We start from the raw sequence: 57,671 nt of genomic DNA on the forward strand, positions 1-57,671 counted from the left end.
CTCCTCCCACTTCAGCGGTCGGTTGTCCATCGCCGAGGGCAGCCGGAACCCGTGCTCGACCAGCGTGCGCTTGCGCGAGGCGTCGCCCTCGTACATCGCGCCGATCTGCGGGACCGTCACGTGCGACTCGTCGATGACCAGCAGGAAGTCCTCGGGGAAGTAGTCGAGCAGGGTGTTCGGCGGCGAGCCGGGCTCGCGGCCGTCGAAGTGCATCGAGTAGTTCTCCACGCCCGAGCAGGTGCCGATCTGGCGGAGCATCTCGATGTCGTAGGTGGTGCGCATCCGCAGCCGCTGGGCCTCCAGCAGCTTGCCCTGCTTCTCCAGCCGGGCGAGGGTCTGCTCCAGCTCCCGCTCGATGTCGTTGACCGCCCGCTCCATCCGCTCCGGGCCGGCCACGTAGTGCGAGGCGGGGAAGACGTACACCGAGTCGTCCTCGCTGATCACCTCGCCGGTCAGCGGGTGCAGCGTGTACAGCGCCTCGATCTCGTCGCCGAACATCTCGATCCGAACGGCGAGTTCCTCGTACACCGGGAAGATCTCGATGGTGTCGCCGCGCACCCGGAAGGTGCCGCGGCTGAACGCCAGGTCGTTGCGGGTGTACTGGATGTCCACGAAGCGGCGCAGCAGTGCGTCCCGGTCGACCTCCTCGCCGACCTTCAGCTGCACCATCCGGTCCACGTACTCCTGCGGCGTGCCGAGGCCGTAGATGCACGACACCGACGCCACCACCACGACGTCCCGCCGGGTGAGCAGGCTGTTGGTCGCGGAATGCCGCAGCCGCTCGACCTCCTCGTTGATCGAGGAGTCCTTCTCGATGTAGGTGTCCGTCTGCGGGACGTACGCCTCGGGCTGGTAGTAGTCGTAGTACGAGACGAAGTACTCGACCGCGTTGTTCGGCAGCAGCTCGCGGAACTCGTTCGCCAGCTGCGCGGCCAGCGTCTTGTTCGGCGCCATCACCAGGGTGGGACGCTGCAGCTTCTCGATCATCCACGCGGTGGTGGCGGACTTGCCGGTACCGGTCGCGCCGAGCAGGACGACGTCCTTCTCCCCCGCGCGGATCCGGCGCTCCAGCTCGGCGATGGCCGCCGGCTGGTCACCATTGGGCTGGAAGGGGCTGACGACCTCGAAGGGCGCCACGGACCGCTCAATACTCGTGATGGGACGCACGACTCCACCGTACGACCGGCCACCGACAGTCCGAGTTACTTGGCGGAATCCCGGGCCAGCGCGACCAGGCGGGAGACGGCCCGCAGGTACTTCTTGCGGTAGCCGCCGTGCAGCATCTCCTCGGTGAACACCTGGTCGAACGGCACGCCGGACGCGGTGATCGGCAGCTCCCGGTCGTACATCCGGTCCGCCAGCACCACCAGGCGCAGCGCGGTGGACTGGTCGTCGACCTGGCGCACGCCACGCAGGAAGACCGCGCCAATGTCGTCCAGCAGCGCGCCGTAACGGCTGGGGTGCACCTCCTTCAGGTGCTCCAGCAGCGTGTCGAAATCGTCCAGCGAGGCGTTCGGGGCGGTGGCCGCGCGGGCCGTCACCTCGGCGTCGGTGTACGGCGGCGGCGCGGCCGGGAGGCCGCGGTGGCGGTAGTCCTGGCCGTCGATCCGCACCGGGCGGAAGTGCGAGGACAGGCCCTGGATCTCCCGCATGAAGTCCGCGGCCGCGAACCGGCCCTCACCGAGCTTCTCCGGCAGCGTGTTCGACGTCGCGCAGAGCTTGACGCCGTTCTCCACCAGCCGGCTCAGCAGCGTCGACACCAGCACGGTGTCGCCCGGGTCGTCCAGCTCGAACTCGTCGATGCACAGCAGCCGGTGCGAGCTCAGCGTCCTCACCGCGCCCTGGAAGGTCAACGCGCCGACCAGGTTGGTCAGTTCGACGAAGGTGCCGAACGCCTTCGGCCCCGGCACCGCATGCCACAGTGACGCCAGCAGATGCGTTTTTCCTACGCCGTACCCGCCGTCCAGGTAGATCCCCGCCGGCCCGCTCGGCGCCGGCGCGGACCGCCGGAACCACCCACGCTTGACCGGCTCCGCACCGCCGTTCAGGCTCGCCGCGAAACCCTCCAGGATCTGCACGGCCTCGTACTGGCTCGGCTGCGACGAATCCGGCAGGTAACTGCCGAAACTCACGCCGGAAAAACGCGGCGGCGGCACCATCTCGGCCACCAGCCGCTCGGCCGGGACCACCGGCCGCCGGGAGGCGAGGGCTGTCGCGGTACGGATTTCGGACTCCGAGGCAGGTGCAGACACGAGAAACCAGCGTACGGGGGCGGGCAGACGGGTGCGAAACCGGGGGCGCTGGGGGTACCCCCAGGCGAAGCCGAGGGGGCGGAACTGCGCGAAGCGGAAGGCGCCGAACCGCAAGATCGCGACGCAGGACGGTGACTTGCACGTGGACGCGACCTGACCGTGGGAGCGGCGCTTGTCGCGCAGTTCTCCCCCAGCCCTAGCGGGCCGGGAGGTACCCCCACGCGCCCCTGGTTTCGCGCCCGCCTGCGTTCGCCTCGCTGCGAGACTTGAGCCATGGAACAACTGATCGGCAACACCCCCGGCACCCCCGGCACCCTGGAGTGGCTGGCCCAGGCGTACGCGTACCCGTCCGAAGGCCCGTGGCTGCGGGCGAACATGGTCGCGTCGTTGGACGGTGCGGCCCGGCTGGACGGCCTCTCGGACGGGCTGTCGAGCGCAGCGGACAAGCGGATCTTCGGGGTGCTGCGCGCGCTGTGCGACGTGGTGCTGGTGGGTGCGGAGACGGTGCGGGCGGAGGGTTACCGGCCGGGGCGGGCCCGTAAGGAGTTCGCGGAGCAGCGGGCCGCCGCGGGTCAGTTGCCGGCGCCGGTGATCGCGGTGGTGACGCGGAGCCTGGACCTCGATCTCTCGGCGCCGCTGTTCACCGAGCCGCTGGTCCCGACGGTGGTGATCACCACTTCCGACGCGCCGGCCGACCGACTCGCCCGGACCGCCGAGGTCGCCGAAGTGATCACCGCGGGAACGGGCTCGGTCGACCTCCCCCGCGCGGTCGGGGCGCTCACGGAGCGTGGTTGGCGCCGCCAGCTCTCGGAGGGTGGCCCCCGCCTGCTGGGGCGGCTCGCGGCGGACGGTCTGCTGGACGAGCTGTGCCTCTCGGTGGCCCCTCTGGTGACGGGCGGTGACTCGCCGCGGATCGTCAACGGGCCGCAGGTTGCGGATGTCCGGCGGATGCGGTTGGCGTCCCTGATCGAGGAGGAAGGTTTCCTCTTCACCCGCTATCTGCGGCCGACCGATCCGGACCGGTCCCCGAGCGACCCCGCGCTCACCTGAGCCACTTCCTGACCGATGTGGACCACGTGTTCCATGTGGCGCGTGTGCAGCGTGAGGAATCCTTCCTCCGGGCACTATGAAGGAGGGGATGGAAGCCGGACCCGGGGGCCCGTACCAGCGAAGGGACTCACGTGTTCAAGACCGTACTGATGATCGAAAAGGCACTCTCCGACGCCGACGTGGAGCTGGTCACCACCCTCCACGGCGACGAACAGGTGTCCTTCGTCGTCCTGATGCAGCCGCGCGGTCGGCAGGACGAACTGCTGCGCGCCCTGGACGATGTGGCCCTCGGCCATCTTGACCAGGCGGTGCACGAGCACGACGAGCGCGACGGCGACGGGCCGACGCTGGCCGGCGAGTCCCTGGAGCACAGCCTGCGACACCTGCGGCGGGCCGGCGCGGAGGCGGTCGGCGAGGTGGTCGAGCAGCAGCCGCTGGTGCGCCTGCGCGAGGTGGTGGAGGAGAACCGGGCCGACGAGGTACTGGTCCTGACCTCGCCGCACTTCGTCGAGGAGTTCTTCCACCGCGACTGGGCGTCCCGCGCCCGGCACGAGGTCGGCGTCCCCGTACTCAAGCTGTTCGCCAGCGACTCCTGACCGCCCTCCCGATTAGGGCAGAATCGTCCCGTGACTTGTGCCATGCGGCACAACTCGCGGGACGACCCTTTCCGCCCTCTTGCCAGTACGGAGCCAGCCTTGAACGACGCCGCGCACGACCTGCACGCCCCGCACTTCATCGGCATCGGCGGCGCCGGAATGTCCGGTCTGGCGAAGATCCTCGCGGTGCGCGGCGCCACCGTCTCGGGCAGTGACGCCAAGGAGTCGGAGACCGTGCGGGCGCTGCGCGAGCTGGGCGCGACGGTGTTCGTCGGCCACGCGGCCGAGCACCTGCCGGCCGGGACCAGCAGCGTGGTGGTCTCCAGCGCGATCCGCGCCGACAACCCGGAGCTGGTGGCGGCGCAGCAGCGCGGCGTCCCGGTGGTGCACCGTTCGGACGCGCTGGCGGCGCTGATGGGCGGCCGTCGGGCGCTCGCGGTGGCGGGCACCCACGGCAAGACCACCACCACCTCGATGCTGGCGGTCAGCCTGGGCGAGCTGGGCCTGGAGCCGTCGTACGCGATCGGCGGCGACCTGGACCTGCCGGGGTCGAACGCGCACCACGGCGCGGGCGAGATCTTCGTCGCGGAGGCGGACGAGAGCGACCGCAGCTTCCACAAGTACGCGCCCGAGGTGGCGATCGTGCTGAACGTGGAGCTGGACCACCACGCCAACTACGCGTCGATGGAGGAGATCTACGAGTCCTTCGAGACCTTCGTCGGCCGCATCGTCCCCGGCGGCACCCTGGTGGTGTCGTCCGACCACGAGGGTGCCCGTGAGCTGACCCGCCGGGTCGCCGGGCGCGAGGGCCTGAACGTGGTGACGGTCGGCGCGGCCGAGGACGCGGACGTGCGGGTGCTGTCGGTGGTGGCGCGCGGCATGACCAGCGAGGTGACGGTCGAACTGGGCGGCGAGCAGCTGACGTTCACCGTCTCGGTGCCCGGCCGGCACTACGCGCACAACGCGGTGGCGGCGCTGGCCGCGGGCGTCGCGCTGGGCGTTCCGGCGGACGGGCTGGCGAAGGCGCTGGGCGCGTACACCGGGGTGCGGCGGCGGCTGCAGCTGAAGGGCGAGGCCCGCGGCGTGCAGGTGATCGACTCGTACGCGCACCACCCGACCGAGATGGCCGCCGACCTGGAGGCGATCCGCGAGGCGGCGGGCGACGGCCGGGTGCTGGTGGTGTTCCAGCCGCACCTGTTCTCCCGCACCCAGCAGCTGGCCGAGGAGATGGGCCAGGCGCTGGCGCTGGCCGACGGCTCGGTGGTGCTGGACATCTACCCGGCCCGCGAGGACCCGATCCCGGGCGTCACCGCCGAGCTGATCATCGACTCGGCCCGCCGGGCCGGTGCGGACGTCCGCGCCGAGCACGAGTTCGCCGCCGCACCCGCCGTGCTGGCCGCGCTGGCCCGCCCCGGCGACCTGGTGCTGACCATGGGCGCGGGCGACGTCACCAACCTGGGCCCGGAAATTCTGGCCGCCCTGGCGGACGTTGCACCTGCTGTCTGATCCGACGGCCGAGCCCTGGAGAGTGCGCCGTGAGCTACGAGGTCCAGAAGTCCGACGCCGAGTGGCGGTCCGAGCTGACGCCCGAGGAGTACCACGTGCTCCGCGAGGCCGGCACCGAGCGGCCGTTCGTCGGCGAGTACACGGACACCAAGACGGTCGGCGTGTACAGCTGTCGGGCGTGCGGCGCGGAGCTGTTCAGCAGCGAGACGAAGTTCGATTCGCACTGCGGCTGGCCGTCGTACTACGCCCCGCTGGCCGGGGACTCGGTCGAGTACCTGGAGGACAGCACCCTCGGGATGCGCCGGGTCGAGGTGCGCTGCAAGAAGTGCGGCAGCCACCTCGGGCACGTTTTCGAGGGTGAGGGCTACGGGACGCCGACCGACCAGCGGTACTGCATCAACTCGATCTCGCTGAAGCTGAAGCCGGTCGAGTAGGAGGCGCGGGCGCCCGCCCCCGTGGAAGACTGATCGCTCTTGGTCGGTCTGGATGTGGGTGGGGCGGGCGTGGCGCGGCGGCGGTCTTCCGGGGTGTGGTCGGTACTGGCGGAGGCGCAGCGCGCGCAGCACCAGCGCGCGGAGGCGCAGCGGAAGGCGGCGGCCGCGCAGCAGCGGGACAACGAGCGGGCGCAGCGCGAGGCGCAGCGAGCAGCCGCGCGGGGTGAGCGCGAGGCGCTGAAGGCGTACCAGCAGCAGCGGGATGCGGACGCGGCCCGGCGGACGGCCGAACTGGACGACCGGGTCGCCGAGTTGCGCGGGGTGCTGGCGGCGGGGCTGGCCGGTCCGGGGTTCTCGCTTGCGGAGCAGAGCCGGGGCGGGCAGGGCGCGGTCCCGCCGTTCGACCCGGGTCCGCTGGGTAATCCGGTGCCGATGCCCGATCAGAACTGGTACCTGGTCCCGCCGTTGACGGGCGCCCAGGCGTACAACCCGGCCGCCCGCCGCCAGTGGGAGGAGCAGGCCGCGCACGCCCGGGCCAGGTTCGAGTACGACTGGCATGCGGCAGGGGCGGCCGAGCAGCAGCGGCAGCGTCAACTCGCGGACTACCGCGCCCAGTACGACGCGTGGGCGGCCGAGCGGCACCGGCTGCTGGCCGGGCAGAGCACCCAGGCCGGGCAGCTCGCCTCGCGGCTGCGGGCGGGCGACGCGGCAGCCGTGGCCGAGTACTTCGAGGCGGTCGTCGACTGGCGGGAGGACTGGCCGGACGGCTTCCCCACCGACGGCGAGGCCTCCTGGGACGCGGACACCCGCCGGCTGGTGGTGCGCTGGGAGCTGCCGGCGTTCGACGTGGTGCCGACGGTCGGCCGGTACCGCTACGTCCGGTCCGACGACCGCGAGGACGAGGTGGCCCGGCCCGCCACCCAGCGCAAGGAGATCTACCGCGAGGTGCTGGCGCAGTGCGCGCTGCGCGTGCTGGCCGAGGTGTTCCGGGCCGACACCGACCATCTGATCGCCTCGGTCGGCCTGAACGGCGTCGTGGTGGCCCCGGACCCGGCGACCGGCCAGGAGGGCGACCGCTGCCTGCTCGCGGTGGAGGTCGACCGGGAGACCTTTGCCGGGCTCGCCCTGGACCGGGTCGCCCCGCTGGACTGCCTGCTCGACGGGCTCGCCGGACGGCTGTCCAACCGGCCGGAGAAGGCCGACACGGTCGCCCCGGTCCCGGCCGCCGCGACCTCCGCCGGGGACGGCGAGGAGCCCGACCTGTTCGCGATGGACCCGATCGAGTTCGAGAAGCTGATCGCCGAACTGTTCCGCCGCCGCGGCTTCCGCACCAGCACCACGGCCCGCAGCGGCGACGAGGGCGTGGACGTGCTCGCCGAGGACCCGGACCCGATCACCGGCGGAAAGATCGTCATCCAGGCCAAGCGCTACCGGCACACCGTCTCCCCCAGCGCCGTCCGCGACCTCGAATCCACCATGCGCCGGCAGGGCGCCAACCGCGGCATCCTGGTCACCACTTCGGGCTTCGGCCCCGGCTCGCGCAAGCACGCCGAGGGCCAGCCGCTCACCCTGGTGGACGGCCCGATGCTGCTCACCCTGCTCCGCGAACACGGCCTCCCCGGCCGCCTCGGGCCCGCCCCCGTCCCCGCCCAACGGGCCGACGAGACACCGGCGGTGGAACTGACGCCCGGCCAGAACACCGCCCTCCCGGACGGCGAGGTACGGGTCCGCTTCCGGGCCGGCGGCGCGGAAGCCGATCTGACGCTGCTGCTCCTCGGCCCCGACGGCAAGGTGCGCGCCGACGAGGACTTCGTCTTCTACCACCAGCCGACCGCGGCCGACGGCGCCGTCATCCTGGAACCCGGCGACGGCAGCGCGATCGTCCGCACCGGCCAACTGCCGGACGCCATCCGCCGCGTCGTGATGTCGGTCAACCTCGACACGGACGGCGACGCCACCTGCGCCGACCTGATCGACCCCGCCGTCGAACTCGCCTCCGGCGCCGGCCGCTGGGTCTTCCACCCGCCGACCGACCCCGCCATCTCCGCCATGCTGGTCGCCGAGCTCTACCGCCACCCGTCCGACGGCTGGAAACTCCGCGCCATCGGCCAAGGCTGGGCGGACGGCCTGGCCGGCCTGGCCCGCGACCACGGCGTGGACGTCGAGTAGCGGGCGCGAAACCAGGGGCGCGGGGAACTGCGCGAAGGGGAACGCACCGACCGCAAGATCGCGACGCAGGACAATGACTTGCACTTGATCGCGACCTTGCGGACGTGCTTTGCGCTTGTCGCGCAGTTCCCCGCGCCCCTGATTTTGCGCCCAACCGCTCGCGCAGCTAGAGCGTCCGGCTGTGCTTCCACTCCTCCGCGCAAACCCCGTACCCGAACCAGTCGTTGATGGCGAGCATCGGCGCGTTCTCCCCATCGTTGTGCGTGTACGCAGCAGCCAACCCCCGGTCCTGCGCGCGCCGAAGCGCATGCGCCTTGGCGAGCTTGGCGAGGCCGCGGCCGCGGTGGGTGGAGCGGGTGGCGGTGAACGCCGACCAGTAGTGGCGGCCGTCGGTCTGGGCGGCGGAGAAGGCGACGGCCTCGCCGTGGTCGAGGGCGACGGCGGTGAGGGTGTGGTCCTGGTCGGGGCGCTGCCAGATCTCGGCGAGCCAGCTCTCGTACGACTGGTCGTCGAGGACGAGGTCGCCGGGTTCGGAGCGGGTGGCGTCGATGTCGACCAGGTAGATCGGGTGCGGGTCGTCCAGGAAGTCGGCGGCGGTGCGCAGTTCGATGCCGGGCGGGGTGGGCGGCAGTGGCGGCAGCGGGACGGTGAGGTCGAGGCCGGCGTACTGGGCGCGGCGGCCGCGCCGGTAGCCGCGGGCGGCGGCGAAGCCGAGTGCTTCGGGTGTGCCGTCGGCCCAGCCGTGGGCGTCGCGGACGCCGAGCGCGGCGAGTTCGCGTTCGGCGGCGGTGAGCAGCGCGGTGCCGATGCCGGCGCCGCGGTGTTCGGGCATCACGCTGACGTTCAGGAAGCCCTGGTCGGGGGTGGTGCTCTCGGCGACCGGGCCGAACCTCGCGGAGCCGACGACCTGTCCGCCGCGTTCGGCGACCAGCAGGTTGAAGTGCGGCAGTCCGACGAGCCAGTTGGTCACCTCGGGTGTGACGACCAGGTGCGGCCGGCCCGCCCGGTAGGCCTCGGTGGCCCCGGAGGCGTCTTCGGGTGCGAACGGGCGGATGTGGTACGGCATAGAAGTCATAGGCATGTCACGTTAGTCAATCGTTCGCCTGCGCGCTGCTGAATTTCCCCCACCTGCGGGCCGGTCGGTTCAGTGAGTGGGAAACCTCAAGTTCAGCTCTGAGTTTCCGGTGTCCTGCTTGGCACCGGCTCCGTCCGGATACACCCTCGGCATGGGGGAGGCGGGGCCGTCGAAAGGCCCGGCGGGAAGGGGTGTTTTGTGTCCTCGCACGGAATTCCGCAGCTGGGTACGGGGCTCGGCTGGCGCCCCGAGATCGACACCGCCGTGGAGCGGCTGCCCGGTCTGGACTGGGTGGAGGTGGTCGCCGAGAACGTCTGCGCCGACCATCTGCCGCCTTCGTTGACCGCGCTGCGCGAACGGGGCGTCACCGTCGTTCCGCACGGCGTCTCGTTGGGGCTCGGTGACGCCACCGAACCCGACCCGGCGCGGCTGGCCCGGCTGGCCTCGGTCGCCGAGGCGCTCGGTGCGCCGATGGTCAGCGAGCACTTGGCGTTCGTCCGGGCGGGCGGCCTGGAGGCGGGGCACCTGCTGCCGGTGCCGCGCACCCGGGAGGCGCTGCGGGTGGTGGCCGCCAATGTGCGGATCGCCCAGCGCGAACTGCCGGTGCCGCTGGCGCTGGAGAACATCGCCGCCCATCTGGCCTGGCCGGGCGACGAGTTGACGGAGGCCCAGTTCCTCGCCGAACTCGTCGAACGCACCGGCGTGCACCTGCTGGTGGACGTCGCCAACCTGCACACCAACCGGGTCAATCTGGGCATCGACCCGGCCGCCGAACTCGACCGGCTGCCGCTGGACGCGCTCGCCTACGTACACGTCGCCGGCGGGGTGGAACGCGACGGCGTCTGGCACGACACCCACACCCACCCCGTCACCGCCCCCGTGCTGGACGTGCTCGCCGCGCTGTGCGAACGCACCGACCCGCCCGGGGTACTGCTGGAACGCGACGGCGCCTACCCGCCGCCCGCCGAACTGTCCGCCGAACTCGACGCCATCCGCCGGGTCCACCGCACGGCCCGCGACCACCGGGAGGAGCCCGACCGTGTCCGAACTGGACGAATATCTGATCCGTGACCGCGCCGACGCCGAACTCGCCCTGGCCCGAAACCAATTGGCCGCCCGCCAGGAACAGTTGCTGGCCGCCCTGGTGGCCGGCGGACCGGCCCCGGCCGGATTCGACCCCGCGCAACTGCGCACCCAGGCAGAGGGCCTGATCGCCAAGCGCCAGGAGACCGTCGGCCACCTGATGCCCGAACTTCCCGAACTGCTCGGCGCGGACTTCGCGCCGCTGTTCCGCCGCTACGCCGCCGACCACCCGCTCACCGGCGGCTACCGGGCAGACGCCCGCACCTTCGCCGGCTGGGCCCTGGACGCCGCACCCACCGCACCCTGGCACCCGGCGCTGCACCACCTGCTCCACCCGGCCACCCGCCGCTGGGCCCGCCTGCTGCCGCGCCGCGCCGTGAAAGCGCACCGGTAACCACCGCAGCACCACGCTGCCGCCGCACCGATCCATCGCACGAAAGGACACACGGGGGAATGTGGAACAGCCTGTTCTTCGTGGCCCTGGCCCTGGTCGCCGTGACCATGGTCGCCGCCACTGTCTTCAACCACCGCTGCCGCCGGGTCACCGAACCGCAGGGCCTGCCCGGACGCGGCATGCCGCTGCTGGACGCCGCCTTCCTGGCCGGCGGCCCGGCCCGGGCGGTGGACACCGCGCTGGTCCGGATGGAACGTGAGGGCCGCGCGGTGATCTCCCGCGCCCACCGGGTGACGGTCACCGACGTCGCGCCGCGCGACGCCGTCGAGCAGGTGCTGATCACCGCCGTCGGCGGCCGCACCGGACGGGACCTGTCGGTGCTGCGCGCGTCCGTGCTGGGCAGCCCGGACGTGCAGCGGATCGGCGACGCGCTGGCCGCCCGCGGCCTGATGCGCCACCCGGCCAAGCTCAAGGCGGCCTGGCGCGCCCGCAGGATGGAGGTGTTCGCGCTGTGGACGGCCCTGGGGCTCGGGATGATCTCCACCTTCCACTGGCTGCACGCGCCGGAGCGGGACACCAGCACTCCCCCGTTCTTCGCGTTCGGGGCACTGGTCCTGGTCGCCGCCGTGCGCCTGATGGTCGGACGGCCGCCGAAGGCGCGGATCACGCCCGCCGGGGAGCGCCAGCTGGAGCTGGTGCGGGGCAGCAGCCCGTGGCAGCCGCGCGAGGTCGACCGGCAGTACGCGGCCGTGGTCGGCGCGTTCGCGCTGGACGGGTCCGCCGCACTGACCGACCCCGCCGACCAGCCGCTGCGCGAGGCGCTCGACGGCACCACGGCCGGACCGGTCCGGCCGGTCCGGATGGTGAAGTCGAAGCGTTCGACGCACGCGTTCAGCACCTCGGACACCACGGCGGCGGCCACCACCGGGGCGTGGTGCGGGAGCACCGCCGTCTCCTGCGGGTCGTCCGGCTCCTCGGGGCACTCCGGGCACTCCGGGCACTCGGGCGGGCACTCCGGCGGGTCGTCGCACTCCGGCGGGTCCTCGCACTCCTGCGGGTCGTCCAGTTCGTGCGGTTCGTCCAGCTCCTGCGGGTCGTCCAGTTCGTGCGGCTCGAGCTGAGGCCGTGTCACAGTTCGGTATCGCGGCAGGTGGATCCATTCCACTTGCCGCGTACGCAGGACTAGAACAAACATCATGTGGGTGTTGCTGCTGATCCCGACCTGTGCCGCCGCGGTGCTGTCCTGTCTGCACCTGGTCCGGGTCGCCGCGATCGCCGACGCCCTCGCCGAGCATCTGCCGGCCGCCGACCGGGCCGCCGGGATCGGCCTGTACGAGACCGCTTACCTGGCGGGCGGACCGGGCCGGGTGGTGGAGCTGGCGCTGGTCCGGATGGCCGGGCTGGGCCGGCTGCACCTCGCGCACACGGGGTGGACGACGGTGGTCGATCCGCAGGGCCGGGGCCGGCTGGAGCGGGCGCTGATCAGCGCGATCGGGCCCGAAGGCCAGTGCCGCACCGCCCAGTTGAAGGCGGCGCTGGCCGCCCACCCCACCGTCCGGGACATCGGCGACCGGCTGGCGCTGGCCGGGCTGGCGACACCGGCGGTGATCCGGGACCGGGCCCGGCGGGCGGTCCGGCAGGTGCGCTGGGCGCTGCTCGCGGCGGTCGCGATGCTGCTGCTCACGATCGTCCTGACCGCCGACGGCCAGGCGGCCCGGACGGCCCTCGCCTGGTACGCCCTGCCCCTGGTCCTGACGGGCGGCACCCTGCTGATGGCCCGCGTCGACGTCCACGCCTACACCGCCTGGGCGGCCCCCGCCGGCCAGCGCCTGCTCCGCACCCTCCGCTGGCCCCACATCTGCCGCACCGGCACCACCGACGACCTGCTCACCGCCGTCGCCATCCGCGGCCCCGAAGCCGTCCAGGACCCGCGCCTGCGGGCGGCGTTGGGCCACCGCTAGCAAAAAACGCCGCCACCGCGCAGGAGCACGGCGGCGGCGTTCGGTCTGCGGGTCAGAACAGTCCGGCGACCAGGTCGCCGACCGACTTGCGGCGGCCGGTGAAGAACGGCACCTCCTCGCGCACGTGCAGGCGCGCGCGGGACGGGCGCAGGTCGCGCATCAGGTCGACGATGCGGTGCAGTTCGTCGGCCTCGAAGGCCAGCAGCCACTCGTAGTCGCCGAGCGCGAACGAGGCGACGGTGTTGGCGCGCACGTCCGGGTAGCCGCGGGCCATCTGGCCGTGCTCGGACAGCATCGCCCGGCGCTCCTCGTCGGGGAGCAGGTACCACTCGTAGGAGCGGACGAACGGGTAGACGCACACGTACTCGCGGGGGCGCTCGTCGGCGAGGAACGCGGGGATGTGCGACTTGTTGAACTCGGCGGGGCGGTGCAACGCCATGTTCGACCAGACCGGCTCCAGGTGGCGGCCCAGCTCGGTGCGGCGGAAGCGGTTGTACGCCTCCTGCAGGTCGTCCGAGTTCTCGGCGTGCCACCAGATCATCAGGTCGGCGTCGGCGCGGAGGCCGGACACGTCGTAGGTGCCGCGGATGGTGACGTCCTTGGCGGCGAGCTGCTCGAAGAGGGCGTCCACCTCGGCCACCAGGGCGGAGCGGTCCTCGGGGAGGCCGTCCTTGAGCTTGAACACCGACCACATGGTGTAGCGGATCACCTGGTTGAGGTCGCGGGCCTTCTTCTTCACGGGCTGCTCAGTGCTTTCGGTCATGAGCCCATTGTCCCTTCTGTGCGGGTGGTTCAGCTGACGGGGTGGACGGCTTCGGCGGCCTTGCGGGCGCTCGCGACGACGGCGGGGATGCCCACGCCGTCGTAGGCGGCGCCGCACACGGTGATCGCGCCGAGCGCGTCCAGCTGGGTGCGGATCCGGGCGACCCGGTCGAGGTGTCCGACCGGGTACTGCGGGAGGCCGTCGGTCCAGCGGGTGACGGCGTGGTCGTAGGGGGTGGCGGTCAGGCCGACGGCCTCGTGCAGGTCGGCCAGCGAGCGGGCGACGATTTCGGCGTCGTCCAGCTGGAGCGCGGCGTCCTCGCGGTGCCGGCCGAGCGAGGTGCGCAGCAGGAAGGTGTCGGGCGCGGAGCGCTCCAGCCAGCCCCACTTGTTGCTGGAGAAGGTGGACGCCTTGATGTTGCGGCGGTCCACCGGCGGCACCAGGAAGCCGCTGCCGGTGAGCGGGCTGTCGGCCAGGTCCGCGCGCCGGAAGGCCAGCGTGACCAGGGCCATCGAGGCGTACTCGATCTCCCGCAGCTCGGCCGCGGCACCGGGCGCGTCGGCGGCGAGCAGCGCGGCGGCGTGCGGGGCGGGGACGGCCAGCACCACGGCGTCGGCGTGCAGTTGCTGTCCGCCGGTGGTGACCTGCCAGCCGTCGGGGGTGCGGCGCAGCGCCTCGACGGGGTGGCCGGTGAGCAGTTCGGCGCCGTGCGCGCGGTCGTGGGCGGCGATGGCGTCGGGGAAGGTGCCGAGGCCGCCGCGCAGGCCCTGGAAGACCGGGCCGGTGGCGGTGGAGCGGCCGGTGAGCTCGCGGACGGCCTCGGTCAGCGAGCCGTCGCGCTGGGCGAGCGCCAGCAGTTGCGGGACGGCGGCGCGGATCGAGATCTCGTCGGCGTGCCCGGCGTACACGCCGCCGAGCAGCGGTTCGACCAGGCGGTCGACGACCTCGCGGCCGAGCCGGGCGGCGATGTAGCCGCCGATCGCGGCGTCGTCGCCGATCTCGGCGGGCTGCTCGTTCGCGGCCCGCTCCAGCCCCTCGGGGGTGAGCACGCCGGAGGCCTTGAGGGCGTCCAGGTCGCCGGGCACGCCCATCAACTGGCCGCCGGGCATCGGACGCAGGCCCTCGCGGGTCCAGATCGACGCCTTGGCGGTGGTGGGCGGCTCCAGCTGCTCGCCGAGACCGACCTGCCGGGCCAGTTCGACGGCTTCGGGGCGGCGGGCCAGCATCGACTCCGCGCCGAGGTCGACCCGGACACCGCCGACCTCCCCGCCGAGCAGTTTGCCGCCGAAGCGGTCGGATGCCTCCAGCACGGTGACCCGCACCGGCCGGTCACTGAGGAAGGCGGCCGCGGTCAGGCCCGCGACGCCGCCACCGATCACCACGACGTGAGGTTTCGCCATGCCTCGAAGTCTTCCAGCCCTTATCCCGAATCCCGAACCGGCCCGTTCCGGGCGCCGAGACCGCGGTGACGCCGAGGCGTGATCATTCCGGTACCGCCGGCCCGGGTCCGGTCCGCGGGCCCGCGCGTCACAGTGCTGACGGGACGGGCGAGCGGCCCGCCCGCGACCCGGGGAGGGGACACGGGCATGGGAGTACGGGTGCACAGAGCGGGGGCCGTCGGCGTACTGGCGGCGGTGCTGCTGCTGGCCGGATGCAGCGCGAACGAGGGCAGTTCGGCGTCCAAGGCGGCGGACCAGGCGGCCGCACCGGCGGCACCGGCCGGTGACGGCAAGGCGGCGGTCGCCGCTGCCGGGGCGGGCGGAACGGCGGCCCCGTCCGCCGGGGCGAGCGGGCAGCCGACGAACCGTCAGATCGCCTACCAGGCCAGGATGACCGTCCGGGTGGACGCCCTGGAACCGGCCCGGGACAAGGCCGTGGACCTGGTCGGGCAGGCCGGCGGCTACGTGGCGGCCGAGAGCCGGCGCGGCGCGGGCGACGGCGCCGAGGCCACCCTGACGCTGAAGGTGCCGTCGGAGTCCTACCAGAAGACCGTCGACGCGCTCGGTGGGCTGGGCCAGCGACTCGCCATGACCAGCCAGTCCGACGACCTGACCGGGCAGATCGCCGACGTGGACAGCCGGATCAAGTCGATGCGGGCCAGCGTGGACCGGGTCCGGGCACTGATGGCGGAGGCCAGGACACTCTCCGAAGTGGTTTCACTGGAAAGCGAGTTGACCCGCCGCGAGTCCGACCTGGAAGCGCTGGAACGCCAGCAGCAGCAGCTCACCTCCCGGACGTCGCTGTCCACCGTGACGCTCGACCTGCTGACGGACGCCCAGCGGCCCACCGGCGCCGTGCCCAAGCACAAGGACGGCTTCTGGGCCTCGGTCGGCAAGGCCCTCACCGGCGGCTGGCACGCCCTGCTCGCCGTCCTGCACGGCCTCCTGGTGGTCCTGGCCGCCGGCGCCCCGTTCCTCCTGGTCGTGGCCCCCGCCGTCTGGCTCCTCCGCCGCCACTACCGCACCCGCCCCCGCCCGACGACCCCTTCTTGGCGGAACCCGCCCGCACCCCCGCAGCACCCGCCGACGACCGAACCGGAGGACTGACCCTCATCGCACCACCGCCGCCCTCGGGCCCGCACGGCCCGCAGCACGACGCCCGGACCCCCGCCGCAGCAGGCCCTCCGCGCCAGGAGCGAGCCGTAGCTCGATCCGGTCGACCTGCGCGCCGGGGGCCGGCTGAGGGACGCCCGCCGAGGACACCCACCGCCGGATCCTGGCGGTCCTGGCGTTCCTCGGCGGCGACAGGCCATAGGGCCTCAGCGGGCGCTGGCCTCGTGGACGAAGGCGACCAGGCGGGTCAGCGCGTCCGGGTCCATGGTCGGCATGACGCCGTGGCCGAGGTTGAAGATGTGGTGGCTGCCGCCGAGCGCCTGGGCGGCGTGCAGCACCTCGCGGGCCTTGGTCTCCACCACGTGCGTGGGGGCGTACAGCACGGCCGGGTCGAGGTTGCCCTGCAGGCCCTTGCCGGGGCCGACCCGGTTGGCGGCCTCGTCCAGCGGGACCCGCCAGTCGACGCCGACGATGTCCGCGCCGGCCTGGCCCATCAGGCCGAGCAGCTCGCCGGTGTTGACGCCGAAGTGGATCCGCGGCACCCCGTACGGCGCGACCGCGTCGAACACCTTGGCGCTGGCGGGCATCACCGAACGGCGGTACTCGTCGGGCGCGAGTGCGCCCGCCCAGGAGTCGAACAGCTGGATCGCCGAGGCACCCGCCTCGATCTGGATCTTCAGGAACGCCGAGGTGATCTGCGAGAGCCGGTCGACGAGCTCCGCCCACAGCTCGGGCTCGCCGTACATCATCGCCTTGGTGTTCTCGTACGACTTCGACGGGCCACCCTCGATCAGGTAGCTGGCCAGCGTGAACGGCGCGCCGGCGAAGCCGATCAGCGGGGTGGCGCCGAGCTCGGCGACCAGCAGGCCGACCGCCTCGGTGATGTACGGCATGTCGTCCGGCTCCAGCGGACGCAGCCGCTGCAGGTCGGCCTTGGTGCGGATCGGGTCGGCGATCACCGGGCCGACGCCGCCCTTGATCTCCACGTCGATGCCGACCGCCTTGAGCGGGACGACGATGTCGGAGAAGAAGATCGCGGCGTCCACCTTGTGCCGGCGCACCGGCTGCATGGTGATTTCCTTGACCAGGTCGGGCCGCATGCAGGAGTCGAGCATCGAAATGCCCTCGCGGACCTTCAGGTACTCGGGCAGCGAGCGGCCGGCCTGCCGCATGAACCACACGGGGGTGTACGGCACCGGCTCGTTGCGGGCGGCGCGCAGGAAGACGGAGTCGTACGCGGCGCCGCGGGGCCGCTGACCGGACTGGGCTGCGGGGGTCTCACTCACGTCCCACATCCTCGCACGCGGGCGCTCCCGTCCCGGCCGCCCACCAGGCAAAACGGACACCTCGGACACCCGTGGCGCGCACAGCGGTCCCGGCCTGGCCGATTTCCGGAATTTCGGCACGCCGGAGGTACGAAAGTGCTCGGATTGCGGGCCCGCGCCACCTAGGCTTCCGCACATGGCAGCGGTCGGCGGGCAATCCGCACAGGGTGGAGGAACGGGCAGGGAGTCGGTGCCGATCGAGTTCCGCGAGGCGGTCGAGGCGCTGACCGGGGCGCGGCTGCGTCCCGAGGTGCAGCTGTCCCCTCGGCCCGCCCCCCGCCGGCTGGCCCCGCACGCCTTCGCGCTGTCCGCCTCGGTCGAGGTGGACGGCGAGGAACTGGCCGACGGCACCCTGGTCCTGCTGCACGACCCGGCCTCTCCGGAGGCCTGGAACGGCGAGTTCCGGGTGGTCACCATGACCCGGGCCGAGCTGGAGCCGGAGATGGCCGGCGACCCGCTGCTGTCCGAGGTCGGCTGGAGCTGGCTGATGGACGCCCTCCAGGCGCACGGCGCCCGGTTCGCCGAGCCGGGCGGCACCGTGACCAGATGCCACTCGCAGTACTTCGGGGCGCTGGCCGAACGCGGCGCCTCCACCGAGATCGAGCTGCGCGCGTCCTGGACGCCCGCCGACCGCCGCTTCGACCGTCACCTGGCCGCCTGGGCCGAGCTGCTGTGCGTGTGCGCCGGGCTGCCGCCCGCCCCGTCCACCCCGCCGCCGGCCGCCGACTCCGGCGCCCTCGGCGGCGTGGTGCCGATGCCTGCCCGCCGCCGGCCGCGCAACCCGCACTGACCGCCGCCCGCCCGCTCCGGCCCGGCGCCACCGTCGCGCCCGCGCTCGTACAGCTGTCCGCACCCCCCGTGCCGTAGACACCCCGGGGGGACCGTCAGCCGTCCCGGTGCGCGACCACCCGCAGGGCTGACGGAGTGTGACTTCGTGGACGCTCCCGGTCGGTTACCCGACCGTTCGTGATCACCGCGCTGTCGAAATCGATCGGATCTGTGCGATTTCCGGGCAGGTCGTACCGGTCGCCTGCGCGATTTGTCCGTATTGTTACTCACCAGATCGTGATCACTTGCTAAAGCCGGTCACGGTTGTTGCCGAAGGTGTCAGTGACCCTTTCCAGACGCGGAACGCTCCGACCGCCCCCTCGGGGTTCCGTCCGCCACTCCCCGCAGGAGGCCCCAGGTGTCGGTCCTTCTTGAGCACCCAGCAAACGTGGTCGCCTACCGTCCGACGAAGCCCACCGCCATGGTGGTCATCGCTGATCCCCGGGTCCGGAACACGGTGACCCGGCATCTATGGGCGCTCGGCGTCCGTGACGTCATCGAGGTCTCCTCGATCGCCGAGGCCCGACCCCGCATCTCCAACCCGCGAGACATCTGCATCGCCGATGTCCACCTCCCCGACGGCTCCGGCCTGACCGTCCTGGCCGAGACCCGCGCCGCGGGCTGGCCGAACGGCCTGGCACTGTCCGCCGCCGACGACATCGGCGCGGTCCGCTCGGCCCTGGCCGGCGGCGTCAAGGGATACGTGGTCACCGGTACCCGCACCGGCATGCCGATGCCGGGCCGTCCCGGACTGCCGATCGGTGCCGGCCTGGCCGGCCGGATGCGGCGCCCCGGGATCCCCGGCCACCACCACCCCGGCATGCACGGCGCTCCGGGCCAGTCCGGCGCCGCCCCCGGCGCTCCCGGTGCGCCCGGCGCGCAGCCCTCCGCCTACCGGGAGCTGTCCGGCCGCGAGGTCGAGGTGCTTCGGCTGGTCGCCGAAGGCCAGTCGAACAAGGCGATCGGCGTCGCGATGGGCCTGTCCGCGCTCACCGTGAAGAGCCACCTGGCCCGCATCGCCCGCAAGCTCGGAACCGGCGACCGGGCCGGGATGGTCGCCGTGGCGCTGCGCACCGGAATCATCCACTGATCCGCATCGTCCCTGGTGGCGGCCCGGAGGAACGTTTCCTCCGGGCCGTTCCCGCGCCCCCTCCCGACGGCCCGTCACCCCTCCCCCACCGCCCCGCTCCGACCTCCGGAACGACCCGCCCACCCCGGACGGCCCGGGTCCGAACATGGTCCGACCAGTCGGACAACACTCCCGGCGGCGGCACACGACGTACCCTTGGGGGGTGACCGACGCCGTAGCCTCCATCCCAGAAGAGATCGCCCCGGTTCCGCTCCTCGAACCCAGGGACGGACTCCCACCGGTGGTGTCGGACCCAGCGGCACTCGCCGCCGTCATCGCGGCCTTCCGCGCCGGCACCGGCCCCGTCGCCGTCGACGCCGAACGCGCCTCCGGCTACCGCTACGGCCAGCGCGCCTACCTGATCCAATTGCGCCGCAACGGCGCGGGCACCGCGCTGATCGACCCGATCGCCTGCCCCGACCTGTCCGTGCTGGACGAGGCCATCCACGACACCGAGTGGGTCGTGCACGCCGCCACCCAGGACCTCCCGTGCCTGTTCGACGTCGGCATGCACCCCGGTGTGCTGTTCGACACCGAACTCGCCGGCCGGCTCGCCGGCTTCCCCCGGGTCGGCCTCGGCCCGATGACCGAGAACATCCTCGGCCTCTCGCTCGCCAAGGAACACTCCGCGGTCGACTGGTCCACCCGCCCGCTGCCCGAGCCCTGGCTGCGCTACGCCGCGCTCGACGTCGAGGTGCTGGTCGACCTGCGCGACGCGCTGGAGACCGAACTCGACCGGCAGGGCAAGCTCGGCTGGGCCCACCAGGAGTTCGCCGCCCTCGCCGCCGCCCCCCGCCCCGCACCCCGGGTCGACCCCTGGCGGCGCACCTCCCAGCTGCACAAGGTCCGCCGTCGCCGCCAGCTCGCCGTGGTCCGCGAGCTCTGGCTGACCCGCGACCGGATCGCCCGCGAACGCGACGTCTCCCCCGGCCGGGTGCTGGCCGACACCGCGATCGTCAACGCGGCCCTCGCGATGCCGCTGAACGCGCCCGCGCTGATCGCCGTCCAGGGCTTCGGCCCCCGGGTCAACCGGCGCCAGCTCGAGCAGTGGCTGGGCGCGATCGAACGCGCCCGGGAGATCCCGGAGAACGCGCTGCCCTCCGCGACCGCCCCGCACGACGGGCCGCCGCCGCCGCGCGCCTGGGCCGAGAAGGACCCGGTCGCCGCGGCCCGCCTCACCGGCGCGAGGGCGGCTGTCGCCGCGCTTGCCGAGCAGCACCACCTGCCCGCGGAGAACCTGATCACCCCCGACCTGGTCCGCCGCGTCTCCTGGGAGCCGCCGGCCCGACCCGACGCGACGTCGATCGCCGACGCGCTGCACGCCCTGGGGGCCCGTGCCTGGCAGACGGAGCTGGTCTCGCCGGTGCTCGCGGAGGCGTTCAGGACGGCGGAGGGCTGAGCGATCAGGGGCGCGGGAACTGCGCGACAAGCGCAGGCCACGTCCGTAGGGTCGCGAGCACGTGGAAGTCACTGCCCTGCGTCGCGATCTTGCGGTCGGGTGCCTTCCGCTTCGCGCAGTTCCCCGCGCCCCTGGTTGCGCATCCCACTTCTTCGGCTCCTTGCCCACCGTTGTTACTCGTGGGTAGATTGGTCGCGTAGCAGCGCTGATGTTTGGCGCGCTCGCCCAGCCATGTCCCCTTGGGAGGAGAGCCCCGGTGCCTCGTACCGCGAGGGACGTCGTCTTCGTCGACGGCGTCCGCACCCCGTTCGGCAAGGCCGGCCCGAAGGGCATGTACCACGAGACGCGGGCGGACGACCTGGTCGTCAAGTGCATCCGCGAGCTCGTGCGTCGCAACCCGAACCTGCCGGTCGAGCGGATCGACGAGGTCGCCGTCGCGGCGACCACCCAGATCGGTGACCAGGGTCTGACCATCGGCCGTACCGCCGCGCTGCTCTCGGGTCTGCCGAAGTCCGTTCCGGGCTACGCCATCGACCGGATGTGCGCGGGTGCGATGACGGCCGTCACCACCACCGCGGGCGGCATCGCGTTCGGCGCGTACGACGTGGTCGTGGCCGGCGGCGTGGAGCACATGGGCCGGCACCCGATGGGCGAGGGCGTGGACCCGAACCCGCGGTTCGTCTCGGAGAAGCTGGTCGACGAGTCCGCCCTGTTCATGGGTATGACGGCGGAGAACCTGCACGACCGCTTCCCGCACCTCACCAAGGAGCGCTGCGACGCGTTCGCGGTGCGCTCGCAGGAGAAGGCCGCGAAGGCGTACGCCAACGGCGACATCCAGCCGGACCTGGTGCCGATCGCGATCCGCAACACCAACCCCGAGATCGGCGAGACCGGTTGGGGCCTGGCGACCACGGACGAGCCGATGCGCCCGGGCACCACCATGGAGTCGCTGGCCGGCCTGAAGACCCCGTTCCGTCCGCACGGCAACATCACCGCGGGCAACGCGGCGGGCCTGAACGACGGTGCGACCGCCTCGCTGCTGGCCGCCGAGGACGTGGCCCGCGAGCTGGGCCTTCCGATCAAGATGCGCATGGTGAGCTTCGCGTTCGCTGGCGTCGAGCCCGAGGTGATGGGCATCGGTCCCGTCCCGGCGACCGAGAAGGCGCTGGCCAAGGCCGGTCTGACCATCGACGACATCGGCGCGTTCGAGGTCAACGAGGCGTTCGCCGTCCAGGTGCTGGCGTTCCTGGACCACTACGGCATCGCGGACGACGACGAGCGGGTCAACCCGTACGGCGGCGCGATCGCGTTCGGCCACCCGCTGGCCTCCTCCGGTGTGCGTCTGATGACCCAGCTGGCCCGCCGCTTCGAGCAGCGCCCGGACGTCCGCTACGGCCTGACCACCATGTGCATCGGCTTCGGCATGGGCGGAACCGTCATCTGGGAGAACCCGCACTTCGAGGGTGGTAAGTGACCATGAGCACCACTGAGATGCTGCAGCGCGCCGCCGAACTGTTCCCCGGCGAGGTCGTCACCACCGCGCACGTGCGCCACCTGGACCTGCCGCTGCAGGCCGGCAAGCTGGCGCTGATCACCCTGGACAACGGCTTCGACCACACCAAGCCGACCACCTTCGGCCCGGGCTCGCTGGCGAAGCTGTCCGAGGCGCTGGACCAGGTCGAGGCCGAGGCCGCCGAGGGCAAGGTGGTCGCCGTCGCGATCACCGGCAAGCCGTTCATCTTCGCGGTCGGCGCCGACCTCAAGGGCGTCGAGGTGCTCAAGGAGCACGCGGACGCGCTGGCCATCGGCAAGGGCGGCCACGACGTCTTCAAGCGGATCGCCGCGCTGCCCGTCCCGTCCTTCGCGTTCTACAACGGCGCGGCGATGGGCGGCGGCGTCGAGGTCGGCCTGCACTGCTCCTACCGCACCGTCAGCGCGGGCGTCCCGGCGTTCTCGCTGCCCGAGGTCTTCCTCGGCCTGGTGCCCGGCTGGGGCGGCTGCACCCTGCTGCCGAACCTGATCGGCCCGGCCAAGGCCGTCAAGGTCATCGTCGAGAACTCGATGGCCCAGAACAAGCAGCTCAAGGGCACGGACGTGTTCGAGCTGGGGATCGCGGACGCGATCTTCGAGCCGGCCGACTTCCTGGAGCAGTCGCTGCTGTGGACCGCTCGCGTCCTCAAGGGCGACGTGGTCGTCGAGCGCGAGGAGTTCGACCGCGGCAAGGCGTGGGACGACGCCGTGCTGTGGGGCCGCTGGGTCGCCGACGCCAAGGTGCACGGGGCCGCTCCGGCCGCGTACAAGGCGCTCGACATCATCCAGCAGGTCAAGGACGGCGACCTGCAGGCCGGCTTCGACGCCGAGGACGCCGCGCTGGCCGACCTCATCATGAGCGGTGAGCTGCGCGCCGGCCTGTATGCCTTCAACCTGGTGCAGCGCCGCGCGAAGAAGCCGTTCGGCGCGCCGGACAAGTCGCTGGCCCGCCCGGTCACCAAGGTCGGCGTGGTCGGCGCCGGTCTGATGGCCTCCCAGCTGGCGCTGCTGTTCGCGCGCCGCCTGGAGGTGCCGGTGGTGCTCACCGACATCGACCAGGAGCGCATCGACAAGGGCGTGGGCTACGTCCACGGCGAGATCGACAAGCTGCTGGCGAAGGGCCGCATCGGCGGCGACAAGGCCAACAAGCTCAAGGGCCTGGTCTCCGGCCACCTCGACAAGGCCGTCGCTTTCGGCGACGCGGACTTCGTCATCGAGGCCGTGTTCGAGGAGATGGGCGTCAAGCAGAAGGTGTTCGCGGAGCTGGAGGCGGTGGTCTCGCCGACCACCATCCTGGCCACCAACACCTCCTCGCTGTCGGTTACCGAGATGGCCTCCAAGCTCCAGCACCCCGAACGCGTGGTCGGCTTCCACTTCTTCAACCCGGTCGCGATCCTCCCGCTGCTGGAGATCGTCCGGGCCGAGAAGACCGACGACGCCTCGCTGGCCACCGCGTTCGGTGTCGCCAAGAAGCTGAAGAAGACCGCGGTGCTCACCAAGGACGCCCCGGCGTTCGTGGTCAACCGCATCCTGACCCGCTTCATGGGCGAGATCCAGAACATCATCGACGAGGGCACCTCGTTCGAGACCGTCGAGGCCGCGGTCAAGCCGCTCGGCCTGCCGATGTCGCCGATCGCCCTGCTCGAACTGGTCGGCCCGGCCATCGCCCTGCACGTCTCCGAGACGCTGCACGGCGCGTTCCCGGAGCGGTTCACCGTCTCCGAGAACCTCGGCAAGGTCGTCAAGGCCGGCAAGCGCGGCTTCTACATCTGGCAGGACGGCGCCCAGGTCCTCGACCCCGAGGTCCTCGCCCTCCTCACCTTCGGCGACTCCGTCCTGACGGAGGACCAGGTCCGCGCCCGCGCCCTGGACGCCGTCGCCCAGGAGATCGGCCTGATGCTCGACGAGGGCGTCGTCGGCGAGGCGCAGGACATCGACCTGTGCATGATCACCGGCGCCGGCTGGCCCTTCCACCTCGGCGGCATCACCCCGTACCTCGACCGCGAGGGCGTCTCCGAGCGCGTCAACGGCAAGAAGTTCCTGGCCCCCGGCCTGGCTTCGATCCCCGCCTGACGCGAAGCGTTCCGTCCACGGGCGGGCAGCACTCCCCCACGGGGGACGGCTGCCCGCCCGTTGTCGTGCCCTGGGGCTACCCTGAACGGGGCCGACCCAGGGAGGATCTCATGACCGCGCAGCCCGACCACTCGGTTCATCCCGACGACGAGCTGATCCCGCGTCCCCAGAAGACCCCCGACGCCCTCCGGGCGGCCCTGGCAGCGGTCGCCCCGCACCGGCTCCCGGAGATGGCGGAGCAACAGGACGAGGCCTTCGCCCTCGCAGTCCGAGACGGCTCCATCGACCCCCTCCGGGTCTTCCTGAACACCTGGGCCGCCCACATCGAGGTCGCCCGTCACCTCGACACCGCCGCCCGCATGCGCGCAGCCGAGCACGCCGTACAAACCCTGGACCGCGACGACCCCCGGTGGAGCGAAGCCATCCGCGTATGCCTGGAGATCTTCAACCGGGCCCACGCGGCGGTGAACGGATGACCTGGTCCTGGGAGTACCACCCGAACGAGCAGTAGTTTGCCGCCGAAGCACCACCGGCCCTCCTGGCCAAGGTCGAGCAACGCGCCGACGAGCTGGTCCGCGCCGCTGAGGCCCGCTATCTCGACGGCACGGGCTACCAGGGCCCCGGAGAGGCCATGAAAACTGCTGCCGTCACCAACGGCTTCTTTGCCTATTTCGTCGCTCCCCGTCAGCAGCGGGTCTACGTCTGCCAGGTCACCGGTCTGTAGCCCAGTATGCTGCCGAGCTTCTGCGTGGAGGGGGTTGGCCGGTGCTGGTGCTGGTGCATGGCGGGTTGTGGGACGAGGAGATGGACGGGGAGCGGTTCTGGGGGCGGACCGGGGTGGTGGCGGGGTTGCGGGGCGCCGGGGTGGCGGTGTGTGCGCCGGATCGGGTGCTGCGGGCCGGGAGTTGGGGGGCTGAGGCGGAGCATCTGGTGGCGGGGTTGCCGGACGGGCCGGTGGTGGTGGTCGGTGGGTCCAACGGGTGCTCGGTGGCGGTGCGGATGGCGCTCGCGGTGCCGGAGCGGGTGCGGGGGCTGGTGCTGGCGTGGCCGGCGACGGCGGGGGATGTGCGGGTGGACGGGCGGTTGCCCGTCGAGGTGGCGCCGCTGCTGGGCGGCGGGGTGCTGCGCGGGGTCGCGGACGAGGAGTTGGCGGGGCTCCGGATGCCGGTGGGTGTGCTGCCGTCGGTGCCGGAGGGCCTGGTACACCAGCGGCGGACGGCGGACGGGCTGCTGGGGCTGATCCCGGGGGCGGTGGAGTTGCCGGGGTGTCCGGAGCCGCCGCATCCGGCGTTCCGGCCGGAGGGGCTGGTGGCGGCGGTGGCGGGCTTCGCGGCGCGGGTCAGGCGTCCTTGAGCCAGGCCTCGGTGCGGCGGTGGCGGCCGAGGCCGACGGCGTCGAACTCGTCGTGGTGGCCGTCCGCGTGGGCGCCGAGGTGGCGGAGGGCGAGGGAGATCGGGCCGGCGTTCGGTTCGATGAGAGGGCCGAGGGTGAGGGCGCCGCGGGTCCAGACGGCGACGGACTGGTCGCCGGTGCCGCCGAAGATGTCGGCCTCGATGTAGGCGATCTGTCCGGCGTCGGACCAGGCGGCCAGGGTGTGCTGGAGGCCGCCGGGGAACTCGTAGAACCCGGTGAACGGGCGGGTGCCGTCGTCCAGGGCCGCGCGCACGGCGTCCGGCAGCGGAAGCATGGCGAGGCCCTGGGCGAGCGGGACGACGCGGGTGCCGGGGAGGTCGGCGACGCGGCGCAGCAGGGGTTCGGCCGCGACGACCGCCGAGAGGACGTAGGCCACCGGCTGCTACTTCTTCTTGAGGCGGTAGATGACGGTGTCCCCGGTGACGCCGACGACCTCGTAGTGGGTGTTGAGCAGGGTGGCGATGCGGGGCACCATGTCGGGCTGGTAGGGGGAGGTGCCGGAGTCGTCGACGACGACCTCGGGGAAGCCGTTGGTGGAGATCTCGTCGTCGAAGGTCTGCCAGGCCTCGGCGACGGAGTACTGTTCGCCGACCTTGTCGGCGCCCTTGCCGCCGCTGAAGTTGGTGAGGAAGCCGGCGGTGAGGTAGCGGGTGGCGGGGCGCCGGTCGGCGAGCCAGTAGAGCTCGGGGTGCATGCCCCAGATCAGGACGGTGTCCTTGGGGGTGGTCTGGGCGGCGACGGCGGTGGCGACCTCGGTGGACTGGGTGAGGCGCTGGCCGGGCCAGAGGACGGCGAGGCCGCAGAAGAAGCTGCTGGCGAGGGCGGAGTAGATCAGGACCGGCCGCCACGAGATCGCGGAGGTGGCGACGGCGCCGACGCCGAGCAGGACCAGTGGGGGCATCAGCTGGAGGTAGTAGTGGCCGAAGAAGTGGAAGCCGACGGAGACGGCGATCACCGAGGAGGCGAGCCACATCCACAGGTCGACGGTGGAGCCGTGTTCGGGTCCGCGGGCGGGGACGGGTCGTCGGCGGTGGCGTAGCCACAGGCGGTGCGCGAAGGGCAGCAGGAAGGCCAGTCCGGCGCCCATCAGGATGGCCGAGTTGCCGAGCGCGCGGCCGATCATCTGCGGCCAGTTGGAGCCGAGTCCGGCGTAGTCGCCGGAGCCGGTGACGACCCAGAACAGGAAGCCCTTGGGTTTGGTGAGGATGACGGCGACCAGCGCTATCGGCAGCGCGAACCCGAAGCCGATCTTGGCGAGTGCGGGGGGCCAGCGGACGCCGCGGCGGCGGGTGTCCTGGAGGAGCATCCACAGCACGGGGAGCATGACGGCGCCGCCGGTCTGCTTGGTGAGCGAGCAGAGCGCGACCGCGATGCCGGCGGCCAGCCAGCGGCGGCGTTCGGCGTAGCGGAAGGCGGCCACCATGGCAGGCAGCATGAAGACTTCGAAGGTCGCGGCCTGGGTGTCCTCGGGCGAGAGTCCGATGGAGACCAGCAGGTAGAGGATGCCGGCGCAGCGCCCGGCCTTGTCGCCCCAGCGGCCGCGGGCCAGCGAGGCGAGCAGGATGGCGGTGGTCAGGTGGGCGACGATCGCGAGGGTACGCAGCGGCCAGAGCGAGGCGGAGCCGAAGAGCGCGAAGCAGGCTTCGTACAGCCAGGGCAGCAGCGGGGGTTTGCGGTCGACGACGGTGTCGTACAGCACGCCGCCGTCGGCGAGCATCCGGGCCTGGGTGGCGAGGTAGCCCTCGTCGGGGCTCCACACGGGGCGCAGGAAGGACGGCAGGTGGGTCAGGGTGGCCAGCACGGCGAGCAGCGGGACCAGTCTGGTCCAGTACCCGGTGCGGAGGCGCTCTGGGAGGCGCTCGGCAAGGGCACGTGGGCTGCTCGTGAGGGTGAGGGACACGGGTGACAACCTACCGGGCGTGGACGGGCGTAGTCAGTGGCAGTCAGCGAATGGGTGTGACTGTCCGACAATAAGCGCACCGCCACGGGACTGAAATGCGGTCCCGTGACGGTGCGCTGGGGGGATTTCCGGTGGTCAGCTCCGGGCGAAGGAGCGGGTGGTGACCAGTGCTTCGATCTTCTTGGCGATGGCGGGCGCGGTGAGCCCGATCTCCTCGAGGATCTCGCCGCGCGAGGCGTGGTCGAGGAACTCCTGCGGGATGCCGAAGTCGCGCAGCGGCACGTCCACGTCCGCGTCGCGCAGCGCCTGGGCGATCGCGGAGCCGACGCCGCCGGCCCGGCCGTTGTCCTCGACGGTGACCACCAGGCGGTGCTGGGCGGCCAGGCCCGGCAGCGCGGCGTCCACCGGCTTGACCCAGCGCGGGTCGACCACGGTGCTGGTGATGCCCTGCTCGGCGAGCAGCTCGGCGGCCTCCAGGCAGGTCGGGGCCATTGCGCCGATCGAGACGATCAGCACGTCGGCGACCTCGTCCGCGGTGCCGTCCTCGGGGCGGCGCAGCACGTCCATGCCGCCGACGGTGCCGACGGCGGGGACGGCGGGGCCGACGTTGCCCTTGGAGTAGCGGACCACGGTGGGGGCGTCGGCTACCTCGACGGCCTCGCGCAGCTGGAGCCGGACCTGCTCGGCGTCGCGCGGGGCGGCGAGCCGCAGGCCGGGGACGACCTGCAGGATCGACATGTCCCACATGCCGTTGTGCGAGGCGCCGTCGGTGCCGGTGACGCCGGCCCGGTCGAGCACGAAGGTGACGCCGAGCTTGTGCAGGGCGACGTCCATCAGGACCTGGTCGAAGGCGCGGTTCAGGAACGTCGCATAGACGGCGACCACCGGGTGCAGGCCGTTGGTGGCCAGGCCGGCGGCGCAGACGGCGGCGTGCTGCTCGGCGATGCCGACGTCGAAGATCCGGTCCGGGTAGGCCTTGGCGAACGGGGCCAGGCCGACGGGGTGCAGCATCGCGGCGGTGATGGCGACCAGGTCGCGGCGCTCGCGGCCGAGCGCGACCATCTCCTCGCCGAACACCGACGTCCAGTCCTTGCCGGAGGTCTTGACCGGCAGGCCGGTGTCGGGGTGGATCACGCCGACCGCGTGGAAGCGGTCCTCGTCGTTGTTCTCGGCGGCGTGGTAGCCGCGGCCCTTCTCGGTGATGCAGTGCACGATGACCGGGCCGCCGAAGTTGCGGGCCTTGGTGAACGCGGACTCCAGCGCCTGCAGGTCGTGGCCGTCGATCGGGCCGAGGTACTTCAGGCCGAGGTCCTCGAACATGCCCTGCGGGGCGATGAAGTCCTTCAGGCCCTTCTTGGCGCCGTGCAGGGTGTCGAACATCGCCTGGCCGACCACGGGGGTGCGCTGCAGCGCGTCCTTGCCCCAGGACAGGAAACGCTCGTAGCCCTGGGTGGTGCGCAGGGTGGCGAGGTGGTTGGCGAGGCCGCCGATGGTCGGCGAGTAGGACCGCTCGTTGTCGTTGACGACGATGACGACCGGCAGGTCCTGGCTGTCGGCGATGTTGTTCAGCGCCTCCCAGGCCATGCCGCCGGTGAGCGCGCCGTCGCCGATCACGGCGACCACGGGGCGGTCCTTGTGGCCCTGGATCTTGTTGGCCTTGGCGAGACCGTCGGCGTAGCCAAGGACGGTGGAGGCGTGCGAGTTCTCGATCACGTCGTGCTCGGACTCGGCGCGCGAGGGGTAGCCGGACAGGCCGCCCTTCATCTTCAGCCGGGAGAAGTCCTGGCGGCCGGTCAGCAGCTTGTGGACGTAGCTCTGGTGGCCGGTGTCGAACAGGATCCGGTCGCGCGGCGAGTCGAAGACCCGGTGCATCGCGAGGGTCAGCTCGACCACGCCGAGGTTCGGTCCGAGGTGACCGCCGGTCTTGGAGACCTCCTCCACCAGGAAGGCGCGGATCTCCTCGGCGAGTGCCGACATCTGCGCGGGGGTGAGTCGATCGAGATCGCGCGGTCCCCGAATACGGGTCAGCAGGGCCACCCGTTCCTCCTCGTCCAAGTTCTCGCGCCCGCATGGGCCCGGAGGGCGTACGCCCCGCTTGAGTCTAATTGCCATTACCCGTGCGTAGTGCGGCGGGCAACCCCGACCCCCTGTTCGGATGGCCGGGGCCGAAAAGCACCGAACCGCGCGACCGGCCCCGGTATAACGGGGAGGTGTGCCGGTCGCGCGGTTGCGGGTGGTGCGGGTCAGCCGCGTCCGTTGGACTTCTGGGTGCGGCGGGAGACCGAGTCCAGGACCACCGCGGCGAGCAGCACCGCGCCGGTGATCATGTACTGGATGGCCTGCTGGGCGTGGACCATGTCCAGGCCGGTGGTGATCGACTGGATGACCAGGATGCCGAGCAGCGCCGACCAGGTCTTGCCGCGGCCGCCGAACAGGCTGGTGCCGCCGATGACGGCCGCCGCGATGCAGTTCATCAGCACGTTGGCGCCACCGAGGCCCTTGTCCGCCGAACCCTGCTGGGAGGCGATGAACAGACCGCCGAAGCCGGCCAGGCCGGCCGAGATCATGTACACCGAGGTGCGCACCCAGGCGACGTTGATGCCGGCCCGGCGGGCCGCCTCGATGCCGCCGCCGACCGCGAAGATCTGCCGGCCGTAGGTGGTGCGGCGGAGCACGAAGTCGGCGATCGCGACGACGCCGACGAACAGCACCAGCGGCAGCGGGAGGCCGCGGTCCTGGTTGAACATGTAGGCGACCAGCAGCACGACCACGGCGAGCACGCCGGTGCGCAGCGCGATCTCGGCGATCGGCCGGGCCGGCAGGCCGGCGGCCGTGCGGCGGCGGGCCTCCAGCAGCTGGCCGGCGCCGAACAGCGCGATGGCGAGGATCGCGGCCAGCCAGGCCCAGATGATGTCGCCGTCGCCGAGGAAGTAGGTGTCCAGGTTGGCGATGACGCCGTCGTTGAGGTTGTTGACGGTGCCGAGGTTGCCGATGACCAGGTACTGCAGGCCGCTCCAGACGAGCATGCCGGCCAGCGTGACCAGCAGCGCGGGCACGCCGATCTTCGAGAAGAAGAAGCCGTGCAGGGCGCCCATGGCGACCGCGGCGACGATGCCGAGCAGCACCGCCAGCCACTCGTTGACGCCCTGGCGGACGGCGAGCACCGAGGAGATCGCGGCGGCGGCGCCGGCCACCGAGCCGAGCGACAGGTCGATCTCGCCGAGCAGCAGCACGAAGACCACGCCGGTGGCGATCAGGCCGGGGCCGGCGATCCACTTGGTGATGTTGGTGAGGTTGTCGGCGTTGAGGAAGGAGCCGGTCTTCCACTGGAAGATGGCGGCGATGATGATCAGGCCGACCACGACCGGCAGCGAGCCGAGCTCGCCGCCGCGGATCTTGCGGCCGAACTCCTCGACGTAACCGGCCAGGCCCTCCTTGCGGACCAGCAGGCGCGGGTCGACGGCGGGCGGGGTGGGCGTGGTGGGGGTTTCGGTGCTCACTTGGCGTCCTCCGCGATACGGGCCTGACGACGGGTCACCGCGTTGTCGGTGGCGCCGGTGATGGCGGAGATGATCTCCTCGTGCGAGGTGGTGGCCACCTCGAAGCTGCCGTTGTTGCGGCCCAGGCGGAGCACCGCGACGGTGTCCGCGACGGCCTTGACGTCGGCCATGTTGTGGCTGATCAGGATCACGCCGAGGCCGCGCTCGCGCAGCCGCTCGACCAGGTCGAGGACCTGGGCGGTCTGCTCGACGCCGAGGGCCGCGGTGGGCTCGTCCAGGATGACGATCTTCGGGTCGCCGACCAGGGCGCGGGCGATCGCGACCACCTGGCGCTGGCCGCCGGACAGGCCGGCGATCGGGATCCGGACGCTGGGGATGCGGATCGACAGGGTGTCGAGGAGTTCCCGGGCGCGCTTCTCCATGGCGACCTCGTCCAGGGTGCCGAAGCGCTTGAGCTCGCGGCCGAGGAACAGGTTGCCGACCACGTCGAGGTTGTCGCACAGGGCGAGGTCCTGGTAGACGGTGGCGATGCCGAGCGTCTGGGCGTCGTGCGGGCGGCCGATGCTGACCGGCTTGCCCTCCCACTCGATGACGCCCTCGTCGATCGGGTGGACGCCCGCGATGGTCTTGACCAGGGTGGACTTTCCTGCGCCGTTGTCGCCGACCAGGGCGACGACCTCGCCCGCGTGGACCTCCAGCTGCACGTCGGTGAGTGCCTGGACGGCACCGAAGCGCTTGGAGACCCCGCGCAACGCCAGTACGGGTGCGCCTGTCACGTGAACCATCTCCTTGAGTTCCGTGTCGGACCTGACGTTTCCGACACGGGCGACCCGCGCGCCGGTCCGGGCGCGCGGGGTGGGACTGCTCCAACAAAAAGGGCCGGCGGGAGCTTCCGGGTGGTCAGGAAGCCCCCGCCGGACGGGAATTACTGCAGGCCGGCCGCGGTGCAGGCGGCGGCGAAGTCGGCGGTGCAGATGTCCGCGACCTTGTACAGGTTGTCGGCGATCACGGTGTCCTTGATGTTCGCCTTGGTGACGACCTTGGGCTCCAGCAGGGTGGCCGGGATGCCCTTGTCGGTGTCGCTGTCGACGGTCGCGGTGGCGACGCCCTTGATGTCCTTGCCCTGGAGCAGGTTGACCGCGAGCTCGGCGGCACCCTCGGCCAGCGGCTTGTAGGCCTTGTAGATGGTGTAGGCCTGGTCGCCGGAGACCAGACGCTGGACGGCGTCCAGGCCCGCGTCCTGGCCGCCGACCGGGACGTTGATGCCCTGGGCCTTCAGCTGGGTGATGATCGCGCCGGCCATGCCGTCGTTGGCCGAGTAGACGGCCTGGAAGCCGTCCTTGCCGAGCGAGGAGATGGCGGCGCCGATCTTCTGGCCCGCGACGGTGGGCTTCCACTCGCCGCTCTGCTCGTAGACGACCTTCTTGACCTTGCCGTCCAGCACCTTGTGCGCACCGGACTTGAACTTGCCGGCGTTCGGGTCGGCGTCATCACCGTTGATCATCACGATGTTGGCGTCGGCGGCCTTGGCACCGAGGGCGTCGACCAGGGCCTGGCCCTGCAGCTCGCCGACCTTCTCGTTGTCGAAGGAGACGTACGCGGAGACCGGGCCGGTGGCCAGGCGGTCGTACGCGATGACCTTGACGCCCTTGTCGGCGGCCTCCTTCACCCAGGACTGGGTCGACTTGGCGTCGAACGCGTCCAGGATGATCACCTTCACGCCCTGGGCGATCAGGGTGTCGAACTGCTGCTTCTGCTTCGAGGCGGAACCCTCGGCGTTGCTGTACTCGACCTTGCAGTCGGAGCAGAGCGCGTGGACCTTCGCCTCGATGAACGGCTTGTCGAACGACTCGTAACGGGTCGAGGAGGCGTTCTCCGGCAGCAGCAGGCCGATCGACTTGTTGTTGCCCGAGGCCGCGCTGTCCTTCTTGTCACTGCCGGCCTTGCCACACGCGGCCATGGTGAGGGCCATCGAGACAGCGGCGGTGCCGACGACAACGCGACGCATCATTGCGTTCATGGTGGGGGGTGCCTCCCTGACAGAGCCGCAACGTTGCGGCGAGGTGGGCAGGAGTCAACCCCGTCACCAAGCTTGTCGTCAACAAGTAAAGCATCTGGCCAGGGGATTCAGACCTTTTCGTTATCTTCCTGAAGGCTCAGTCGAGATCGGACGGCCGCTCAGGAGCCGTCCGGAACCTCTCGCACCCCGTCAGAGCCCTCCCGTCTCACCCATCTCACTCATCACCAGGGCGAGCGCCCCGAGCACCTCGGCGCGGCCGCCGAGCGTCCCCGGGACCACCGACAGCTGGCGGGCGGCGCTGGGGATGGCGTACCGGGCCACCGAGTCCCGGATCGGGGAAAGCACCAGTTCACCGGCCTCGGCCAGGTCGCCGCCGAGGATCACCCGGCGGGGGTTGAGCAGGTTGCACAGGGTGGCCACGCCCATGCCGATCTGGCGGCCGGCGTCGGCGATCACCCGGCGGCAGCCCAGATCGCCCTGCTGGGCCAACTGCACCACCTTTCCGAGTGTCAGTTCGCCCGGGTGGTTGGCGTTCAAGAGGTTGAGCAGGTAACGGGAGCCCACGTAGGTCTCCAGGCAGCCGCGGTTGCCGCAGCGGCAGACCGGGCCCGCCTCGTCCAGCGTGATGTGCCCGATCTCACCCGCGGTGCCCCCCGGGCCCCGGTAGATCTGGCCGTTGATCACCAGGCCGGAGCCGACGCCGCTGGCCACCTTGATGTACGCCAGGTCGCCCAGGCCCCGCCCGGCGCCCCACACCAGCTCGCCCAGCGCGCCCAGGTTGGCGTCGTTGTCCACGTGCACCGGCATGCCCAGGCGGCGCGCCAGCTCCTGGCCGGGCGTCACCCCGGACCAGCCGGGCAGGATCGCGGTCGAGCCGAGCGCCCCGGTCTCCTGGTCGATCGGGCCGGGCACGCCCAGGCCCACGCCGATCACCTTGTCGTGCTGGAAGCCGGCCTGCTCCAGCAGCCGGGCCACCATCCGCTCGGCCAGGTCGAGGCCCTGCTGCGCGGAGACGTCCACGTCCAGCGGCTCGCTCTCCTCGGCCAGCACCCGGTGCGCCAGGTTGCCGACCGCCACCCGCAGGTGGGTGTGGCCGAAGTCGACGCCCACCACGATCCCGGCGTCCCCGCTCAGCGAGACGCTGCGCGCCCGGCGCCCGCCCGAGGAGGTGTCGGCGACCACCACGGTGCCGGACTCCTTGAGCTCCCGGACGATGTTGGACACCGTCGCGGCCGACAGCCCCGTACCCCGGGCGATCTCGGCCTGGGTCAGCGATCCGGCCATCCGCACCGCCCGCAGCACCCGTTCGAGATTCGCCCGGTGCAGCGAGGACTGCGATCCCGGTGTGTCCGTCGACATGTTCCACCCTCCAGGGCGCACTTCGTTCGTCCAAAGTTCAGCTTCAACTTGTGAACTCTATGCTCCGGTACAGATCGGAGGGGCCGTCAAGTACGAACACGGATCGTTACGCACGTGGGAGGATGCCGGTAACCGAGCCCTGACGAAGGAGTCCTGCGAGTGCCTGGCACCAACTTGACCCGTGAGGAGGCCCGCACCCGGGCCGCACTCCTGCATGTGGAGTCGTACGACATCGAGCTCGACCTGAGCTCGGCGCGCGAGGGCGGCACCTTCCGGTCCACCACCGTGGTCCGGTTCACCGCCACCGAAACCGGCGCTTCCACCTTCATCGACCTGGTCGCCCCCGCCGTCTCGGAGATCGTCCTCAACGGCCGCGCGCTGCCGCTGGAGAACTTCTCCGACAGCAGGATCGCGCTGCCCGACCTGGCCACCGCGAACGAGCTGCGGGTGGTCGCCGACTGCGCCTACACCAACACCGGCGAGGGCCTGCACCGGTTCGTCGACCCGGCGGACGGCGAGACCTACCTCTACACCCAGTTCGAGGTCCCGGACGCCCGCCGGGTGTTCGCCAACTTCGAGCAGCCCGACCTGAAGGCCGCCTTCGCCTTCACCGTCACCGCCCCCACCGGCTGGGTCGTGGTCTCCAACTCGCCGACCCCCGAGCCCACCGGCGACGGCGACACCCGGGTGTGGACCTTCGAGCCCACCCCGCGCATCTCCACCTACATCACCGCGCTGGTGGCCGGCCCCTACGTCGGCGTGTTCGACGCCTACGAGAACGGCGCGCAGCGCGTGCCGCTCGGCGTCTACTGCCGCCCCTCGCTGCGCGAGTTCCTCGACGCCGACGCCATCTTCGCCGTCACCAAGCAGGGCTTCGACTACTTCCAGGACAAGTTCGACTTCGCCTACCCGTTCGCGAAGTACGACCAGCTGTTCGTCCCGGAGTTCAACGCCGGCGCGATGGAGAACGCGGGCGCCGTCACCCTCCGCGACCAGTACGTGTTCCGCTCCAAGGTCACCGACGCCTCCTACGAGATGCGCGCCGCGACCATCCTGCACGAGCTCGCCCACATGTGGTTCGGCGACCTCGTCACCATGGAGTGGTGGAACGACCTGTGGCTGAACGAGTCGTTCGCCACCTTCGCCGAGGTGGTCTGCCAGGCCGAGGCGCCCGGCTCCAAGTGGCCGCACTCCTGGACCACCTTCGCCAACCAGATGAAGACCTGGGCGTACCGGCAGGACCAGCTGCCGTCCACCCACCCGATCATGGCGGAGATCAACGACCTGGAGGACGTCCAGGTCAACTTCGACGGCATCACCTACGCCAAGGGCGCCTCGGTGCTCAAGCAGCTGGTGGCGTACGTCGGCCAGGACGCCTTCTTCCAGGGCGTGCGCGCCTACTTCAAGCGCCACGCCTGGGGCAACACCCGCCTCACCGACCTGCTCGGCGCCCTCGAGGAGGCCAGCGGCCGCGACCTTCGCGTCTGGTCCAAGGCCTGGCTGGAGACCGCCGGCATCAACGTGCTGCGCCCGGCCCTCGAGGTCGCCGCGGACGGCACCATCGAGTCCTTCGCCGTCCTGCAGGAGGCCCCCGCGCTGCCCGCCGGCGCCCGCGGCGAGGCCGTGCTGCGCCCGCACCGCATCGCCATCGGCCTGTACGAACTGGTCGACGGCAAGCTGGAGCGCGCCGAGCGGATCGAGCTCGACGTCGACGGCGAGCGCACCGAGGTCCCGCAGCTCACCGGCCGCCGGCGGCCCGCCGTGCTGCTGCTCAACGACGACGACCTGTCCTACGCGAAGGTCCGCCTCGACGCCGACTCGCTGGCCGTCGTCACCGAGCACCTCGGCGACTTCACCGACTCGCTCCCCCGCGCGCTGTGCTGGGCCTCCGCCTGGGACATGACCCGCGACGGCGAACTCGCCACCCGCGACTACCTGTCGCTGGCGCTGGCCGGCCTGCCCCGCGAGAGCGACATCGGCGTGGTCCAGTCCGTGCACCGCCAGGTCAAGCTCGCCCTCGAGCTGTACGCCGACCCGGCGTGGCGCGAGAGCGGCCTGCAGCGCTGGGCCGCCGCCGCCGAGACGGCGCTGCGCGAGGCCCCCGCCGGCAGCGACCACCAGCTCGCCTGGGCCCGCGCGCTCGCCGGCTCCGCCCGCACGGACGGTCAGCTCGCGCTGCTCGCCGGGCTGCTGGACGGCACCGAGACCGTCGAGGGCCTGGCCGTCGACACCGAGCTGCGCTGGACGCTGCTCGGCCGCCTGGTCGCCACCGGCCGCGCCGACGAGGCCGCGATCGACGCGGAACTCGCCCGCGACAACACCTCCTCCGGCCAGGAGCACGCCGCCACCTGCCGGGCGGCCCGCCCGACCGCCGAGGCCAAGGCCGAGGCGTGGGAGTCCGTGGTGGAGTCCGACACCCTGACCAACTACGTGCAGGAGGCCGTCATCGCCGGCTTCCAGCAGCCCGACCAGCGGGACCTGCTCACGCCGTACACCGAGAAGTACTTCGCCTCGGTCAAGCAGGTGTGGGAGACCCGCAGCCACGAGATCTCGCAGCAGATCATCGGCGGCCTGTACCCCTCGTACGCGGTCTCGCAGGCCACCCTGGACGCGACCGACGCGTGGCTGGCCTCGGCCGAGCCGGCGCCGGCGCTGCGGCGCCAGGTCGTCGAGGCGCGGGCCGGTGTGGAGCGGGCGCTGAAGGCTCAGGCGGCGGATCGCTGACACGAGGTCATGACGGGGCCCGGGGGACGTGTTCTCCCGGGCCTCCGGCGTGTTCGGGGTTGCTGCTGCCGCGCGGCAAGCGCCGGCCGGTCCGGGAGGGCGCGGTCACGTGCAGGTCATTGTCCGGCGTCGCGATCTTGCTGACGGGTGCGTTCCCCTCCGCGCAGTTCCCCGCGCCCCTGCTTGCTCGCCTGCGCGAGGGGCAGGGTGATGCGGAAGGTGGTTGCCCCGGGTTCGCTGTGCACGGTAGCCGTGCCGGCGTGGGCTTGGACGACGGCTTGGACGATGGCGAGGCCGAGGCCGGTGGAGCCGGTGCGGCGGGAGCGGGTGGGGTCGCCGCGGACGAAGCGGTCGAAGACGTGCGGGAGGAGTTCGGGCGGGATGCCGGGGCCGTTGTCGGTGACGGTGAGGGTCGCGTCGGTGGGGGTGGCCGAGAGGTGGAGGGTGACCTCGGTGCTGTCGGGGGTGTGGGTGCGGGCGTTGGCCAGCAGGTTCGCCACCACTTGGGTGAGGCGGTGGGGGTCGCCGGGGACGGTGACGGGTTCGGCGGGCAGTTCGAGCAGCCAGCGGTGCTGTGGGGCTGCGGCCCGGGCGTCGGCGGTGCAGTCCAGGGCGATCCGGGTGAGGTCGACGTCCTCGACGGCGAGCGGGCGGCCGGCGTCGAGGCGGGCGAGCAGCAGCAGGTCCTCGACGACGGTGCCCATGCGCTGCGACTCGGCGGTGATCCGTTCCAGTGAGTGCCGGACCGGCTCGGGCACCGGTCCTGGGTGCCGGAGCGCGAGTTCGGCGTGGCCGCGGACGGCTGCCACCGGGTTGCGCAGTTCGTGGCTGGCGTCGGCGGCGAAGGCGCGCAGCCGTTCCTCGACCTGCTGACGGCGGGTCAGTGCGTCCCCGATGTGGCCGAGCATCCGGTTGAGTGCGGTGCCGACCCGGCCGACCTCGGTGCCGGGGTCGTCGTCGGGGACGCGTTCGCCGAGGTCGACCGCGCCGCTGGCCAGCGGGAGGGCGGAGACGCGTTCGGCGGTGGCCACCACGCGTTCCAGCGGGCGCAGCGCGAGTCGGACACCGATGGTGCCGGTGACCGCGGCGACCGCGAGGGCGACGGCGAACACCACGAGTTCGATCATCAGCAGGCGCTGGACGGTCTCGTCGATGGGGTGCAGTGGCAGGCCGGTGATCAGTACGTCCCCGTCGGAGCCGGTGACGGCGGCGGCCCGGTAGTGGCCGAGGGCGGAGAGTGTGAGGTCGCGCGGGTGGCCGCCGGCCGGGAGTGCGCGCAGGGCGCGGACGTCCTGGTCGGTGAGCGGGACGGGGGCGTCGCTGCCGCCGCTTCCGGCGATCGGGACGGGGTCGTCGTCGCCGGGCGGGATGCCGCCGACCACGGCGGCGTGGGTGACGGTGCCGTTCACCAGGCGGGCGCCGAAGGTGCCGGGCGACTGGGCGCGGGTGTCGTGGCCATTCACGCCGGGGTGTTCGAGGCTGGCGGCGTAGCGTCCGCCGGCGGCGGCCAGTTGCTGGTCGGTCCGGTCGACCAGGAAGTGCCGCAGCGCCGAGGTGGTGGCGAAGCCGACGCCGACGCAGATCAGCGCGATCAGTACCAGGACGCCCGCGACCAGCCGCGCCCGTAGCGTGCGGGGCCGTCCGGCGGCCGTCATCCGGTGGCCGCCTTGAGTACGTAGCCGGCGCCGCGCACGGTGTGGATCATCGGTGGCCGGCCGGCGTCGATCTTGCGGCGCAGGTAACTGATGTACAGCTCCACCACGTGGGCCTGCCCGCCGAAGTCGTAGGACCAGACGGCGTCCAGGATCTGTGCCTTGCTGAGCACCTGCCGCGGGTGCTCCATCAGGTAGCGCAGCAGGGCGAATTCGGTGGGGCTGAGGTCGATGAGTTCGCCGCCGCGGCTGGTCTCCCGGACTGCCGGGTCGAGGTGCAGGTCGCCGACGGTGAGGGTGCCGGGGGCGGCCGGTCCGGCGGGGGCGGCGCGGCGCAGCAGGCCGCGCAGCCGGGCCACGACCTCTTCCAGGCTGAACGGTTTGGTGACGTAGTCGTCGCCGCCGGCCGAGATGCCGGCGATCCGGTCCTCGACGGCGTCCCGGGCGGTCAGGAACAGCACCCGTACCTCGGGGTCGGTGCGGTGCACCCGGCGGAGCACTTCGAGCCCGTCGAAGTCGGGCAGCATGACGTCCAGCACGATGGCGTGCGGGTGCCATTCGGCGGCGGTGGTGACGGCGTCGTGGCCGCCGGTGACGCCGCGGGCCTGCCAGCCTTCGTAGCGCAGGGCGCCGCAGATCACCTCGACCAGGTCGGGTTCGTCGTCCACCACCAGGACCCGCCATGGGGTTTCCGCGTGCTGCATGGATCCATTCTGGCGTTCCGGCATGAGAAAGCGGTGAGATCATCCGACCGCTTCGCGTAGAGTGCGGGCCCGGCGACCTGCGCGAACGCCCCGGGGAGGGCCTGGGGGCGGCGCCCTTTCATAGGGAACTGAGAGCTTCCGGTGCCACGGTGGCAGAGCACCACCGAAGGAGGGCCCGTTGACCGTACTGACCAGCCCGACCCGCGCCGCCCGCCGCGCCGCCCCGCGCCAGGGCCTCCCCCCCGACGCCGTCCGGCACGGCGCGCTCGCCCTGATCGCGCTCGGCGCCCTCGCCGTGCTCGCCCTGTGGTGGATCGACACCCCGCGAATACCCGGCGCCGCGGACTGGCTCACCGGCACCGCCCGGATCACCGGCCTGCTGGCCGGCTACGCCGCGCCCGTCCTGCTGCTGCTGATGGCGCGCATTCCGCTGCTCGAACGCGAGGTCGGCGCCGACCGGATGGCCCGCTGGCACGCCTTCGGCGGCCGGTACCTGGTGTCGCTGATCACCGTGCACGTGCTGACCGTCATCTGGGGCTACGCGCTGACCAGCGGCCAGGGCCTGTGGAACCAGGGCGTGGAGATCGTCCTGCACTTCCCCGACATGCTGAAGGCCACCGCCGCCACCCTGCTGATCCTCGGCACCGGCGCGGTCTCCGCCCGGGCCGCCCGCCGCCGGCTCAGCTACGAGGCCTGGTACTACCTGCACCTGGCCACCTACCTGGCCGTCGCACTCGGCTTCGGCCACCAGCTCACCACCGGCGCCGACCTGGCCGACAACAAGGCCAAGGCCCTCTGGTACCTGCTGTACCTCGGCACCGCCGCCGTCCTCGGCTGGTACCGGCTGCTGCGGCCGTTCCTGCGCGACCGCCGGCACCGGCTGCGGGTCGCCGAGGTCCGGCCCGAGGGGCCCGGCGTGGTCTCGGTCTTCCTGACCGGCCGGCACCTGGACGAGCTGCGCGCCGAGCCCGGCCAGTTCTTCCGCCTCCAGTTCCTCACTCCCGAGCTGCGCTGGGCCGCCAACCCCTACTCGCTGTCCGCTCCCCCGCACCCGCACTTCCTGCGCTTCACCGTCAAGGGCCTTGGCAAGCACAGCGCCGCCGTCGCCGGCCTCTCCCCCGGCACCGCCGTCCGGGCGGAGGGCCCGTACGGGGCGTTCACCGCGCGGCGCCGCCACGGCGGGCCGGTGCTGCTGCTCGGCGCGGGCGTCGGCATCACCCCGCTGAGGGCGCTCTTCGAGACGCTGCCCGGGCGGCTGACGCTCGTCCAGCGGGCCCGGCACCCCCAGGACCTGCTGTTCCGCCACGAGCTGGCGGCCGTCGCCGCCGGGGGCCGGGGCAAGCGGGTGCACGAGCTGCTCGGTAGCCGCGAGCAGGTCGGCGACCTTGGTGCGGCGCTGCACCGGCTGGTGCCGGACCTCGGCCGCCACGAGGTCTACCTGTGCGGGCCGGAGGCGTTCACCGCCGAGGCGGTCCGCGCGCTGCGCGCCGCCGGGGTCCGGCCGTCCCGCATCCACCACGAGTCCTTCGTCTTCTAGGAGCCCCCACCGCCATGCGCCGAGCCGTCATCACCGCCTCCGCGACCGCCGCCGGGGTCGTCCTGCTGCTCTCCCTGAAGCCGCACGACCCGTCCGGCGCGGCCGCCATCTCCTCCTCCCCCGTGGCCGGGGGCACGGGGAGCACCAGCAGCCAGGCCTCGTCCCCGATATCCCCGTCGTCCCCGTCGTCTCCGTCGTCCCCGTCTTCCGCGTCGTCCTCGCCCGGTACCGGCGGTGCCACCCGGACCGTCACCGGCAGCGCCATCAACACCCGGTACGGGCCGGTGCAGGTCCGGGTCACCATGAACGGCAGCGCGATCGGCAAGATCGACGTGATCCAGTACCCCAACCGGGACCGCCGCGACCAGGAGATCAACAGCTTCGCCGTCCCGCAGCTCAACCAGGAGGCGATGGCCGCGCAGAACGCGCACATCGACGTGGTCTCCGGCGCCACCTACACCAGCGACGGCTACACCCGCTCCCTGCAGAGCGCCCTGGACCAGGCGGCGAAGAAGTGACCGCCACCCACGTCGAGCACGTGATGGGGACGGTCTTCTCCTTCACCGTCCGCGACCCCGGCGCCGGGACCGCCGACGCCCTCGCCCGGATCGTCACCCGCCTGCACTGGATCGACGCGGTGTTCTCGCCGTACCGGCCGGAGAGCGAGATCAGCCGGCTCGGCCGCGGCGAACTCGCGCTCGCCGACTGCGACCCCGAGGTCGCCCGGGTGCTGGAGCGCTGCGCGGAACTCGCCGCCGAGACCGACGGCTACTTCACCGCGACGCCCGGCGGACACCTCGACCCGAGCGGCTGGGTCAAGGGCTGGGCCGTCGAGGAGGCCTCCCGTACCCTGCGCGAGTCGGGCTCCGACCAGCACTGCGTCAGCGGCGGCGGCGATGTGCAGACCGCCGGCGGCCCCTGGCGCATCGGCATCGCCGACCCGCACCGCCCCGGCGCGGTGGCCCGCGTGGTCACCGGCCACGACCTGGCCGTCGCCACCTCCGGCACGGCCGAGCGCGGCCCGCACATCGTCGACCCGCACACCGGCCGTCCCGCGACGTCCTACGCCTCGCTCACCCTGGTCGGCGACCGCCTCGCGCACCTGGACGCCCTCGCCACCGCGGCCTTCGCGATGCCGCACGCCCTCGAGTGGCTCACCGCGAGGGGCGTGCCCGCGCTGCTGATCCACCCGGACGGACGGCAGGAGGAGACCCCCGGCCTGCCGTGACCGCCGGGGTGGACGGTGACGGCGTGTCAGGGCGCGGTCTGCGCGGCGAGCGCCTGCCGGTGCTCGGCCCGTGCGCGTCCGGCCCGGGTCCGGGTACGACGGAACGCCCGGTGCTCCGAGGAGCGCCGGGCGTCCGGTGTTCCGTCCCGGGGGCGCTGGGCCCCGCCGTTCCGCGCACCCGGGGGGTGTGCGCAGCGGCCTGACGCGGGATTACTTCTTCTTGCCCGGGATCATGCAGAGGCCCGCGATCACCAGGAAGGAGACGATCGGGAGGGCGACAAACAGGCCCAGGGTCTGGCCGACGCTCAGGCCGGCGCCCGGGTCGTCGCCGTCGTCGCGTACGAGCGCCATGGCGGGCGACGACATCAGCATCATCAGCGTGGCCGCCGCGGTGACCGCACCGGCGCGCATTGCGTTCCTCTTGTCCACGTTTCACAACTTACCGGCCCCCTACACCGGGTCGCCCGGCGGGGTGCGCCTGTCGGCGTGTCCCGCCGCCGGAGCGACGGACGGAACGCCGGACGGAACGCCTGGTGGGGCGCCGAGCGGGGTGAGGGTGGCGGCGATGGCGGCGGTGCCCGGGGCGGTGGCGATCCGGTCGAGGGTGCGGGGCGTTCCGGTGGCGTCGGCGACGGGGAGCCGCCAGTTGGGGTACTGGTCCCAGGTGCCGGGGAGGTTCTGCGGGCGGGGGTCGCCGACGGTGTCGGGCAGCCAGACGCCGACCAGCCGGGCGGGGGTGGCGCGCAGGTAGGCGTGGAGCGCCTCGGGGGTGACGGGTGCGCCGTCGGCGAGCAGGCCGAGGCGGACGAGTTCGCGCTGCCAGTCGGCGAGTTCGGTGGCGGCGGCGTGCTGTTCCTCGGCCAGCGGGCGGGCCAGCAGGCCGAGTTGGTGACGCAGTGCGACGTGGTCGCCGGTGAGCCGGGCGGCGGTGCTGGGCAGGTCGTGGGTGGTGAGGGTGGCGAGGCAGCCGGCCCGCCAGCGTTCCGGGGGCAGGACCGCGCCGCCCGCGTGCCAGTCGCGTTCGAACCAGAGCACGGAGGTGCCGAGCACGCCGTGTTCGGCGAGCCGTTCGCGGACGCCGGGTTCGACGGTGCCGAGGTCCTCGCCGATGACGGCGGTGCCGGCCCGGTGGGCTTCCAGGGCGAGGACGGCGAGCATCGCCTCGGCGTCGTAGCGGACGTAGGTGCCTTCGGTGGGCCGGGCGCCGACGGGTACCCACCAGAGCCGGAACAGGCCCATCACGTGGTCGATCCGGATCGCGCCGGCGTGCCGGGCGGCGGCGCGCAGCAGTTCGGCGAACGGGCCGTAGCCGGTTTCGGCGAGGGTGTCGGGGCGCCAGGGCGGCAGGCCCCAGTCCTGGCCGTGGGCGTTGAAGGCGTCGGGCGGGGCGCCGGTGGAGATGCCGGTGGCGAGGACGTCCTGCAGGGCCCAGGCGTCGGCGCCGTCGGGGTGGACGCCGACGGCGAGGTCGTGGATCAGGCCGATCGGCATGCCGGCGTCGGTGGCGGCGCGCTGGGCGGCGCGCAGTTGTTCGTCGACCAGCCAGGCCTGCCAGCGGTGGAACTCGACGCGGTCGGTCAACGCGGCTTTCTCGGCGGCGACTTGGGGGTTGGACGGGTGGCGCAGCCCCTTCGGCCAGGAGTGCCAGGCCGCGCCGTGCACCTCTGCCAGCGCGTTCCACACCGCGTACCGTTCCAGCCACTCGCCCTCGCGGCGGACGAACGCCCGGTACGCGGCGTCCCGGCCGACGCCGCGCGGCACGGTGTGCAGCAGTTCCAGCGCCTGCTGCTTGAGCGCCCGGACCGAGTCGCGGTCGATGAGCGCGTCGTGTTCGAGCACTTCCTCGCGCAGCAGCCGGGCGCGGCGGGCCAGGTCGCGGACCCCGTCGTGGCGGGTGTACTCGGGGATCGCCTCGATCCGCAGGTGCACGGGGTCGGCGAAGCGGCGGGAGGACGGGCGGTACGGGGACGGGTCGGAGGGGACGCCGGGCATGCCCGCGTGCAGCGGGTTGATCTGCAGGAAGCCGGCGCCGAGTTCGGCGCCCGCCCACTGGGCGAGGTCGGCGAGGTCGGTGAGGTCGCCCATGCCCCAGGACTGGTCGCTGAGCACCGAGTACAGCTGCGCGAGGAAGCCCCAACTACGCTGCCGCGGTTCGGGGATGCGCGCCGGGGCGACGATCAGCGCGGCGCGGCCCGCCCGTTCACCGGCTGTCACGTGCAAGACGTGCCGGCCGAGCGGGACGTCCTCCGGGAGCCACCAGGAGTGGTCGTGCGTCAACTCCCAGGAGCCGCCGCCCTCCAGCTCGACCCGCACCCCGGCGTCGGCCGGCAGGTCGAGCGCGGTGCGCCGGTCCTGCCAGGCGACCACGGTGGGGGGCAGCAGCCGCTGGGCCTGTTCGGCGCGGTGGCGTTCCAGTGCGGCGGCGGCCAGTTCGGGCGTTCCGGCGTCCACGCCGAGGGCGGCGAGCACCGTGGTGAGGGTGCGCGGCGCGACCTGGACCGGCCCGGCGCCGGCGTCGTAGCTGGTGTCCACCCCGTGCGCGTGGGCCAGTGCCAGCAGTTCCGGTGGTGCGGGCGGGTTGTCCTCCGCCGGCACCTGATCGGTTCCCAGCTGCTCTCGGTCAAGGTATGCGGCCACCCAGCGCACTCCGTCCTCGGGCTCCCGAACGCGACAGGCACAGTCCTACCCGCGCGCCCGTCCGCCGACCCCGACCGACACGGCGGCCCGTCGGCACCGGACGGGTGAACGTTCCGGCGGCGGGTTGCCGCGAGCGACGGCGATAGCACTGTAATACCGGGCGATAACGGACATAGCTGCCACGGGCGTTGACAGGGACGCGGAGAGCTGATGGGCTGGTCGGGCCGGATGGCCATGGGGGGCCGGGGCGGGCTGTGGGGGCCGGTGAGCTGGATGTTTCGGGCGAGGAGGCTCCGGTGCAGGCGCGGGTGTCGGTGGCGGCCGGACGTCGGCTGAGGCAGCAGTTGGAGCAGGGAACGGCACTGCGTGAGGTGCTCTACCACCCCGCGGCGCTGACGGCGCGCCGGACGGCGGCCCGGACGGCCCGTCAACTGGCGCCGCGCGCCGCGGACCGGTTCATCGCCGACATCAAGGGAACGGACCCGCTGCTGGCCTCGGTGCGAGCCGAGCGGCGGGCGGGCCGGCGCGGCAGTTCGCTGCGGCTGGCGGCGACGCTGTCGGCGGCGGCCGTGGTCGGCGGGCTGCTGATCCCCGCGCAGAGTGTCGCAGCGCAGCCGGGCGGCCGGCAGACGGTTTCCGCCGAGGTGGACGTCCCGGGTGCGGCCGAGGCGCCGCTGCCGCTGGGTTCGCTGGCGGACCCCCAGGTGTTCCCGCGCCCGCAGCAGTTGCGGCCGGGCGGCAAGCCGGTGGCGGTGCCCAAGCGGGCGACGCTGGTGATGGCGGACGGCGCGGACGGCCCGGCGGTGGACGCGGTGCGCGCGCTGCTGACCAGGGCCGGCGCCGCCGAGGTGGAGACCGTCCCGGAGGCGCCGGCGACGCCGGCGGCGGGGTCGCTGGTGGTGTACGTGGGCGGCCCGCGCGAGGGCGCGGGCGGGCCGACCGACCGGGCGCTGCGCTCCCTCGCGACGGCGGCGGGCCTGAAGGACACCGAGGTACCGGCGCTGACCGGCCTGCCGTCCGGCGGCCACCTGCTGGCGGTGGGCCAACTGCCCACCGCGGGCGGCGCGTACGGCGCGGTGGTGCTGGCGGGCATCGACGGCGAGGGCACGTTCTACGCGGCGCAGAGCCTGGCGCAGCTGCTGGCGCCGATCGGCCCCGGTCAGGGCCAGGGCGCGGCGGGCGACAAGGGCTTCCCGGGCGTGCTGGTGCGGGACTGGCCGACGGGTGCGGCGGTGCGCGGCACCGCCGAGTCGTTCTACGGGGAGCCGTGGAGCCCCGAGCAGCGGCTGGCGGCGGTGGACTTCCTGGGCCGCACCAAGCAGAACTTCTTCCTGTACGCGCCGGGCGGCGACCCGTACCGTTCGCGGCGCTGGCGCGAGCCCTACCCGGCCGACCAGGTACGGGAGTTGACCGAGCTGGCGGGCCGGGCCCGGGACAACCACGTGACGCTGGCGTACTCGGTGAACCCGGGGCAGTCGTTCTGCTTCTCGTCCGGCAAGGACCTGGACGCGCTGATCGCGAAGCTCGACGGGCTGCGTCAACTGGGCGTCCGGGCGTTCCAGTTGGACTTCGCGAACGTCTCCTACGACGAGTGGCACTGCGGCACGGACCGCCGCAAGCTGGGCACCGGGCCGGCGGCGGCGGCGAAGGCGCAGGCCGCGGTGGTGGCGGCGGTGCAGAAGCGGGTGGTGGCGCCGCACCCGGAGCTGGCGCCGCTGTCGGTGGTGCCGACCGAGTTCCAGAAACAGGGTTCGACGCCGTACCGGGCGGCGCTGGCGGCGGGGCTGCCCGCCGAGGTGCAGGTGGTGTGGAGCGGCGGCGCGGCGATCGCCAAGCAGGTCACGGGCGCTCAGCTCACCGAGACCGCCGAGCTGTTCCGCCGTCCGCTGATGACGCTGGACAACTATCCGGTGAACGACTCGGCGCCGGACCGGCTGTTCCTGGGCGGCTACGGCGGCCGCGATCCCGAGGTGGCGCAGCGCTCGGCGGTGCTGCTGACCTCGGCGATGAGCCAGCCGGTGGCGTCCCGGATCCCGCTGGCCACCGCCGCCGACTTCGGCTGGCAGCCGGGCGGCTACGTGCCGGAGCGTTCGCTGTCCTCGGCGCTGCGGCTGCTGACGGCCGGCCCGGCGCAGCGGGCCGCGGTGGCGGCGCTGGCGGGCAACAGCGCGTCCTCGCCGCTGGTCGACAAGGAGTCGGCGTACCTGGCGCCGCTGGTGGAGCGGTACTGGGCGACGGTGGAGCCGGCCTCGGGCGCGCCCGCCGACCAGGCGAAGGTCAAGGAGGCGGCGCAGCCGCTGCGCGAGGCCTTCGCGGTGATGGCGGACGCCCCGAAGACACTGGCGGGCGACCCGCTGGGTACGGACGCCGCGCCGTGGCTGGCCCGGCTGGCGGCGTACGGCGCGGCGGGCCGGGCCGCGCTGGACATGCTGACCGCGCAGCACGCCGGCGACGGCACCGCGGCCTGGCAGGCCCGGCTGGAGCTGGGCCGGCAGCGCGCGGTGCTGGAGCAGAACCCGGTGACGGTCGGCAAGGGCGTGCTGGACGCGTTCCTGGACCGGGCGACGAAGGCCGCCGACACCTGGGCGGGCATCACCACCGGCGCCTCCCCGACCACCACCCTGGGCACCGCGCACGACCACGGCCCGGCGCTGATGGCGGACGGTTCCGCGACGACGTTCTACTGGTCGTCGGCGCCGCCGCAGGTCGGCGACAGCTTCGGCCTGGACCTGGGCACCGCGAAGCCGCTGGGCACCGTGACGGTGCTGATGGGCGGCCACGGCGACGACCCGGACTCGGCCTCGGCGGCCGACGACTACCTGCACGACGGGGTGCTGGAGTACTTCAGCGGCTCGGGCGGCTGGCAGCCGCTGACGACGGTGCACGACCAGCGGGTGGTGATCGCGAACGCCCCGGCGGGCGCGGTCGCCAAGGCCGTGCGGCTGCGCGCCACCGGCGGGCAGAAGACCGCCGTCGCGGTGCGCGAGTTCACCGCCGGCGCGCCGAACGCGGTGGACGCCGAGGTCAGCGGCCCGCCTGCGGTTCCCGGCTCGTCCCCGGAGGCGGTGCTGTCGGGCGACCCGGACTCGGCGTTCCGGGCGGCGGCCCCGCCCAGCGCGGGCGACGCCCCGCTGACCGTCGAACTGGGCACCGCCCGCCCGCTGGACCGGCTCACCGTACTGACCGACCCGGCGGTGCGCGCCGAGGCGACCGTGCAGGTGCGGCACCCGGACGGCAGCTGGGCCGACCTCGGCCAGGTCCGCCCCGGCTACAACGAGCTGCGCGCCGACGGCAGCCAGGTGGACGCGTTCCGCATGGTGTGGCGGCCCGGCGGCGAGGCCCCGGTGGTCAACCAGGTGATCCCCTGGTACGCGGACGTCCCGGCGGCCCGGCTGACGCTGGCCGAGCCGACGCTGGACGTGGTGACGGGCGCCGCCCCGGTGCAGACCAGGGCCACCGTGGAGTCGGGCCGCCCGGACGCGCTGACCGGCGAGCTGAAGGCCGAGGTCCCGGCCGTCGCCAAGGGCCTGACGGTGGCGCCGGCCGGGTCCGTGACGGTGCCGCGCGGCGGCAAGGCGGGCGCCCCGGTGCAGGTGTCGGCGGCCGCCGACACCCCGTCGGGCACCTACCGGGTGCCGCTGGTGTTCACCGCGGGCGGGGTCACCGTCCGCCAGGAGCTCCAGGTGCACGTGGTCCCGCCGACCGGCGGCCCCGACCTGGCCCGTTCCGCCAGCGCGTCGTCCTCGGGCGACGACAGCGGCAAGACCCCGGCGGCGGCGATCGCCGACGGCAACCCGAAGACGTCCTGGAAGGCCCCCGCGAAGGACGACGCCTGGGTGCAGCTGCGGCTGCCGCAGCCGACCCGGCTGGGTGCGGCGGTGCTGCACTGGGGCGACGCGTACGCCTCCCGCTACCGGGTACAGACCTCGCCCGACGGGCTGGTGTGGACCACCGTGGCGGTGGTGGACAACGGGCAGGGCGGCACCGAGACGGTCCGCTTCGACGCCGCCGACGCGCAGTACCTGCGGGTGCAGGGCGTCAGCCGGGCCGGCCGCTACGGCTACACGCTGTCCGCGGTCGAGCTGTACGGCGTCACCGGCTAGGTCTGTCGGCCGGACAGGCCGTGGTCACCGGCCGGCCGAATACACGGTGGGCCGCCGACGCTCCCGCTGCGGGGTGCGCCGGCGGCCCATGAGGCGTACCGAATGTCGTGTCGGGCAGGCCCTTGTCTGGTCAGGCGGAGAGCGGAGCGTGCTGCTCGCCGCGTCGGACGGGACGGGTGCGGACCGGGGACGGAACGGCCAGCTCCGGATGGTCGTGGTGCTCGAAGTCCCGGAACTGGTCGAGGCCGCCGTACGGCTCCAGGTAGGGCCGCCAGCGCGGATCCTTGATCCCGGTGCCGATGACCCGCCAGGCCAGGCCGCTGGGCGCGGCCGGGGGGCGCTTCATCCGCCAGCCGAGGTCGGCGAGGTGCCGGTCGGCCTTGGTGTGGTTGCAGCGGCGGCAGGCCGCCACCACGTTGTCCCACCGGTGCTGACCGCCCCGGCTGCGCGGGATCACGTGGTCGACACTGGTGGCGGCAGCCCCGCAGTACACGCACCGCCCGTGGTCGCGGGCGAACAGCGCGCGCCGGGTGAGCGGCACGGGGCCTCGGTAGGGAACCCGCACGAAACGGGTCAGCTTGACGACGGACGGCGCCGGAACGGCGCTGGTGGCGCTGTGCAGAGTGGTTCCCGCGTCCTCCAGGGCGATCGCCTTGTGGTTGAGGACCAGGATGAGTGCGCGTCGCATCGAGACGACACCGAGTGGCTCGTACGACGCGTTGAGGACAAGGACATGCGGCACGGGGCCTCCTTGGACGCCTGCGGCGCGTGGCTCGCGCCGAGTCGAGCGGGCGATCGTGACCCCTGCGGGACGCGATCTCCCTCAGTGTCGCCTTACGCCCTCGTACGACGCCACCATTTCTCTGTGAACGGGCCGCACGCCCGGGTGGACCCCGCACTGCCGCCCATAGGCGGTATGCCCAGCTCGGGGCCCACCTGCACCCACCGTGGCCGGGGCGGCGCGGACGGTGGCCGGAACCGGTCTGACGGGCCGTCCGGGCGGGTGAACGGGGGCGTGGGGGCCCGCACGGCAGGCCCTAGAGTGGGGCGATGCTCGCCGACTCTTCCCCCGACCCCACGACACCGACGTTCAACCTGCCCACCAGTGCCGCCGATGTGACCGACTCCACCCGGCAGGCCGCCAGCTGGCTCGACGACAACTGGCAGGGCTGGCTGATCGACGGGCTGCGGATCGTTTTCATCCTGCTGCTCGCGCTGGTACTGCGGGCGGTGGTCCGCAAGGTCATCGACAAGCTGGTCGCCCGGATGGGCCGCCCCGCCGAGGCGGACAACGACCACGGCGTGATCGGCGGGCTGCTGGCCAACAGCGGCGTCGTCAACACCGAGCGCCGCCAGCAGCGTTCCGAGGCGATCGGCTCGGTGCTGCGCTCGGTGTCGTCCTTCAGCATCCTCGGCACCGCCTCGCTGATGGCCCTGTCGGTGCTCGGCGTGGACCTCGCGCCGCTGCTGGCCTCCGCCGGTGTGGCGGGTGTGGCGATCGGTTTCGGCGCGCGCAACCTGGTCACCGACTTCCTCTCCGGCGTCTTCATGATCATGGAGGACCAGTACGGCGTCGGCGACGAGATCGACACCGGCGTCGCCACCGGCACCGTGCTGGAGGTCGGCCTGCGGGTCACCAAGCTGCGCGGCTCCGCCGGGGAGATCTGGTACATCCGCAACGGCGAGGTCAAGCGGATCGCCAACATGAGCCAGGGCTGGGGCACCGCGTCGGTGGACGTCCAGGTCGGCTACAAGGAGGACCTGGAGCGGGTCGAACTGCTGGTCACCGAGGCCGCCGAGCAGCTCTCCAAGGAATCCCCCTACGACGAGCTGATCTGGGGCCGGGTCAAGGTCCTCGGCATCGAATCGGTCGCCGTCGACTCGGTCGAGCTGCGGATCGAGGCCCGCTGCACGCCCGGCAAGTCCGCGCAGGTCTCCCGCGCGCTGCGGCTGCGCATCAAGGCCGCGTTCGACCTGGCCGGCGTCAAGCTCAAGGAGGAGGCGGCGGCCGCCGTCCCCGCCCAGGCCCCCGCCCCCGAGATCCTGCCGCCGTCCGCGCTGGCCGACCCCAGCTCGGCGCGGTCGCTGGCGGCCAAGCCGATACCGCCCCTGGCGTAGGCGCTTCTGCCGTACAACGACGGCCGGGGCCCGGGGAGTTCGCACTCTCCGGGCCCCGGCCGTCTGCTGTCGCGGGGCGTCAGGCGCGGCGCCTGCGGACGGCGATCAGGACGGCGGTGCCCAGCGCCAACAGCGCCGTACCGCCGGTCAGGGCGTACGTCAGGACGGTGTCGTTCGTGCCGGTGTAGGCCAGGCTGCCGCCCGACGGCTGCGAGCCGTTCTGCGACGGCTGTTCCGGCTTCGGGGTGGGAGCCGGGGTGGTGGGGGGCGGGGGGATCAGCTGGTTGACGGCGGTGGTGGTGATGCCGGCGTCGAGGTGGTCGTCGTCGAGGACGACCGGGCCGAGGACGGGCTGCTCAGGGGTCTGGTAGCCCTTGGGCGGGGTGACCTCCTGCCAGTAGTACGTGCCCTTGTCGGCGTTGGCGGTGCAGGTGCCGTCGTCGCCGGTGGTGCACGGGTCGCCGACCTTGGTGTCGGCGTCCTGCTGCAAGCCCTCGGTGTCGTTCGACTCCCGCCACAGCTGGAACACGGCGCCGGGCAGCGGCTTGCCGTCCTGGTCGTGCTTGACCAGGCGCAGCGCGCCCTGCTGCTGCATGAAGCCGAAGTCGAAGCTGTGGTCGTTCTGACCGGGGCCACCGGTCTTCAGCGCCCGCTCGACGTAGGTACCGCCCTTGGGAATCGTCCCGTCGGAGTCGATCAGGCGGCTGTCACCGACGTTCGCCTTGGTCGGCACCCAGTGGTACAGCGGGCCGCCCTTCGCGTAGTCGGCGGGGTTGTCGAGGCGGATCGTGTAGGCGGTGTTGGGCTTGAGGCCGCCGGTGACGTCGGTGTTGTCGAAGTAGTACTCGCCGCGCGGACTGGTCTTGGTGGTGCCGACCTTCTTGCCGTCCGCGTCGTACAGGTTGACGGTCGCGCCCGGAACCGGCTTCTGCTGCGGCAGTTGGAGGCCGGAGCGCTCCGGGTCGTACCAGACCCGGTTGCCGATCTGGAGCGGCGCCCGGTCGCAGAGCACCTCCAGGTCCGCCATGGCCGCGCCCTTGCCGAAGCTGGAGCGGCCGTCGGAGAGTTCCTGGCCCATGCCCGGGTCCTTCTCGCCGGTGCGCAGGGTGAACATGGTGCCGGCGGTGACGATGTGTTCGAGCACGTCGTAGCCGGAGCTGGCGATGGAGTTCTCGACCTTGGAGAGCGCCATGCCCGCGTACGTGGCATAGGTGTGCGAGTTGTTGAGCCGGCTTACGTCGTAGAAACCCTTGCCCCGGGTGGTCATCCCGCAGCCGAGGTTGACGTCCAGCACGTAGCTTTCACCGGACTTGCACGCCTTGTTCAGATCACCCGACGCGAGCGCCCTCACGCCGCCCGGCGGGGCCGGGTTGTCGGCACTCGGGTAGAAGTTGGCCTGGTCGGGATAGCGGTCGCGGAAGGACAGCAGCATGGAGCCGTCGGTCTCGAAGCCGATCTCGCCGAGCTCGGGCTGCCCGTAGAAGTTGCAGGTTCCGCTGGTCGGCCTGGCGTCCGTCCACGGGTACCAGTAGTAGCCGGAGCAGATCCTCGCCGGAGTACCCCGGTGGTCGAGCGGCTGGTTGAGGACGGCGGCGCCGAACTTCCCGGTGGCCGGGTCGAACGGCAGCACGATCGCCCGCAGGTCGCCGAGCTTCTGGGTGGACTGGCCCGAGCAGACACCGCCGAGGTACCCGACACCGTCCTGCATGCCGAGGCCGAACGGCCGCCAGTCGTCCGCCGACGGGCAGTCGGCGGGGGTCGGGATGCTGTAGACCGCCTTGGGCTTCTCGGCCGTGGCCGTGGTCGCGTCGTAGCGGTACAGCTTGCGGTTGTTGAGGTTGACCACGTACAGGTCGTGGCCGTCCTCGGTGAGCTTCAGCCCGCCCAGGCTCTCCTTGCCGGGCGCCGCCATGAACGCCGGGTCGAGGTCGCCGCCGTGTGCGCTGCTGCCGGCGTCCGGGACGGTGGTGAACAGCTTGGTGGTCTTCGTCGCCGGGTCGGTGACGTAGATCGCGCCCGGGCCGCCGGGGCCGTAGCGGGTGTCGCGCTTGGCCTGGGCCGAGCTGAACAGGCGCCGGCCGTCCCGGTCCCAGGCGATACCGAACACGTTGCCGGTGTCGGTGGCGGTGCTGAGGTCGGTGACGTCCTTGTTGATGCCCCGGGACCGGTACGGGTAGCTCAGCAGGGTCCGCTTGCCCGCCGGGTCGATGATCGCGGGCTGGCAGGCCGTCGCCAGCGGGGCGTTCTGCTGGCAGTAGTCGGACGGGTTCCACAGGCCGGTCGTCAGCGTGGCCTGCTTGCCCGCCGACAGATCGACGAACTCGATGTTGCTGCTCAGCTTGTCCGGAGCGGTCAGTCCTTCACGCGCAGCGAACGCCGGGTACAACACACCGGGCTTCGGATTGACCACGTCCACGCGGTACTTGCCGCTGGTGGTGGCCTTGGTGGGCTTCAGCGTCACCGTGCCGTCGGCGGCCGTCACCGCCGTCCGCACCGCGCCGTCCTCGCCGGTCAACGTCACCGTCACCCCGGCCATGCCGGGCTCCAGCGCCGGGCTGTACGTCCCGCTCTCGTCAACGGCGCGGACCACCCGCACCGTCACCGAGCCATCCGCAGTCGCGGCGGGCGCGGAGACCGCCGGGCCCGTGGCTATCCCGGCCGCCAGCAGAGCGGCCAGCGCGGCAGGACGCCGATAACCGCTTCTCTTGATTTGCACCTTCTCCCCTCCTGTCGCGGCGCCCGCTCCCCCCGGAGCGGACGTCGATGTGTCGGAGGTTAGCGGTCCAGCGCGAACTTCGGAACTTGGCCCTCCACTTCCGCCGCCACAGAACAACAGGCGGTTGTGGCCGCCGGCTTGACGAGGACTCAGGCTGTTCCTCGCTCGGACCGGAAAGGGCCCCGGGAGAGTGTCCCGGGGCCCGCCTCACTGCCGCCGGGGCGTCAGTGGGTGCGGCGCTTGCGAACCGCGATCAGCAGACCCGCGCCGGCGACGAGCAGGATCGCTCCGCCGACCAGGGTGTACGTCAGGACGGTGTCGTTCATGCCGGTGAAGGCCAGGCCGCCCGAGGGCTGCGACGACGGCACCGGGGTGGGCGTCGGGGTCGGGGTGGGGGCCGGGGTGGTGGGCGGCGGGGGGATCAGGTGGTTGACGGCGGTGGTGGTGACGCCGGCTTCGAGGTGGTCGTCGTCGAGGACGACCGGGCCGAGGACGGGCTGTTCGGGGGTCTGGTAGCCCTTGGGCGGGGTGACCTCCTGCCAGTAGTACGTGCCCTTGTCGGAGACGGTGTGGCAGGTGCCGTCGTCGCCGGTGGTGCACGGGTCTCCGACCTTGGTGTCCGGCTTGTCACTGTCGGCCTGGAGGCCTTCGGTGTCGTTGGTCTCGCGCCACAGCTGGAACACGGCACCCGGCAGCGGCTTGCCGTCCTGGTCGTTCTTGACCAGGCGCAACTCGCCCTGCTGCTGCATGAAGCCGAAGTCGAAGCTGTGGTCGTTCTGGCCGGGGCCGTTGGTGGTGAGCTTCCGCTCGACGTACGTGCCGCCCTTGGGGACGGTGCCGTCGGAGTCGATCAGGCGGTTGTCGCCGACGTTGTCCTTGGTCGGGACCCAGTGGTACAGCGGGCCGCCCTTGGCGTAGTCCGCCGGGTTGTCCAGGCGGATCGTGTACGCGGTCTTGGGCTTCAGGCCGCCCGCGACGTTGGTGTTGTCGAAGTAGTACTCACCGTGCGGCGTGGTCTTGGTGGTGCCGACCTTCTTGCCGTCCGCGTCGTACAGGTTGACGGTGGCTCCCGGAACCGGCTTCTGCTGCGGCAGTTGGAGGCCGGAGCGCTCGGGGTCGTACCAGACCCGGTTGCCGATCTGGAGCGGCGCCTTGTCGCAGAGCACTTCGAGGTCGGCCATGGCCGCGGCCTTGCCGAACTTCGAGGTGCCGTCGGTGAGTTCCTGGCCCTGCCCGGGGTCCTGGGCTCCGTTGCGGAGGGTGAACATGGTGCCGGCCGACCACGCGTGGTCCATCACGTCGTAGCCGGAGGTGGCGATGGAGTTCTCCACCTTGGACAGCGCCATGCCCGCATAGGTGGCGTAGGCGTGCACGTCGCCGATGCGCCGGGTGTCGTAGAAGCCCTTGCCGCGGGTGGTGATCCCGCAGCCGAGGTTGACGTCCATCACGTAGGTGTCGCCGGACTTGCACGCCTTGTTGAGGTCACCGGAGGCGACCGTCAGCATGTACTCGGCGCCGAAGACCGCGCTGGACTGGTCGGAGTAGCGGTCGCGGAACGAGAGCAGCATGGAGCCGTCGGTCTCGAAGCCGATCTCGCCGAGCTCGGGCTGCCCGTAGGTGTAGCAGGTGCCGTCCGTCGGCTTGGTGTCCCGCCACGGGTACCAGTAGTAGCCGGAGCAGACGCTCGCGGGCGTGCCGCGGTGATCCATCGGCTGGTTCAGCACGGCCGCACCGAACTTGCCGGTGGCCGGGTCGAACGGCAGCACGATCGCCCGCACGTCGGCGAGCTTCTGGGTGGACTGGCCGGAGCAGACACCGCCGACGTACCCGACACCGTCCTGCATGCCGAGGCCGAACGGCCGCCAGTCGTCCGCCGACGGGCAGTCGGCGACCGGAATCGGGTACACGGCCTTCGGCGCGGACGCGGTGGCCGCCGTGGCGTCGTAGCGGTACAGCTTGCGGTTGTTTAGGTTGACCACGTACAGGTCGCGGTTGTCCTCGGTGAGCTTCAGCCCGCCGAGGCTCTCCTTGCCGGCCGCGGTCAGGTAGGCGACGTCGCCGTCGGCGGTGTGCGGGGTGTTGCCCGCGTCCGGGACGGTGGCGAACAGCGAAGTGGTCTTCGCCGCCGGGTCGGTGACGTAGATCGCGCCCTCACCGCCGGGGCCGTAGGGCGCGTCGCGCTTGGCCTGGGCGGAGCTGAACAGCCGCCTGTCGTCCCGGTTCCAGGCGATGCCGAAGACGTTGCCGGTGTCACCCGAGGTGCTGATGTTGGTGACGTCCTGGTTCACGCCCCGGGACCGGTACGGGAAGCTCAGCAGGGTGCGCTTGCTCGCCGGTTCGGTGAGCGCGGGCTGGCAGGCGGTGGCCAGCGGGGCGTTCTGCTGGCAGTAGTCGGACGGGTTCCACAGGCCGGTGGTGACGGTGGCCGTCTTGCCCGCCGACAGGTCGACGAACTCGGTGTTGCTGCTCAGCTTGTCCGGCCCGCCCGCGAGACCCTCGTGGGAGGCGAACGCCGGGTACAGCACGCCCGGCTTCGGATTGACCACGTCCACGCGGTACTTACCGCTGGTGGTCGACTTGCTCGGCTTCAGCGTCACCGTGCCGTCGGCGGCGGTGACGGCGGCACTGACCCTGCCGTCCTCGCCGGTCAGCGTCACCGTCACGCCGGCCATGCCGGGCTCCATGGCCGCGCCCGACCACGTCCCGCTCTCGTCCACCGCGCGGATCACCCGCACCGTCACCGAACCGTCCGCGGTGGCGGCGGGCGCGGAGACCGCGGGGCCGGTGGCGATTCCGGCGGCGAGTAATGCCGCCAGTGCGGCGGAGCGCCGGTAGCCGCTTCTCTTGAGTTGCACGTTCCTCCCCTCCTCTTGTCGGCGCCCGCTCCCCCGGAGCGGGCACACGATTCAACGGAGGTTAGCGTGTCCGGGTCGGGCTTCGGAACAGTGCCCTCCGCTTTCCCCACAAAGGGGTAACGAGCTTTGTTGACAAGGTGACTGACGGTCCGTCAGTTCAAGGAGTCCGGGCTCACCCCACCCGCCCCTGCCGAAACTCCGGCAACGAACGCGCATCCGACCGTTGACAACCGCGCCCCGGCGATTGGAAACTTTCCTAACAGTTGGCCGCGTCGGCGTCACCGGATGGAGGATGATCGGGCCCGTGACCACCCAGAAGAGTTCCCGTTCCCCGCTGGCCGGCACGCCCAGCCTGCTCCGGGCCATAAACGACCGCGCCGCGCTGGAACTGCTGCTCGCCAACGGCCCATTGTCCCGCACCCAGATCGGCAGCCTGACCGGCCTGTCGAAGCCGACCGCGTCCCAGCTGCTGGCCCGGCTGGAGGCCGCCGGCCTGGTGGTGCCGGTGGGGACGACCGCGGGCGGGCCGGGGCCCAACGCCCAGCTGTACCAGGTGAATCCGGCGGCGGGGTACGTCGCGGGGCTGGACGTGACCAGCACGACGGTGCGGGTCGCGGTGGCCGACATCACCGGGGTGACGCTGGCGGAGCATCAGGTGCCGTGCAAGGGCTGGCCGGCGGCGAAGACGGTGGAGCGGGTCGCGGAGGCGGTCGCCGAGACGGTGCGCCGCGCGCAGCTCCCGCCGGGTTCGCTGCGCGAGGTGGTGATAGGGATCGGCGGCGCGCCGGACCCGGTGACCGGCAAGCTGCGGTACGCCTCGCACCTGCCGGGCTGGCACTCTCCGCGCCTGCTGGAGGAGTTGGCGACGGCGATCGGCGCGCCGGTGTCGATCGAGAACGACGTGAACCTGGCCGCGGTGGCCGAGCAGTCCGTGGGCGCGGCGGCCGGGTGCGAGGACTTCGTGCTGCTGTGGGCCGAGGAGGGCATCGGCGCGGCGATCGTGCTGGCGGGCCGGCTGCACCGCGGGTTCACCGGCGGCGCGGGCGAGGTCGGCTACATGCCGGTGCCCGGCGCGCCGGTGTCGTT

Annotated in this window: 43 protein-coding genes and 1 pseudogene (2 of these 44 only partly in view); 24 read left to right on the forward strand and 20 right to left on the reverse strand. The window is 72.4% G+C overall.

The genetic code is table 11. From position 1 onward, the window contains the following. On the reverse strand, positions 1-1,167 hold the 5' portion of the coding sequence (gene uvrB, locus ACFYS8_RS29160; protein WP_387646463.1) for an excinuclease ABC subunit UvrB. It extends 924 nt beyond the left edge of the window; only the first 1,167 of its 2,091 coding nucleotides appear in the window; it begins with the start codon at positions 1,165-1,167; its stop codon lies off the left edge, out of view. 35 nt (positions 1,168-1,202) lie between these two features. After that, on the reverse strand, positions 1,203-2,252 hold the full coding sequence (zapE, locus tag ACFYS8_RS29165) for a cell division protein ZapE (RefSeq protein WP_387646466.1): 1,050 nt from the start codon (positions 2,250-2,252) through the stop codon (positions 1,203-1,205). Between the two features lie 273 nt (positions 2,253-2,525). Here zapE and ACFYS8_RS29170 point away from each other — a divergent pair, with 273 nt between their 5' ends. The 5 genes from ACFYS8_RS29170 (at position 2,526) to ACFYS8_RS29190 (ending at position 8,007) form a co-directional block, all read left to right on the forward strand. Then, entirely contained in the window at positions 2,526-3,302 is a 777-nt protein-coding gene (locus ACFYS8_RS29170) for a pyrimidine reductase family protein (RefSeq protein WP_387646467.1), read from the forward strand. A 131-nt stretch (positions 3,303-3,433) separates the two neighbouring features. After that, the gene (locus ACFYS8_RS29175) at positions 3,434-3,898 is read left to right on the forward strand and encodes an indole-3-glycerol phosphate synthase (RefSeq protein WP_387646470.1); all 465 of its coding nucleotides are present in this window, start codon (positions 3,434-3,436) and stop codon (positions 3,896-3,898) included. Between the two features lie 120 nt (positions 3,899-4,018). Beyond that, a complete protein-coding gene (murC, locus tag ACFYS8_RS29180) occupies positions 4,019-5,404 on the forward strand; it encodes a UDP-N-acetylmuramate--L-alanine ligase (protein WP_387646674.1) in 1,386 nt (461 codons plus the stop codon). 29 nt (positions 5,405-5,433) lie between these two features. After that, positions 5,434-5,838: a peptide-methionine (R)-S-oxide reductase MsrB gene (gene msrB / locus ACFYS8_RS29185; RefSeq protein ID WP_387646473.1), complete on the forward strand. Its 405-nt coding sequence runs from the start codon at positions 5,434-5,436 to the stop codon at positions 5,836-5,838. A gap of 93 nt (positions 5,839-5,931) precedes the next feature. Beyond that, positions 5,932-8,007, forward strand: coding sequence for a restriction endonuclease (locus ACFYS8_RS29190; protein ID WP_387646475.1), 2,076 nt, complete (start codon positions 5,932-5,934; stop codon positions 8,005-8,007). 166 nt (positions 8,008-8,173) lie between these two features. Here the strand turns inward: ACFYS8_RS29190 and ACFYS8_RS29195 are convergent, their stop codons facing one another. Beyond that, positions 8,174-9,088, reverse strand: coding sequence for a GNAT family N-acetyltransferase (locus tag ACFYS8_RS29195; RefSeq protein ID WP_387646478.1), 915 nt, complete (start codon positions 9,086-9,088; stop codon positions 8,174-8,176). 192 nt (positions 9,089-9,280) lie between these two features. Here ACFYS8_RS29195 and ACFYS8_RS29200 point away from each other — a divergent pair, with 192 nt between their 5' ends. The 4 genes from ACFYS8_RS29200 (at position 9,281) to ACFYS8_RS29215 (ending at position 12,520) form a co-directional block, all read left to right on the forward strand. Further along, positions 9,281-10,153: a DUF692 domain-containing protein gene (locus tag ACFYS8_RS29200; RefSeq protein ID WP_387646480.1), complete on the forward strand. Its 873-nt coding sequence runs from the start codon at positions 9,281-9,283 to the stop codon at positions 10,151-10,153. Then, positions 10,122-10,559 carry a hypothetical protein gene (locus ACFYS8_RS29205; protein WP_387646482.1) on the forward strand — a complete coding sequence of 146 codons (438 nt, stop codon included), beginning with the start codon at positions 10,122-10,124 and terminating at the stop codon, positions 10,557-10,559. Before ACFYS8_RS29200 ends, ACFYS8_RS29205 begins: the two co-directional genes overlap by 32 nt. 59 nt (positions 10,560-10,618) lie before the next feature. Next, a complete protein-coding gene (locus ACFYS8_RS29210) occupies positions 10,619-11,680 on the forward strand; it encodes a TIGR04222 domain-containing membrane protein (RefSeq protein ID WP_387646485.1) in 1,062 nt (353 codons plus the stop codon). A 75-nt stretch (positions 11,681-11,755) separates the two neighbouring features. Further along, positions 11,756-12,520 carry a TIGR04222 domain-containing membrane protein gene (locus ACFYS8_RS29215; protein ID WP_387646487.1) on the forward strand — a complete coding sequence of 255 codons (765 nt, stop codon included), beginning with the start codon at positions 11,756-11,758 and terminating at the stop codon, positions 12,518-12,520. A gap of 52 nt (positions 12,521-12,572) precedes the next feature. Here ACFYS8_RS29215 and hemQ read toward each other — a convergent pair whose 3' ends face one another. Both hemQ and hemG read right to left on the reverse strand, forming a co-directional pair. Then, positions 12,573-13,283 (reverse strand): hydrogen peroxide-dependent heme synthase, encoded by a 711-nt coding sequence (gene hemQ / locus ACFYS8_RS29220; protein WP_387646489.1) that lies wholly within the window; start codon positions 13,281-13,283, stop codon positions 12,573-12,575. Between the two features lie 29 nt (positions 13,284-13,312). Next, a pseudogene (gene hemG / locus ACFYS8_RS29225) lies at positions 13,313-14,719 on the reverse strand (protoporphyrinogen oxidase); the annotation flags it as partial. A gap of 150 nt (positions 14,720-14,869) precedes the next feature. On the opposite strand from hemG, the gene ACFYS8_RS29230 reads away from it, so the two are divergent. Beyond that, complete coding sequence (locus tag ACFYS8_RS29230; RefSeq protein WP_387646492.1) at positions 14,870-15,829, forward strand: DUF4349 domain-containing protein; 960 nt, start codon at positions 14,870-14,872, stop codon at positions 15,827-15,829. Between the two features lie 212 nt (positions 15,830-16,041). Here ACFYS8_RS29230 and hemE read toward each other — a convergent pair whose 3' ends face one another. Then, positions 16,042-17,130, reverse strand: coding sequence for a uroporphyrinogen decarboxylase (gene hemE, locus ACFYS8_RS29235; RefSeq protein ID WP_387646495.1), 1,089 nt, complete (start codon positions 17,128-17,130; stop codon positions 16,042-16,044). Positions 17,131-17,296: 166 nt separating this feature from the next. Here hemE and ACFYS8_RS29240 point away from each other — a divergent pair, with 166 nt between their 5' ends. The 7 genes from ACFYS8_RS29240 (at position 17,297) to ACFYS8_RS29270 (ending at position 25,472) form a co-directional block, all read left to right on the forward strand. After that, positions 17,297-17,950, forward strand: a complete 654-nt coding sequence (locus ACFYS8_RS29240) for a DUF3000 domain-containing protein (RefSeq protein WP_387646497.1) — start codon at positions 17,297-17,299, stop codon at positions 17,948-17,950. A 396-nt stretch (positions 17,951-18,346) separates the two neighbouring features. Then, the gene (locus ACFYS8_RS29245; RefSeq protein WP_387646499.1) at positions 18,347-19,078 is read left to right on the forward strand and encodes a LuxR C-terminal-related transcriptional regulator; all 732 of its coding nucleotides are present in this window, start codon (positions 18,347-18,349) and stop codon (positions 19,076-19,078) included. A gap of 202 nt (positions 19,079-19,280) precedes the next feature. After that, complete coding sequence (locus tag ACFYS8_RS29250; protein ID WP_387646501.1) at positions 19,281-20,516, forward strand: HRDC domain-containing protein; 1,236 nt, start codon at positions 19,281-19,283, stop codon at positions 20,514-20,516. 256 nt (positions 20,517-20,772) lie between these two features. Continuing rightward, on the forward strand, positions 20,773-21,990 hold the full coding sequence (locus tag ACFYS8_RS29255; protein WP_387646502.1) for a thiolase family protein: 1,218 nt from the start codon (positions 20,773-20,775) through the stop codon (positions 21,988-21,990). Between the two features lie 2 nt (positions 21,991-21,992). Then, positions 21,993-24,119 (forward strand): 3-hydroxyacyl-CoA dehydrogenase NAD-binding domain-containing protein, encoded by a 2,127-nt coding sequence (locus ACFYS8_RS29260; protein WP_387646505.1) that lies wholly within the window; start codon positions 21,993-21,995, stop codon positions 24,117-24,119. A 110-nt stretch (positions 24,120-24,229) separates the two neighbouring features. Further along, on the forward strand, positions 24,230-24,595 hold the full coding sequence (locus ACFYS8_RS29265) for a hypothetical protein (RefSeq protein WP_387646507.1): 366 nt from the start codon (positions 24,230-24,232) through the stop codon (positions 24,593-24,595). 289 nt (positions 24,596-24,884) lie between these two features. Next, positions 24,885-25,472: an alpha/beta fold hydrolase gene (locus ACFYS8_RS29270; RefSeq protein ID WP_387646509.1), complete on the forward strand. Its 588-nt coding sequence runs from the start codon at positions 24,885-24,887 to the stop codon at positions 25,470-25,472. Here ACFYS8_RS29270 and ACFYS8_RS29275 read toward each other — a convergent pair. The 7 genes from ACFYS8_RS29275 to ACFYS8_RS29305 form a co-directional block, all read right to left on the reverse strand. Then, positions 25,459-25,908 (reverse strand): hypothetical protein, encoded by a 450-nt coding sequence (locus ACFYS8_RS29275; protein ID WP_387646510.1) that lies wholly within the window; start codon positions 25,906-25,908, stop codon positions 25,459-25,461. The genes ACFYS8_RS29270 and ACFYS8_RS29275 overlap by 14 nt on opposite strands. 6 nt (positions 25,909-25,914) lie before the next feature. After that, a complete protein-coding gene (locus tag ACFYS8_RS29280) occupies positions 25,915-27,432 on the reverse strand; it encodes an ArnT family glycosyltransferase (RefSeq protein ID WP_387646513.1) in 1,518 nt (505 codons plus the stop codon). Between the two features lie 135 nt (positions 27,433-27,567). Next, positions 27,568-29,469 (reverse strand): 1-deoxy-D-xylulose-5-phosphate synthase, encoded by a 1,902-nt coding sequence (gene dxs, locus ACFYS8_RS29285; protein WP_387646516.1) that lies wholly within the window; start codon positions 29,467-29,469, stop codon positions 27,568-27,570. 206 nt (positions 29,470-29,675) lie between these two features. Continuing rightward, entirely contained in the window at positions 29,676-30,932 is a 1,257-nt protein-coding gene (locus ACFYS8_RS29290; protein WP_387646518.1) for a sugar ABC transporter permease, read from the reverse strand. Further along, entirely contained in the window at positions 30,929-31,717 is a 789-nt protein-coding gene (locus ACFYS8_RS29295) for an ATP-binding cassette domain-containing protein (RefSeq protein WP_380476953.1), read from the reverse strand. The genes ACFYS8_RS29290 and ACFYS8_RS29295 overlap by 4 nt, the downstream gene beginning before the upstream one ends. Positions 31,718-31,857: 140 nt before the next feature. Next, positions 31,858-32,952: a sugar ABC transporter substrate-binding protein gene (locus ACFYS8_RS29300; protein WP_387646521.1), complete on the reverse strand. Its 1,095-nt coding sequence runs from the start codon at positions 32,950-32,952 to the stop codon at positions 31,858-31,860. A 189-nt stretch (positions 32,953-33,141) separates the two neighbouring features. Next, the gene (locus tag ACFYS8_RS29305) at positions 33,142-34,311 is read right to left on the reverse strand and encodes an ROK family protein (protein ID WP_387646524.1); all 1,170 of its coding nucleotides are present in this window, start codon (positions 34,309-34,311) and stop codon (positions 33,142-33,144) included. Positions 34,312-34,470: 159 nt separating this feature from the next. Here ACFYS8_RS29305 and pepN point away from each other — a divergent pair, with 159 nt between their 5' ends. Beyond that, on the forward strand, positions 34,471-37,035 hold the full coding sequence (gene pepN, locus ACFYS8_RS29310; protein ID WP_387646526.1) for an aminopeptidase N: 2,565 nt from the start codon (positions 34,471-34,473) through the stop codon (positions 37,033-37,035). Between the two features lie 116 nt (positions 37,036-37,151). Here the strand turns inward: pepN and ACFYS8_RS29315 are convergent, their stop codons facing one another. Both ACFYS8_RS29315 and ACFYS8_RS29320 read right to left on the reverse strand, forming a co-directional pair. Further along, positions 37,152-38,690: a sensor histidine kinase gene (locus ACFYS8_RS29315; RefSeq protein ID WP_387646528.1), complete on the reverse strand. Its 1,539-nt coding sequence runs from the start codon at positions 38,688-38,690 to the stop codon at positions 37,152-37,154. Then, complete coding sequence (locus ACFYS8_RS29320) at positions 38,687-39,391, reverse strand: response regulator transcription factor (protein ID WP_387646530.1); 705 nt, start codon at positions 39,389-39,391, stop codon at positions 38,687-38,689. The genes ACFYS8_RS29315 and ACFYS8_RS29320 overlap by 4 nt, the downstream gene beginning before the upstream one ends. A 178-nt stretch (positions 39,392-39,569) precedes the next feature. On the opposite strand from ACFYS8_RS29320, the gene ACFYS8_RS29325 reads away from it, so the two are divergent. The 3 genes from ACFYS8_RS29325 to ACFYS8_RS29335 are packed head-to-tail and all read left to right on the forward strand — an operon-like array spanning position 39,570 to position 42,156. Continuing rightward, a complete protein-coding gene (locus ACFYS8_RS29325) occupies positions 39,570-40,928 on the forward strand; it encodes a ferric reductase-like transmembrane domain-containing protein (protein WP_387646533.1) in 1,359 nt (452 codons plus the stop codon). A 14-nt stretch (positions 40,929-40,942) separates the two neighbouring features. Beyond that, positions 40,943-41,446 carry an FMN-binding protein gene (locus tag ACFYS8_RS29330; protein WP_387646536.1) on the forward strand — a complete coding sequence of 168 codons (504 nt, stop codon included), beginning with the start codon at positions 40,943-40,945 and terminating at the stop codon, positions 41,444-41,446. A gap of 23 nt (positions 41,447-41,469) precedes the next feature. Further along, complete coding sequence (locus ACFYS8_RS29335) at positions 41,470-42,156, forward strand: FAD:protein FMN transferase (protein WP_387646677.1); 687 nt, start codon at positions 41,470-41,472, stop codon at positions 42,154-42,156. A 210-nt stretch (positions 42,157-42,366) separates the two neighbouring features. On the opposite strand, the gene psbW is transcribed toward ACFYS8_RS29335, so the two are convergent. Further along, positions 42,367-42,585 carry a photosystem II reaction center protein PsbW gene (psbW, locus tag ACFYS8_RS29340; protein ID WP_387646538.1) on the reverse strand — a complete coding sequence of 73 codons (219 nt, stop codon included), beginning with the start codon at positions 42,583-42,585 and terminating at the stop codon, positions 42,367-42,369. A 21-nt stretch (positions 42,586-42,606) separates the two neighbouring features. Then, entirely contained in the window at positions 42,607-44,751 is a 2,145-nt protein-coding gene (gene malQ, locus ACFYS8_RS29345; protein WP_387646679.1) for a 4-alpha-glucanotransferase, read from the reverse strand. A gap of 338 nt (positions 44,752-45,089) precedes the next feature. On the opposite strand from malQ, the gene ACFYS8_RS29350 reads away from it, so the two are divergent. Beyond that, complete coding sequence (locus ACFYS8_RS29350; protein WP_387646542.1) at positions 45,090-48,896, forward strand: beta-N-acetylglucosaminidase domain-containing protein; 3,807 nt, start codon at positions 45,090-45,092, stop codon at positions 48,894-48,896. 130 nt (positions 48,897-49,026) lie between these two features. Here the strand turns inward: ACFYS8_RS29350 and ACFYS8_RS29355 are convergent, their stop codons facing one another. After that, positions 49,027-49,638 carry an HNH endonuclease gene (locus ACFYS8_RS29355; RefSeq protein ID WP_387646544.1) on the reverse strand — a complete coding sequence of 204 codons (612 nt, stop codon included), beginning with the start codon at positions 49,636-49,638 and terminating at the stop codon, positions 49,027-49,029. Positions 49,639-49,946: 308 nt separating this feature from the next. Between ACFYS8_RS29355 and ACFYS8_RS29360 the strand changes: the two genes are divergently transcribed. After that, positions 49,947-51,014 (forward strand): mechanosensitive ion channel family protein, encoded by a 1,068-nt coding sequence (locus tag ACFYS8_RS29360; RefSeq protein ID WP_387646546.1) that lies wholly within the window; start codon positions 49,947-49,949, stop codon positions 51,012-51,014. 79 nt (positions 51,015-51,093) lie between these two features. Here ACFYS8_RS29360 and ACFYS8_RS29365 read toward each other — a convergent pair whose 3' ends face one another. After that, entirely contained in the window at positions 51,094-53,730 is a 2,637-nt protein-coding gene (locus ACFYS8_RS29365) for an SdrD B-like domain-containing protein (RefSeq protein WP_387646549.1), read from the reverse strand. 224 nt (positions 53,731-53,954) lie between these two features. Beyond that, positions 53,955-56,585, reverse strand: a complete 2,631-nt coding sequence (locus ACFYS8_RS29370; RefSeq protein WP_387646552.1) for an SdrD B-like domain-containing protein — start codon at positions 56,583-56,585, stop codon at positions 53,955-53,957. Between the two features lie 304 nt (positions 56,586-56,889). Between ACFYS8_RS29370 and ACFYS8_RS29375 the strand changes: the two genes are divergently transcribed. Continuing rightward, positions 56,890-57,671, forward strand: partial view of an ROK family transcriptional regulator gene (locus ACFYS8_RS29375; protein ID WP_387646555.1) — the 5' portion only. Its footprint extends 409 nt past the window's final position; 782 of the gene's 1,191 nt are visible here — the first part of the coding sequence; its start codon is at positions 56,890-56,892; its stop codon lies beyond the right edge, outside the window.

The sequence above is a fragment of the Kitasatospora sp. NPDC004615 genome (genome assembly GCF_042873545.1).
In the GTDB taxonomy this organism is placed as follows: Bacteria; Actinomycetota; Actinomycetes; order Streptomycetales; family Streptomycetaceae; genus Kitasatospora.

Excerpts from the sequence above, each read along its gene's own strand:
- ACFYS8_RS29315 (WP_387646528.1), bottom strand. The coding sequence starts at position 38,690 with ATGACGGCCGCCGGACGGCCCCGCACGCTACGGGCGCGGCTGGTCGCG.
- ACFYS8_RS29330 (WP_387646536.1), top strand. The coding sequence starts at position 40,943 with ATGCGCCGAGCCGTCATCACCGCCTCCGCGACCGCCGCCGGGGTCGTC.
- ACFYS8_RS29265 (WP_387646507.1), top strand. The coding sequence starts at position 24,230 with ATGACCGCGCAGCCCGACCACTCGGTTCATCCCGACGACGAGCTGATC.
- hemQ (WP_387646489.1), bottom strand. The coding sequence starts at position 13,283 with ATGACCGAAAGCACTGAGCAGCCCGTGAAGAAGAAGGCCCGCGACCTC.
- ACFYS8_RS29240 (WP_387646497.1), top strand. The coding sequence starts at position 17,297 with ATGGCAGCGGTCGGCGGGCAATCCGCACAGGGTGGAGGAACGGGCAGG.
- ACFYS8_RS29300 (WP_387646521.1), bottom strand. The coding sequence starts at position 32,952 with ATGAACGCAATGATGCGTCGCGTTGTCGTCGGCACCGCCGCTGTCTCG.
- hemE (WP_387646495.1), bottom strand. The coding sequence starts at position 17,130 with ATGTGGGACGTGAGTGAGACCCCCGCAGCCCAGTCCGGTCAGCGGCCC.
- ACFYS8_RS29210 (WP_387646485.1), top strand. The coding sequence starts at position 10,619 with ATGTGGAACAGCCTGTTCTTCGTGGCCCTGGCCCTGGTCGCCGTGACC.
- ACFYS8_RS29260 (WP_387646505.1), top strand. The coding sequence starts at position 21,993 with ATGAGCACCACTGAGATGCTGCAGCGCGCCGCCGAACTGTTCCCCGGC.
- ACFYS8_RS29335 (WP_387646677.1), top strand. The coding sequence starts at position 41,470 with ATGGGGACGGTCTTCTCCTTCACCGTCCGCGACCCCGGCGCCGGGACC.
- ACFYS8_RS29195 (WP_387646478.1), bottom strand. The coding sequence starts at position 9,088 with ATGCCTATGACTTCTATGCCGTACCACATCCGCCCGTTCGCACCCGAA.
- ACFYS8_RS29295 (WP_380476953.1), bottom strand. The coding sequence starts at position 31,717 with ATGGTTCACGTGACAGGCGCACCCGTACTGGCGTTGCGCGGGGTCTCC.
- ACFYS8_RS29230 (WP_387646492.1), top strand. The coding sequence starts at position 14,870 with ATGGGAGTACGGGTGCACAGAGCGGGGGCCGTCGGCGTACTGGCGGCG.
- ACFYS8_RS29170 (WP_387646467.1), top strand. The coding sequence starts at position 2,526 with ATGGAACAACTGATCGGCAACACCCCCGGCACCCCCGGCACCCTGGAG.
- ACFYS8_RS29320 (WP_387646530.1), bottom strand. The coding sequence starts at position 39,391 with ATGCAGCACGCGGAAACCCCATGGCGGGTCCTGGTGGTGGACGACGAA.
- ACFYS8_RS29215 (WP_387646487.1), top strand. The coding sequence starts at position 11,756 with ATGTGGGTGTTGCTGCTGATCCCGACCTGTGCCGCCGCGGTGCTGTCC.
- ACFYS8_RS29305 (WP_387646524.1), bottom strand. The coding sequence starts at position 34,311 with ATGTCGACGGACACACCGGGATCGCAGTCCTCGCTGCACCGGGCGAAT.
- ACFYS8_RS29360 (WP_387646546.1), top strand. The coding sequence starts at position 49,947 with ATGCTCGCCGACTCTTCCCCCGACCCCACGACACCGACGTTCAACCTG.